General features: G+C 72.4%; 49 protein-coding genes and 1 tRNA gene (1 of these 50 running past the window's edge). 14 read left to right on the forward strand and 36 right to left on the reverse strand.

Translation table 11 applies throughout. The features are described from left to right. Nucleotides 1–62: 62 nt before the first annotated feature. Nucleotides 63–1,175, forward strand: coding sequence for a hypothetical protein (locus ABD332_RS11030; protein ID WP_344501712.1), 1,113 nt, complete (start codon nucleotides 63–65; stop codon nucleotides 1,173–1,175). A 283-nt stretch (nucleotides 1,176–1,458) separates the two neighbouring features. Here ABD332_RS11030 and ABD332_RS11035 read toward each other — a convergent pair whose 3' ends face one another. Beyond that, nucleotides 1,459–1,782 carry a hypothetical protein gene (locus tag ABD332_RS11035; RefSeq protein WP_344501713.1) on the reverse strand — a complete coding sequence of 108 codons (324 nt, stop codon included), beginning with the start codon at nucleotides 1,780–1,782 and terminating at the stop codon, nucleotides 1,459–1,461. Nucleotides 1,783–1,929: 147 nt separating this feature from the next. On the opposite strand from ABD332_RS11035, the gene ABD332_RS11040 reads away from it, so the two are divergent. After that, the gene (locus tag ABD332_RS11040; RefSeq protein WP_344501714.1) at nucleotides 1,930–3,612 is read left to right on the forward strand and encodes an aminotransferase class V-fold PLP-dependent enzyme; all 1,683 of its coding nucleotides are present in this window, start codon (nucleotides 1,930–1,932) and stop codon (nucleotides 3,610–3,612) included. An 86-nt stretch (nucleotides 3,613–3,698) separates the two neighbouring features. Then, nucleotides 3,699–4,616 (forward strand): S1C family serine protease, encoded by a 918-nt coding sequence (locus ABD332_RS11045; RefSeq protein ID WP_344501715.1) that lies wholly within the window; start codon nucleotides 3,699–3,701, stop codon nucleotides 4,614–4,616. A gap of 695 nt (nucleotides 4,617–5,311) precedes the next feature. Here ABD332_RS11045 and ABD332_RS11050 read toward each other — a convergent pair. Continuing rightward, nucleotides 5,312–6,676 carry a cystathionine beta-synthase gene (locus ABD332_RS11050; RefSeq protein ID WP_344501716.1) on the reverse strand — a complete coding sequence of 455 codons (1,365 nt, stop codon included), beginning with the start codon at nucleotides 6,674–6,676 and terminating at the stop codon, nucleotides 5,312–5,314. 27 nt (nucleotides 6,677–6,703) lie between these two features. After that, nucleotides 6,704–7,054, reverse strand: coding sequence for a YkvA family protein (locus ABD332_RS11055; protein WP_344501717.1), 351 nt, complete (start codon nucleotides 7,052–7,054; stop codon nucleotides 6,704–6,706). Nucleotides 7,055–7,347: 293 nt separating this feature from the next. Between ABD332_RS11055 and ABD332_RS11060 the strand changes: the two genes are divergently transcribed. The 3 genes from ABD332_RS11060 to ABD332_RS11070 all read left to right on the forward strand — a co-directional run bounded on the left by ABD332_RS11060 (nucleotide 7,348) and on the right by ABD332_RS11070 (nucleotide 10,548). Beyond that, complete coding sequence (locus ABD332_RS11060) at nucleotides 7,348–8,415, forward strand: SGNH/GDSL hydrolase family protein (protein WP_344501718.1); 1,068 nt, start codon at nucleotides 7,348–7,350, stop codon at nucleotides 8,413–8,415. 16 nt (nucleotides 8,416–8,431) lie between these two features. Continuing rightward, nucleotides 8,432–9,229: an SGNH/GDSL hydrolase family protein gene (locus tag ABD332_RS11065; protein WP_344501719.1), complete on the forward strand. Its 798-nt coding sequence runs from the start codon at nucleotides 8,432–8,434 to the stop codon at nucleotides 9,227–9,229. Nucleotides 9,230–9,300: 71 nt separating this feature from the next. Beyond that, nucleotides 9,301–10,548: an acetyl-CoA C-acetyltransferase gene (locus tag ABD332_RS11070; RefSeq protein WP_344501720.1), complete on the forward strand. Its 1,248-nt coding sequence runs from the start codon at nucleotides 9,301–9,303 to the stop codon at nucleotides 10,546–10,548. 53 nt (nucleotides 10,549–10,601) lie between these two features. On the opposite strand, the gene ABD332_RS11075 is transcribed toward ABD332_RS11070, so the two are convergent. The 4 genes from ABD332_RS11075 to ABD332_RS11090 form a co-directional block, all read right to left on the reverse strand. After that, a complete protein-coding gene (locus tag ABD332_RS11075) occupies nucleotides 10,602–10,919 on the reverse strand; it encodes a hypothetical protein (RefSeq protein ID WP_344501721.1) in 318 nt (105 codons plus the stop codon). Further along, nucleotides 10,919–11,728, reverse strand: a complete 810-nt coding sequence (locus ABD332_RS11080; protein WP_344501722.1) for a Bax inhibitor-1/YccA family protein — start codon at nucleotides 11,726–11,728, stop codon at nucleotides 10,919–10,921. The genes ABD332_RS11075 and ABD332_RS11080 overlap by 1 nt, the downstream gene beginning before the upstream one ends. Nucleotides 11,729–11,822: 94 nt before the next feature. Next, nucleotides 11,823–14,906 (reverse strand): lamin tail domain-containing protein, encoded by a 3,084-nt coding sequence (locus ABD332_RS11085; protein WP_344501723.1) that lies wholly within the window; start codon nucleotides 14,904–14,906, stop codon nucleotides 11,823–11,825. 167 nt (nucleotides 14,907–15,073) lie between these two features. Continuing rightward, nucleotides 15,074–15,154, reverse strand: a tRNA-Leu gene (locus tag ABD332_RS11090). A gap of 76 nt (nucleotides 15,155–15,230) precedes the next feature. On the opposite strand from ABD332_RS11090, the gene ABD332_RS11095 reads away from it, so the two are divergent. Then, the gene (locus ABD332_RS11095; protein ID WP_344501724.1) at nucleotides 15,231–17,015 is read left to right on the forward strand and encodes a hypothetical protein; all 1,785 of its coding nucleotides are present in this window, start codon (nucleotides 15,231–15,233) and stop codon (nucleotides 17,013–17,015) included. Here ABD332_RS11095 and ABD332_RS11100 read toward each other — a convergent pair. The 10 genes from ABD332_RS11100 to ABD332_RS11145 form a co-directional block, all read right to left on the reverse strand. Then, nucleotides 17,012–18,379, reverse strand: coding sequence for an NAD(P)/FAD-dependent oxidoreductase (locus tag ABD332_RS11100; RefSeq protein ID WP_344501725.1), 1,368 nt, complete (start codon nucleotides 18,377–18,379; stop codon nucleotides 17,012–17,014). The two genes, ABD332_RS11095 and ABD332_RS11100, sit on opposite strands and share 4 nt — an antisense overlap. A 123-nt stretch (nucleotides 18,380–18,502) precedes the next feature. Further along, the gene (locus ABD332_RS11105; protein ID WP_344501726.1) at nucleotides 18,503–19,075 is read right to left on the reverse strand and encodes a hypothetical protein; all 573 of its coding nucleotides are present in this window, start codon (nucleotides 19,073–19,075) and stop codon (nucleotides 18,503–18,505) included. Next, nucleotides 19,072–20,409: a DUF58 domain-containing protein gene (locus ABD332_RS11110; RefSeq protein ID WP_344501727.1), complete on the reverse strand. Its 1,338-nt coding sequence runs from the start codon at nucleotides 20,407–20,409 to the stop codon at nucleotides 19,072–19,074. The genes ABD332_RS11105 and ABD332_RS11110 overlap by 4 nt, the downstream gene beginning before the upstream one ends. Beyond that, a complete protein-coding gene (locus tag ABD332_RS11115; protein WP_344501728.1) occupies nucleotides 20,402–21,391 on the reverse strand; it encodes an AAA family ATPase in 990 nt (329 codons plus the stop codon). Before ABD332_RS11115 ends, ABD332_RS11110 begins: the two co-directional genes overlap by 8 nt. Then, nucleotides 21,388–22,056, reverse strand: coding sequence for a hypothetical protein (locus ABD332_RS11120; RefSeq protein WP_344501729.1), 669 nt, complete (start codon nucleotides 22,054–22,056; stop codon nucleotides 21,388–21,390). The genes ABD332_RS11115 and ABD332_RS11120 overlap by 4 nt, the downstream gene beginning before the upstream one ends. Then, a complete protein-coding gene (locus tag ABD332_RS11125) occupies nucleotides 22,046–22,762 on the reverse strand; it encodes a DUF4129 domain-containing protein (RefSeq protein ID WP_344501730.1) in 717 nt (238 codons plus the stop codon). Before ABD332_RS11125 ends, ABD332_RS11120 begins: the two co-directional genes overlap by 11 nt. Before the next feature lie 19 nt (nucleotides 22,763–22,781). Beyond that, a complete protein-coding gene (locus tag ABD332_RS11130) occupies nucleotides 22,782–23,474 on the reverse strand; it encodes a uracil-DNA glycosylase (protein ID WP_344501731.1) in 693 nt (230 codons plus the stop codon). A gap of 9 nt (nucleotides 23,475–23,483) precedes the next feature. Next, nucleotides 23,484–24,440, reverse strand: a complete 957-nt coding sequence (locus ABD332_RS11135; RefSeq protein ID WP_344501732.1) for an HAAS signaling domain-containing protein — start codon at nucleotides 24,438–24,440, stop codon at nucleotides 23,484–23,486. Further along, entirely contained in the window at nucleotides 24,437–24,760 is a 324-nt protein-coding gene (locus ABD332_RS11140; RefSeq protein WP_203845204.1) for a PadR family transcriptional regulator, read from the reverse strand. Before ABD332_RS11140 ends, ABD332_RS11135 begins: the two co-directional genes overlap by 4 nt. Nucleotides 24,761–24,860: 100 nt before the next feature. After that, nucleotides 24,861–25,484: an LppU/SCO3897 family protein gene (locus ABD332_RS11145; protein WP_344501733.1), complete on the reverse strand. Its 624-nt coding sequence runs from the start codon at nucleotides 25,482–25,484 to the stop codon at nucleotides 24,861–24,863. A gap of 128 nt (nucleotides 25,485–25,612) precedes the next feature. On the opposite strand from ABD332_RS11145, the gene ABD332_RS11150 reads away from it, so the two are divergent. Next, entirely contained in the window at nucleotides 25,613–26,035 is a 423-nt protein-coding gene (locus tag ABD332_RS11150) for a hypothetical protein (RefSeq protein ID WP_344501734.1), read from the forward strand. 3 nt (nucleotides 26,036–26,038) lie between these two features. Here the strand turns inward: ABD332_RS11150 and ABD332_RS11155 are convergent, their stop codons facing one another. Further along, on the reverse strand, nucleotides 26,039–26,971 hold the full coding sequence (locus ABD332_RS11155) for a Ppx/GppA phosphatase family protein (protein ID WP_344501735.1): 933 nt from the start codon (nucleotides 26,969–26,971) through the stop codon (nucleotides 26,039–26,041). 9 nt (nucleotides 26,972–26,980) lie between these two features. After that, nucleotides 26,981–27,478 carry an amino-acid N-acetyltransferase gene (locus tag ABD332_RS11160; RefSeq protein WP_344501736.1) on the reverse strand — a complete coding sequence of 166 codons (498 nt, stop codon included), beginning with the start codon at nucleotides 27,476–27,478 and terminating at the stop codon, nucleotides 26,981–26,983. Nucleotides 27,479–27,511: 33 nt separating this feature from the next. Here ABD332_RS11160 and ABD332_RS11165 point away from each other — a divergent pair, with 33 nt between their 5' ends. From ABD332_RS11165 to ABD332_RS11175, 3 genes are all read left to right on the forward strand, one after another. Further along, the gene (locus tag ABD332_RS11165) at nucleotides 27,512–27,982 is read left to right on the forward strand and encodes a cellulose binding domain-containing protein (RefSeq protein WP_344501737.1); all 471 of its coding nucleotides are present in this window, start codon (nucleotides 27,512–27,514) and stop codon (nucleotides 27,980–27,982) included. 43 nt (nucleotides 27,983–28,025) lie between these two features. Next, nucleotides 28,026–28,769, forward strand: a complete 744-nt coding sequence (locus ABD332_RS11170; RefSeq protein ID WP_344501738.1) for a hypothetical protein — start codon at nucleotides 28,026–28,028, stop codon at nucleotides 28,767–28,769. A 67-nt stretch (nucleotides 28,770–28,836) separates the two neighbouring features. After that, entirely contained in the window at nucleotides 28,837–29,778 is a 942-nt protein-coding gene (locus ABD332_RS11175; RefSeq protein WP_344501739.1) for a phosphotransferase, read from the forward strand. A gap of 742 nt (nucleotides 29,779–30,520) precedes the next feature. On the opposite strand, the gene ABD332_RS11180 is transcribed toward ABD332_RS11175, so the two are convergent. The 5 genes from ABD332_RS11180 to pdxR form a co-directional block, all read right to left on the reverse strand. Then, nucleotides 30,521–30,988, reverse strand: a complete 468-nt coding sequence (locus ABD332_RS11180; RefSeq protein ID WP_344501740.1) for a DUF501 domain-containing protein — start codon at nucleotides 30,986–30,988, stop codon at nucleotides 30,521–30,523. Between the two features lie 149 nt (nucleotides 30,989–31,137). Continuing rightward, nucleotides 31,138–31,563, reverse strand: coding sequence for an FtsB family cell division protein (locus ABD332_RS11185; protein ID WP_344501741.1), 426 nt, complete (start codon nucleotides 31,561–31,563; stop codon nucleotides 31,138–31,140). Between the two features lie 202 nt (nucleotides 31,564–31,765). Beyond that, on the reverse strand, nucleotides 31,766–33,043 hold the full coding sequence (gene eno / locus ABD332_RS11190) for a phosphopyruvate hydratase (protein ID WP_344501742.1): 1,278 nt from the start codon (nucleotides 33,041–33,043) through the stop codon (nucleotides 31,766–31,768). Nucleotides 33,044–33,129: 86 nt separating this feature from the next. Continuing rightward, a complete protein-coding gene (locus ABD332_RS11195; protein WP_344501743.1) occupies nucleotides 33,130–34,743 on the reverse strand; it encodes a DUF885 domain-containing protein in 1,614 nt (537 codons plus the stop codon). Nucleotides 34,744–34,843: 100 nt separating this feature from the next. Continuing rightward, nucleotides 34,844–36,187 (reverse strand): MocR-like pyridoxine biosynthesis transcription factor PdxR, encoded by a 1,344-nt coding sequence (pdxR, locus tag ABD332_RS11200; RefSeq protein ID WP_344501744.1) that lies wholly within the window; start codon nucleotides 36,185–36,187, stop codon nucleotides 34,844–34,846. Between the two features lie 93 nt (nucleotides 36,188–36,280). Between pdxR and ABD332_RS11205 the strand changes: the two genes are divergently transcribed. Both ABD332_RS11205 and ABD332_RS11210 read left to right on the forward strand, forming a co-directional pair. Next, entirely contained in the window at nucleotides 36,281–37,270 is a 990-nt protein-coding gene (locus ABD332_RS11205) for a DMT family transporter (RefSeq protein WP_344501745.1), read from the forward strand. After that, on the forward strand, nucleotides 37,156–37,941 hold the full coding sequence (locus tag ABD332_RS11210) for a patatin-like phospholipase family protein (protein ID WP_344501746.1): 786 nt from the start codon (nucleotides 37,156–37,158) through the stop codon (nucleotides 37,939–37,941). The genes ABD332_RS11205 and ABD332_RS11210 overlap by 115 nt, the downstream gene beginning before the upstream one ends. Before the next feature lie 15 nt (nucleotides 37,942–37,956). Here ABD332_RS11210 and ABD332_RS11215 read toward each other — a convergent pair whose 3' ends face one another. The 11 genes from ABD332_RS11215 to ppc form a co-directional block, all read right to left on the reverse strand. After that, a complete protein-coding gene (locus ABD332_RS11215; protein ID WP_344501747.1) occupies nucleotides 37,957–38,904 on the reverse strand; it encodes a nucleoside triphosphate pyrophosphohydrolase in 948 nt (315 codons plus the stop codon). Between the two features lie 6 nt (nucleotides 38,905–38,910). Then, nucleotides 38,911–39,594 (reverse strand): hypothetical protein, encoded by a 684-nt coding sequence (locus ABD332_RS11220; RefSeq protein ID WP_344501748.1) that lies wholly within the window; start codon nucleotides 39,592–39,594, stop codon nucleotides 38,911–38,913. A gap of 2 nt (nucleotides 39,595–39,596) precedes the next feature. Further along, complete coding sequence (locus ABD332_RS11225; RefSeq protein ID WP_344501749.1) at nucleotides 39,597–40,676, reverse strand: glycoside hydrolase family 26 protein; 1,080 nt, start codon at nucleotides 40,674–40,676, stop codon at nucleotides 39,597–39,599. 23 nt (nucleotides 40,677–40,699) lie between these two features. Further along, a complete protein-coding gene (locus tag ABD332_RS11230; protein ID WP_344501750.1) occupies nucleotides 40,700–41,446 on the reverse strand; it encodes a class I SAM-dependent methyltransferase in 747 nt (248 codons plus the stop codon). Continuing rightward, nucleotides 41,443–42,942, reverse strand: coding sequence for a lipopolysaccharide biosynthesis protein (locus tag ABD332_RS11235; protein WP_344501751.1), 1,500 nt, complete (start codon nucleotides 42,940–42,942; stop codon nucleotides 41,443–41,445). The genes ABD332_RS11230 and ABD332_RS11235 overlap by 4 nt, the downstream gene beginning before the upstream one ends. Beyond that, nucleotides 42,939–43,826 carry a sulfotransferase domain-containing protein gene (locus tag ABD332_RS11240; protein WP_344501752.1) on the reverse strand — a complete coding sequence of 296 codons (888 nt, stop codon included), beginning with the start codon at nucleotides 43,824–43,826 and terminating at the stop codon, nucleotides 42,939–42,941. Before ABD332_RS11240 ends, ABD332_RS11235 begins: the two co-directional genes overlap by 4 nt. 2 nt (nucleotides 43,827–43,828) lie before the next feature. Next, complete coding sequence (locus ABD332_RS11245; protein ID WP_344501753.1) at nucleotides 43,829–45,037, reverse strand: hypothetical protein; 1,209 nt, start codon at nucleotides 45,035–45,037, stop codon at nucleotides 43,829–43,831. Further along, nucleotides 45,034–46,407, reverse strand: coding sequence for an O-antigen ligase family protein (locus tag ABD332_RS11250; protein WP_344501754.1), 1,374 nt, complete (start codon nucleotides 46,405–46,407; stop codon nucleotides 45,034–45,036). The genes ABD332_RS11245 and ABD332_RS11250 overlap by 4 nt, the downstream gene beginning before the upstream one ends. A gap of 70 nt (nucleotides 46,408–46,477) precedes the next feature. After that, entirely contained in the window at nucleotides 46,478–48,319 is a 1,842-nt protein-coding gene (locus tag ABD332_RS11255; protein ID WP_344501755.1) for a GNVR domain-containing protein, read from the reverse strand. 103 nt (nucleotides 48,320–48,422) lie between these two features. Then, complete coding sequence (gene cysC / locus ABD332_RS11260; RefSeq protein ID WP_344501912.1) at nucleotides 48,423–49,964, reverse strand: adenylyl-sulfate kinase; 1,542 nt, start codon at nucleotides 49,962–49,964, stop codon at nucleotides 48,423–48,425. 86 nt (nucleotides 49,965–50,050) lie between these two features. Beyond that, on the reverse strand, nucleotides 50,051–52,876 hold the full coding sequence (ppc, locus tag ABD332_RS11265; protein WP_344501756.1) for a phosphoenolpyruvate carboxylase: 2,826 nt from the start codon (nucleotides 52,874–52,876) through the stop codon (nucleotides 50,051–50,053). 205 nt (nucleotides 52,877–53,081) lie between these two features. Between ppc and mfd the strand changes: the two genes are divergently transcribed. Next, on the forward strand, nucleotides 53,082–56,672 hold the full coding sequence (gene mfd, locus ABD332_RS11270) for a transcription-repair coupling factor (RefSeq protein WP_344501757.1): 3,591 nt from the start codon (nucleotides 53,082–53,084) through the stop codon (nucleotides 56,670–56,672). Nucleotides 56,673–57,445: 773 nt separating this feature from the next. Here mfd and ABD332_RS11275 read toward each other — a convergent pair. Next, on the reverse strand, nucleotides 57,446–57,671 hold the end of the coding sequence (locus ABD332_RS11275) for a WecB/TagA/CpsF family glycosyltransferase (RefSeq protein ID WP_344501758.1). 590 nt of this gene lie beyond the right edge of the window; the window shows 226 of its 816 coding nt (coding positions 591–816); its start codon lies off the right edge, out of view; its stop codon occupies nucleotides 57,446–57,448.

A 57,671-nucleotide genomic window follows, 5' to 3' on the forward strand; every position in this document is an offset into this window, starting at 1 on the left:
TCCTGCTGTTACGTTGAGTGAGCATCCCCAGCCAGCCGTTCCGCCTGAGAGGACCCTGCTCAATGTCATTCGTGCAATCCCGCTTTGCCAGAGCCGCCGGCGCAGGCTCGGCCGCGGCAACGCTGCTCAGCGCGGCGGCGCTGATCGCCACGCCGATGGCGGCCCACGCCGCCCCCGCCGCCACCTCGATCACCATCGCATCGCCGGCCGGCGGCAAGGTCGCCGCGGACACCGACAAGCAGGTGGTCATCATCAACGTGGTCGGCCTGACCGGCGCGACCCTCGACGAGAACTCGGTGGCGAGCGTCGACCTCGGCGCCGACACCGACTGCCAGGGCCTCGACTTCTACATAGTGACCGGGACCACCCAGATCGCGACCAAGACGCCCACCGGCGGCTGCGCGGCGACGTCCGGCGTCGCCTCCGAGACGATCGCGATCAACTTCGCCAACAGCGGCGGCACCCTCACCAAGGCGCTGTCCGGCCTGGTCTTCATCGCGCCCCCGAAGCTCGACACCACCGCCCCGGTCATCACCGACCTGAGCAGCGCGCTGCAGTCCGCGGACCAGATCCAGCAGTTCGTCTCGACCGGCGGCCAGACCATCCGCGTCAAGGCCGACAACGACTTCACGTTCAGCGGCGCGGCCAACTCCCTGTCGGCGACGCTGGGCGGCAAGCCGCTGACCGAGGTCAAGGTCTGGAAGAAGACCGACGGCACGCAGATGACCACGGCCCCGTCCGGCACGACCGAGAACGGCAACTGGTTCACCGGCAAGACCGCCGCCGGCATGACCAACGGCAACCTGTCGATCACCCACAACGGCGTCACCAAGACGTGGAGCGCCACCGACCTCGGCACGAGCGTCGTCACGGTGCCGGTGGTGACCGCCATGACGCCGAACATCGGCAAGATCAACATCGCCACCGGCGTGACGCTCACCGGCACCTTCACCGGCGCCACCGGCGTGAACTTCTGCGGCGTCGCCGGCACCAACTTCGTGCTGAACACGGCCGGCACCTCGATCACCGTCAAGACGCCGACCTCCGGCCTCGCCGACGACCCGGCCGGCCTCGGGACCGGCAACTTCTCCGGCGTGTGCCCGGTGAAGGTCGTCGCTCCGGCCGGTTCGAACATCCACACCGCGACCACGGTGTTCTCGTTCGTCGCCGAGTGACGCACGGCAACGGCCCGGCCTCCACATCGTGGAGACCGGGCCGTTCCGGTTTGCTGGGGTTTTGGCAGGCGAGGGCACACCATCGCGATATATGCGGGGGAACCACGAAAGGTGTGCCCTCGCCTGCCGGGTAGACCCGCCCGATCCCTGGGGAGGACGCCTGGCCGGAGGCGTTCGGAGCCGGCGGAGGCATGCCGGCAACCGTGTCCGAGCGGGTCTTTGTGTCGCGGTGACCACGGCCATGGCGGGAGCGCCGAAGTCACCGCTCAGATCAACGATCGTGCTAGAGAAAGGTTCCCCGGTTGCCGCCGGCGCGGTGCCAGCCGCCCCTGGAACGCTGCGGGGCGCCGAGGTCGATCCGCCAGTCGGGCATCGTCCTCAGGCTGTAGAGGTCGTGCCGGGCGGTCCAGGCCTCGTTCCACGGCCGCCGCGAGGCGGCCTCGGCGTTCTCGGCGAGCCGGCGTGGCGCGCACGGCCACTCCCGCCCGCACCAGATGCACTGTCCGTCACCGTCCGACCCGTTGTGCCGGCTCAGGATCTGCGTGGCGTCGCGCCACAGCAGACGGTCGACGACGTCTGTTGGCTCGGACTGGTCAACACTGACCAACTTCCCTACCCCCAAACTCTTGAGGCTCCCTGAGAACCTCCGGACGAAACGTTAAACAATCGGGCTGCACGCGTGGGCGGACAGCCTGTGCGATTCCCGTGCGACCACTCGAAAGGGGACGGCGTGGCGGAGCGGATAATGGCCCCCATGGAGAGCCCCCTGCTGCAGCGCATCCGCGACGCCGTCATCGGTGACGACCAGGTGATGTGGGGGCCGTATGGCGCTCGCCGCGTGACCTACGCCGACTACACCGCGTCAGGACGGGCGCTGGACTTCATCGAGCGGTTCATCCGTGACGAGGTGCTGCCGCGGTACGCGAACACCCACACCGAGTCCTCCGGCACCGGGCTGCAGACGACCCGCCTGCGGGAGGACGCCCGCCAGATCGTCAACGACGCCGTCGGCGGCGACGCCGAGACCGTGGTCATCTTCACCGGGTCCGGCTCGACCGCCGCGATCGACAAGATGGTGCACATCCTGGGGCTGCGGGTGCCGGCCGGGCTCGACGACCGCTACGACCTGACGGCGCACATCCCGCCCGCCGACCGGCCCGTGGTGTTCATCGGCCCGTTCGAGCACCACTCCAACGAGTTGCCGTGGCGGGAGTCCATCGCGGACGTCGTCGTCATCCCCGAGGATCACAACGGGCACATCGACCTGTCGCGCCTGCGGGCCGAGCTCGAGCGGCACGCCGACCGGCCGCTGAAGATCGGCTCCTTCTCCGCGGCGTCCAACGTCACCGGAATCGTCAGCGACACCCATGCCATCTCGGCGCTGCTGCACGAGCACGGCGCGCTCTCCTTCTGGGACTTCGCCGCCGCCGCGCCTTACGTGGACGTCGCCATGTACGGTCCCGGCCCCGGCCAGTACAAGGACGCGGCCTTCATCTCGCCGCACAAGTTCGCCGGCGGGCCCGGGACGCCCGGCGTCCTCGTCGTGCGGCGCAAGGTGCTGCGCAACCGCGTGCCCACCGTGCCCGGCGGCGGCACCGTCGACTACGTCAACCCGACCGACCACCACTACATCGCCGACGCCGCGCACCGCGAGGAGGGCGGCACCCCGGCGATCGTCGAGTCCATCCGGGCCGGCCTGGTCTTCCAGCTCAAGCAGGCCGTCGGCACCGACACCATCCGCGACCTCGAGGAACGCTTCCTGCGCGAGGCGATCACGTCGTGGAAGACCAACCCCAACATCGAGATCCTCGGCAACCTGGACGCGTCGCGGCTGTCGATCGTGTCGTTCGTGGTGAAGCGGCCCGGCGGCCGCTACCTGCACCACAACTTCGTGGTGTCGCTGCTCAACGACCTCTTCGGGATCCAGTCGCGGGGCGGTTGCTCCTGCGCCGGCCCGTACGGCCACCGCCTCCTCGGCATCGACATCGAGCGCTCGCAGCGCTTCGAGCAGGAGATCATCGCCGGCTGCGAGGGCATCAAACCCGGCTGGGTCCGGGTGTCCTTCAACTACTTCATCTCCGACGCCGTACTGCGCTACATCGTCGACGCCGTCCACTTCGTCGCCACCAACGGCTGGGCGCTGCTGCCGCAGTACCGCTTCGACCCGTACACCGGACTCTGGAAGCACAGGGACGGCCTGGTCGAGCCGCCGCTGCGCCTCTCGGAGCTGCACTACGACGCCGACGGCGAGCTGCGCTGGCCCTCCAGGCACGAGCGCGCGCCCGAGTCGGCGCTGGCCGGTTACCTGGACGAGGCGGCGCTCATCGTCGCCGAGGCCGCCCAGGTCTCACAGGTCGAGCAGCCCGACGGCGTCGTCTCCGCCAACTTCGAGGCCCTCCGCTGGTTCGAGCTGCCCGCGATCTCGCTGTCGACCTGACGGGGCTTTCGCCGTTCGGCCTGACGGGGTATTTCGCTGTCGGCCTAACCGGGCATGGACACGTGCCGCGCGGCGTTGCGTGCGGCATGGACCCCGAATCCGACGCGCTCGACACGTACAGCAGGGTCGTCTCCGGCGTGGCGGCGGCCCTACTGCCGAGCGTCGCCAGCCTCAGCGTCAGCGGCCACTCCGGCTCGGCGGTCGTCTACACCCCCGACGGCTTCGTGCTGACCAGCGCCCACGTCGTGGCGGGCGCCGACGGCGGGCTCGCCGAGTTCACCAACGGGGTCAGCAGCAGGTTCGACGTCGTCGGCGCCGACCCGCTCGCCGACCTGGCCGTGCTGCGCATCCACGAGACGGGCGTGCCACCGGCGACCCTCGGCAACGCCGACGACCTGCGCATCGGCCAGCTCGTCGTCGCCGTCGGCAACCCGCTCGGCCTGGCCGGCTCCGTCACCGCCGGCGTCGTCAGCGCGCTCGGCCGCTCGCTGCCCGTCCGCGACGGCCGGCACGTCCGCCTCATCGACGACGTCGTGCAGACCGACGCCGCGCTCAACCCGGGCAACTCCGGCGGCGCCCTGGCCGACGCCTCCGGCAAGGTCGTCGGCATCAACACGGCCGTCGCCGGGATCGGGCTCGGCCTGGCGGTGCCGGTCAACAGCACGACCCGCCTGATCATGTCCGAGCTCATGGCCACGGGGAAGGTGCGCCGCGCCTGGCTCGGCGTGGCCGGCACACCCGTCGCGCTCCCCCAGCCGCTCGCCGACCGGGTCGGGCAACGCAAGGGCCTCCGGCTCGTCGAGGTCGTGCCGGGCAGCCCGGCGGGCCTGGCCGGCCTCTACGTGGGCGACGTGGTCCTCTCCGCGGGCGGCCGCCCGATCGTCGGCGTCCAGGACGTGCAGCGCCTCATGCTGGGCCCCGCCATCGGCCAGCGCCTGCAGATCACCGTCTTGCGCAAGGCCGCCCTGGTCGACGTGGTGGCCGTCCCCGAGCCGCTGCGCTGACCCCGCGCCTCCACCACTCCGCCCGGGCATCCCCCGCGGCGGGTTCTGACCCACCCATCCACAGCCGCCGCACGATCAACCCTCGATCCACCGGGCGACTTAAACTGGAGTGGAACGCACACCGCCTATTGGACGAAAGCCGCATTCCTAGGCATTGACCAACGTCTGCGCTACCGGCGGGCAACCCGAGGTCCCGCCGCTTGGCAAACCGGCGCAGGCGAACCCGCGCTCACCGACCACAGCGGTTTCCGGCCCACCCGTTCATAGATGTTGCGCGACCTACCCCCGATTCAGAGATCAATCCGCGGGTGGAGCGCGCACCTTCTATGGGACGAAAGCCGCACATCCGGGCATTGACCAACGTCTGCGCGCCGCCAGCAGGCAACCCCGGCCCCGCCGCTTGGCAGACCCGCGCAAGCAGGCCCACCCACGCAGACGCGCGCAAGCAGGCCCACCCACGCAGACCCGCGCAAGCAGGCCCGCGCCGCAGGCGAACCCACCCACGCAGGCCCGCGGAAGCGGATCTCACGCTCATCAACCGCGACAGCTTCCAGCCCAACCGCCCAAAGGCGTTGCGCGATCTAACCTCGGTTCGGGGACTTGAACCAGGTAGGTCGCGCAACGCCTACGAGCGAAAAGCCGTACATCTGGGCATTGACCAACGTCTGAGCGTTGCCGGCAGGTGAGGGGTTGGGTCAGCGCAGGTGGGCTAGGAGGTCCTGCCTGGTGATGACGCCGGCGGGTTTGCCGTCGATCAGGACGACCGCGGCGTCGGCCTTCTCCAGCAGTGCCACGGCCTCGCTGACGGGCTGGCCGCCGCCGATCATCGGCAGCGGGTCGCCCATGTGCTTCTCGACGATGTCGTGGAGGTGGGCCTGGCCGGTGAACAGCGCGTCCAGCAGGTCACGCTCCGCGATCGAGCCGGCGACCTCGCCGGTCACGACCGGGGGCTCGGCCTTGAGGACGGGGAGCTGGGAGACGGCGTACTCACGCATGTAGTCGATGGCGTCGCGGACGGTCTCGTTGGGATGCACGTGGACCATCTGCGGCATGTGCCCGTCCTTGCCGACCAGGACGTCGGCGACGGTCGGCAGTTCGGCGGCGGTACGGAGGAAGCCGTAGCGGGCCATCCAGTCGTCGTTGAAGATCTTGCTGAGGTAGCCGCGGCCGCCGTCGGGCAGCAGGACGACCACGACGTCGTCCGGGCCGGCCTCGCGGGCGACCTTCAGCGCCGCGGCGACGGCCATGCCGCAGGAGCCGCCGACGAGCAGGCCCTCCTCGCGGGCCAGGCGGCGGGTCAGGTCGAAGGAGTCCTTGTCGGACACCTCGACGATCTCGTCGCAGACGTCGCGGTCGTACGTCGTGGGCCAGAAGTCCTCGCCCACGCCCTCCACGAGGTACGGCCGCCCGGTGCCACCGGAGTAGACGGAGCCCTCGGGGTCGGCGCCGACGATGCGGACCGTGCCGCCGGAGACCTCCTTGAGGTAGCGGCCGACGCCGGAGATCGTGCCGCCGGTGCCGACGCCGGCGACGAAGTGTGTCACCTTGCCGGCTGTCTGCTCCCAGACCTCGGGGCCGGTGGTCTCGTAGTGGGAGCGGGGGTTGGCCGGGTTGGCGTACTGGTCGGGCTTCCACGCGCCGGGGATCTCCCGGGCCAGCCGGTCGGAGACGTTGTAGTAGGAGCGGGGGTCCTCGGGCGCGACGGCGGTCGGGCACACGACGACCTCAGCGCCGTAGGCCCGCAGCACGTTCTGCTTGTCCTCGCTGACCTTGTCGGGGCAGACGAAGACACACCGGTACCCGCGCAGCTGCGCGACGAGGGCGAGCCCGACCCCGGTGTTGCCGCTGGTCGGCTCGACGATGGTGCCGCCGGCCTTGAGCAGGCCGGCCTTCTCGGCCTCCTCGACCATGCGCAGCGCGATGCGGTCCTTCACGCTGCCGCCGGGGTTGAGGTATTCGACCTTGGCCAGGACGGTGGCGGAGATCCCGTCCGTCACGTTGCGGAGCCGGACAAGGGGCGTGTTGCCCACCAATTCGACGACGTTGTCGTAATAGCGCACACGGCCAGCGTATAGCGCCGGAATCGGCTACTTGACGACGTGCCCCGGAATCACGTTGTCGCGCTGCTTCTCCCACTCCAGGAAGCGCTCCAGCTCGTCCAGCAGCGCACCGGCGAAGTAGGTCGCCATCGCCAGGTCGTCGACGACGCCGAGCACCAGCAGGAACAGCTCCGGCACGGCGTCGATCGGGGACACGATGTAGACGGCCGAGGCGGCGAGCAGCGCCAGGCGGGTGCCGCCGTCGTATTCGCCCTTGACCGTCGCCTTCACCATCCGCGGGATGGCGCTGAGCCGCTTGCCGAGCCCGGGCGTGCCGGGCTTGAAGACCCTCAGCAGGGCCGTCCACGCCAACCGCCGTCGCAGCGCGCTGTCCGCCATGATCGCCGCCCTCTCTCCTCTGGCTATGAATGTAACGGTGTCTGTCACGGACGGCGCGCGGTAAGAATGACGGATGGATCTCGACGGTCCCCGCGCGGGAGCGGACGTTTGGCCGGTCGTTCCCCGCGGGCAATCGGAGAGGACCACCTGGGCAGGGATGATCACTCACGGCAGCGGCCCACGTCGTGATCGGTCGGGATGAAGACGATCGGGATCTTTACTTGAGAGAGCGGATACTTGTGGACCGGGGGTTAGCCTCGCCAGGGCGTTGAGGGGCGAGAGGCGGGAAGGCGATGGGGGCGTTGAGGCTTCGGTCAGAGCAGGTGCGGCGGATCGCCACGGCGGCGGCGCTCGGCAGCGGCGGCATCGCCGGCGCCGGCGCGCTGTTCTACGGCGTGGTCGTCGGACAGGCACTGCTGGCCCGGCGGGTCATCCCCCAGGTCGTGAGCCCTCCCCCACGCGCCGACGGCACCTACGGCGCCCACTTCGACGGCGAGCCGATCCGCCTGGTCGTGCTCGGTGACTCCTCCGCCGCGGGGTATGGGGCGGAGGTGCCCAGCGAGACCTTCGCCGCGTCGGTCGCGGCCGGGCTGGCGGAGCAGCAGCGGCGACCCGTGTGGATGCGCTGCCTCGCCGTCGTCGGCTGCGAGTCGCGGGGGCTGCCGCCGCAGGTGGACGTGGCGCTGCGGCACCGCCCCGACGTGGCCGTGATCTGCATCGGCGGCAACGACGTCACCCACCGGGTCAGCGTGCCCCTCGCGGTGCGGCACCTGGTCGACGCGGTCCGCCGGCTGCGGGCCGCAGGCATCCATGTCGTCGTCGGCACCTGCCCCGACCTGGGCACGATCCGGCCGATCCAGCCGCCGCTGCGCTGGCTGGCGCGGCACTGGAGCCGGCAGATGGCGACGGCGCAGACGATCGCGGTGGTCGAGGCCGGTGGGCGGACCGTGTCGCTGGGTGACCTGCTCGGCGAGCTGTTCTACGCGGAGCCGGACCGGATGTTCAGCTTCGACCGCTTCCACCCCTCCGGCGCCGGTTACCTCGCGGCGGCGCAGGCGGTCCTGCCGACCGTGGTCGCGGCGCTGACCGAGCCCGAGGTGGCGGCGCCGCTGACCGCGTCGCTGCGGGCGGGCGAGGGCGTGCGGTCCCTGCCGCGCGCCGCGGCCGAGGCCGCCCAGCGCCCCGGCACCGAGGTCAGCGCGGCGCAGGTGGCCGGCAAGGAGCGCGGCCCGGCGGGCCGCTGGGCGCAGCTGCGCCACCGGGTCTGGCACAGGCTGCCGCAGCAGGCGGCACGCGAGCCCGCACAGGCACCCGAGACCGCCTCGGCGGTGCCGGACCGCTCCCCGCAGGAGTCCACATGACCACGATGGAGTCGGCATGATCACGATCAAGCGACTGGCGCGGATGGCCACGGTCACCGTGATCGCCGGCACGGTCGGCGGCGCCGCGGTCCTCGCCGCGCAGGCGATGGTCGCCCGCGCCCGGCCCTACGCGAAGCCCGACATGCGCCTGGCGATGCGCTCCTCCGTCGGCGCCGCCGGCAAGCCGCCGATGCGGCTGGTCCTGCTCGGCGACGCGACCGCGCTCGGCGTCGGCGTCGACCGCGTCGCCGACACCGTCGGCGGCCAGCTCGCGGCGCTGCTGTCGGAGGGCACCAGCGAGGGCGCCGTGGGCCGGCGGGTGGAGCTGTCCAGCGTCGCCGTGGCCGGCTCCCGCTCCTCCGACCTGGCCACGCAGGTGGCACGGGCGCTGGTCGGCCCCGCCCCAGACGTGACGGTCATCCTCGTCGGCACCAACGACGTGACCCACCTCGGCCGCGGCTCCGACGCCGCCGAGTACCTCGGCTCGGCCTGCCGCCGCCTGCGCGACGCCGGCATCCCGGTCGTCGTCGGCACCTGCCCCGACTTCGGCGCGCTGCGCGCCTTCGCGCCCCCGCTGCGGCAGCTGCTCGGCTGGCGCAGCCGCAGGGTGGCGAAGCAGCAGGCCGTGGCCGCGAGCGCGGCCGGCGCGGTGGTGGTCGACCTGGCCGCCCGCACCGGCGCCGTCTTCCGTGCCGACGCGGGCACGCTGTGCCACGACGGCTTCCACCCGTCCGCCGACGGCTACCGCGTCTGGGCCCACGCCCTCCTCCCCGCCGTCGAGGAGGCCGCCGCGGTCCGCGGTTTCCTGCACTGAAGATGCACTAAGTCTGCAGATTTCTCACAGGTGCTCGCAGGGGTTGATTACCCTGCAGTAGCGTCGGTGGTATGCCGGAAGCTGTCATCGTCGCCACCGCCCGGTCCCCGATCGGCCGTGCCGCCAAGGGATCGCTGCGCGAATTCCGCCCCGACGACCTCGCCGCGACCATCGTGCGCGCCGCGCTCGCCAAGGTGCCCGAGCTCGACCCGCGGGACATCGAAGACCTGTACCTCGGCTGCGGCCTGCCCGGCGGCGAGCAGGGCTTCAACATGGCCCGCGTGGTCAGCACGCTGCTCGGGTTCGACCACCTGCCGGGCGCCACCACCACCCGCTACTGCGCGTCGTCGCTGCAGACGACCCGGATGGCGTTCCACGCGATCAAGGCCGGCGAGGGCGACGTGTTCATCTCCGCCGGCGTGGAGTGCGTGTCGCGCTTCGCCCGCGGCAACTCCGACGGCCTGCCCACCGAGGCGCAGGCGGCGGTCGGCGGCCCCTGGCAGAACCCGGCCTTCGCCGACGCGTACGCGCGCACCACCAAGCGCGCCGAGGGCGGTGGCGAGCCGTGGCACGACCCGCGCGAGGACGGCGCCCTGCCCGACATCTACGTCGCGATGGGCCAGACCGCCGAGAACCTCGCCGAGCTCGAAGGCGTCACCAGGGCCGACATGGACGAGTTCGGCGTCCGGTCGCAGAACCTGGCCGAGGAAGCGATCAAGAACGGCTTCTGGGCCCGCGAGATCACCCCGGTGACCGCCCCCGACGGCACGGTCGTCTCGACCGACGACGGCCCCCGCGCCGGGGTGACCCTGGAGGGCGTGGCCGGCCTGAAGCCCGTGTTCCGCCCCGACGGCCGGGTCACCGCCGGCAACTGCTGCCCGCTCAACGACGGCGCCGCCGCAGTCGTCATCATGAGCGACGTCAAGGCCCGCGAGCTGGGCATCACGCCCCTCGCGCGCATCCTGTCGACCGGCGTGACCGCCATGTCGCCGGAGATCATGGGCATCGGCCCGGTCGAGGCCTCCCGCAGCGCCCTGAAGCGGGCCGGGATGACCATCGACGACGTCGACCTCGTCGAGATCAACGAGGCCTTCGCCGCGCAGGTGATCCCGTCGTACCGCCAGCTGGGCATCCCGATCGAGAAGCTCAACGTCAACGGCGGCGCCATCGCCGTCGGCCACCCGTTCGGCATGACCGGCGCCCGCATCACCGGCACGCTGATCAACTCGCTGAACTGGCACGACAAGTCCATCGGCCTGGAGACGATGTGCGTCGGCGGCGGCCAGGGCATGGCCATGGTCATCGAGCGCCTGTCGTAGATAGGGTCGCGTCAGCCGGGCGCGGGCATCACAGCCTCACTGAGACGCAGGCGTCAGAGCTGCCCGCGCACGGCCTTCACCATCTCGGCGGCCTCGTCCACCAGGGCGGGGCCGCCGAAGCGTGCCAGGTCCGCCGCCACCACCCGCAGCTGGTCGGGCAGCGCGAGATCGTTGTCGAGCCGCGGCACCGGCAGGCGCGGCCGGCCCTCGGCGTCGGCGCAGCGGTCGGCGAGCCACTGGATCAGCTCGTGCACCGCGTCGCCGCGCGGGACCCCGGACACGCCGGACGCCGCCCACCGGGGCGGCGTCCAGTGTCCGACCTGGCCGACCAGCCTGCCCACCGTCGCGGTGAGCGGGTCGTCGGCACTCATCAGCGTCGCAGGTAGCTGAGCATGCGCAGGATCTCCCAGTACAGGAAGATCAGGCCGACCAGGATGCCGAACGAGCAGTACCACGCGTACTTCTCCGGCAGGCCATACCGGACACCCTGCTCGACAGCGTCGAAGTCGAGGACGAACGTGAGCGCGCCGACGACGATGATCACGAGGCTGAAGACGATCGGCAGCCAGCCGACCTTGCCGTCCAGGCTGTACTCGCGCAGGCCCAGGTTGATGTCGAAGAGGTAGAACAGGTAGTTGGCCAGGCTCAGCACCACGACGCCGATGAGCGCGCCGATGACCATCTTCGTGAAGCGGGGCGTGGCCCGCACGATCTGCAGCTTGTAGAGCACCGCCATGATCGCGAAGATGCCGAACGTGCCGATGACCGCCTGGATGACGATGCCGCTGTAGGCACCCTCATACCAGCGGCTGACCAGGCCGAGCAGCACGCCCTGCAGTGCCGCGTAGGCCATGATGACGGCCGGGTTGGTCACCTGCGCGAACGAGATGACCAGGCCGAGGACCAGGCCCGCGATGAGCGAGCCGATGGTCGCGATCGCGGTGATGGCGCCACCGGCCGGCAGCAGCACCCACGACACCGCACCGAAGATGCCGGTGATCGCGAGCAGGGCGACGGTGCGGACGACGACGTCGTCCATGGTCATCGCCCGCGTTGCGGCCGGGGGCTGCGGCACCCCATAGCCGGACTGGGGATACCCGAAGCCCGGGGGCGACAGCTGCGAGCGCTCCTGCCTCGCCGCCTGACCCAGGCGGTTGAGCACCGGGTTCGAACTCTGCACGATCAGCCTCCAGAGGCGTCGCATTCATGTGTACGACCAGCGTACCGCGTGTGCCGGCGCTGAGTGGATCTCAGTTTCGCCGGCACACGCGGTGTCAGACGCCGAACGACTCGCAGCGACCGCCGGCGTTGGTGTTGTTGCCGCGACCTGCGGCGGCGCTGTCCGTGCCGGCGCCGCAGTCCACCACGTCGTTGCCGCTGCCGGTGCCGATCACGTCGGCGCCCGCGCCCGTCGAGACGGTGTTGTTGCCGTTCCCGGCGTCGACGCGGTCGTCGCCGGCACCGGTGGTGATGCTGTCGTTGCCCGAGGCGGTGACGACCACGTTGTTGCCGTCGCCGGCGCGGATGACGTTGTTGCCGCCGCCGGCCTCGATCCGGTCGTCGCCGGCGCCGGTCGTGATGACGTCGTTGCCCGAGGCGGCGATCACGGTGTTGGTACCGGCGCCCGCGTCGACGACGTTGTTGCCGCCGCCCGCGTCGATCAGGTCGTCGCCACCCGCGGTCGTGATGACGTCGTTGCCGGGGCCGGTCACGACGCAGTCGGACCCGCCACCGCCGGTGACGGTGTCGTTACCGCCGCGGCCGACGATGAGGTCGTTGCCGGCGGTGCCGGCGAGGCGGTCGTTGCCGGTGGTGCCGACCACGACCGCGTCGACGGCGCCGCAGGTCAGCCCGGCCGCCTGCACCGTGACGGCGCCGGTGTGCCGGATGCCGGTGAGCGCGTCGGTGAGCTCGAGCGAGCCGCCGGCCGGGACGCTGAACGTGACCGGCACCGAGCGCACGGTCACCGCCACGGTCGCGGCGTCACCGGCGAGGGTCGACACGCCGACCAGGCCGGTGAGCAGGTAGGAGCCCTCCCCGAACCGGATCGCCGCGTCGCTGCCGGACAGCTGGACCTCGGCGGGAGCGGTACCGGCGCCGACATCGAACCGGACCGACGACGACGGCCCGGCGGACACCGCGACGGTGCGCCCACCCGTGCCGACGATCCGGCCGGAGACGGCCGCCGTGGCGAACGTCGCGTTGGCCGGGTCCGCGGGCGCCGGGTCGACGGCGTCGAGGATGCCGTCGTCGTCGGCGTCCAGGTCGACGCAGGTGATCGTGCCGGCGCGCAGCGCGTGCCCGTCGGTGCCGCTGTCGTCGGACCAGACCACCGGCTTGCGACCGGCGACGCACGCCTGCTGCGGCGCGATCGCGAAGCCCTCGTTGTTGAGGTTCGGCATGCCGGCGGGGCGCTCGTACAGGCCGCTGACGGCGAACGCGCCCGCGGTCACGTCGAGCGTGGCGACCCGGCCGTTGCACGTGTCGTCGCAGACGGCCCACAGGTGGCCGGTCTCCGGCTCGAACTCCAGGTCCATCACCGACGGGAACCCGCTGGCGAACGTCGCGACCCGGACGAAGCCGCCCGGCGTGAGCGCGTACGCGTAGACGCTGCCGTTGGCCTCGAGCCCGACGAGGAAGAGCCCGTCGCCGTGGCCCGGGTACACGGCCGGGTCGTACGCGGCGCCGGTGCGCTGGTCGGCGAACCCGTGCGCGGTGAGGTACGCGTCCGGCACCCAGGTGATCGCCTCCAGGCCGCTGTTCGCGGCGACGGCCGGCAGGTCGGCGGTGAGGTTCCACTCGGCGTTCGCGGTGCCGCTGACGCCGTCATAGCGCTCGATCGTGGGCCGGCTCACGCCGCTGACGGCGTTGTTCCGCTCGGTCGACACGTAGATCCCGTCCGGCCGCCACACCACGCCCTCCGCGTCGACGTCGCCGGTGCCGTCCGCGTAGTGCAGCACGGTGGCCGACGACGGCGTCCAGGCCGACCCGTCCCAGGTCAGGCGGTAGAGGGTGCCCGGTCCGTTCTTGACCGCCCAGAGGACGTCGCGGCCCTGGAACGACAGGCCGCTCATGTTCCCGCCGAACACGCCGGACTGGTCGGCGGTGGTGACGTCGGCGCCGCCCGGCCAGGCCGTGGCGGGCGTCTGGCCGGCGCAGGCGTTGGCCGCGCCCCGCGTCGAGGCGGTCGTGGCGGCGAACGGTCCGGTGCCGTCCGGGCAGCGGCCGTAGGTGATCGCCGCGTGGGCGGTCCAGGTGTACGAGTCGACCAGCGTCACCCCGTCGGCCGCGAAGAGCCGGGCGGAGTCGGCGGCGCCGAGGCCGAACACGGCATCCACGTCCAGGACCAGGTAGGCGCCGGGGGCGAGGGTGGTGTTGGCCGCGATGGTGAACACGTGCGTGTCGTCGTTGTCCTTCACCAGCCAGCCGGACACGTCGACCGCGGTGACGCCGGTGTTGACCAGTTCGACCCAGTCGCCGGGCGTGCCGCCGTTGGACTCGACCTCGTTGATCTTCACCTTGGCCGCCGGCGAGGTGCAGTCGTTGGCCGCGCCGCGCGTCGAGGACGACGTCGTCGCGAACTGCCCGGTGCCGTCCGGGCAGCGCCCGTAGGTCGTCGCCGCGTGGGCCGTCCACGAGTACGAGTCGATCAGCGTCGTGCCGTCGGCGGCGTAGACCCGTGCCGAGTCCGCGGCGCCCAGGCCGAACGCCGGGTCGACGTCCACCACGGTGTACGCGCCGGGGGCGAGGGTGGTGTTTGCCGCGATCGTGAACACGTGCGTGTCGTCGTTGTCCTTCACCAGCCAGCCGGACAGGTCGACGGCCGTGGCACCGGTGTTGAGCAGCTCGACCCAGTCGCCCGGGGTGCCGCCGTTGGACTCGACCTCGTTGATCCGGACCTTCGCGGCGGCCGGCGCGCAGTCGTTGGCCGCGCCGCGCGTCGAGGACGAGGTGGTGACGAAGGTGCCGGTGCCGTCCGGGCAGCGGCCGTAGGTCGTCGCCGCGTGGGCCGTCCAGGTGTACGAGTCGACCAGCGTCGTCCCGTCGGCCGCGAACAGCCGGGCGGAGTCGGCGGCGCCGAGCCCGAACGCCGGGTCGACGTCGACGACCAGGTAGCCGCCGGGCGCCACCGTCGTGTTCGCCGCGATGGTGAACACGTGGGTGTCGTCGTTGTCCTTCACCAGCCAGCCCGACACGTCGACGGCCGTGGCACCGGTGTTGACCAGCTCAATCCAGTCGCCGGGCGTGCCGCCGTTGGACTCAACCTCGTTGATGTGGATGGCAGGGGTGTCCGCCGCGACCGCCGAGGTGGTCGCAATGGCGACACCCGATAATGCGGGTAAAAGGGCAAGAATCACACGGAATGGGGTGCGCAATGTCGCCGGTCCTTCGCGGGAAATGTGTTTCCCGCGAGCCTCGACCACGAGGACGACCAGCACATGAACACACGGCGAAACGCTCGGTGCGAGTGCGTCGCCCGCCCTCGCGCGGCGCCCACCGCGCACGGTGGGACAGCAGGAAGGAGTGCCCGGGGCGGGGTTCGAACCCGCACGCCTCGCGGCAGCCGCTTTTAAGGCGGCCGTGTCTGCCGTTCCACCACCCGGGCTTAGAAACGCGTCTCACGGTAGCCCGTCCGACGAACCGTCAACACCGACAAGGGGACCGCCGTTACTGTCATCCGGGTGAGCAGCCCCCCACTGACCGACGAGGTTGAGATGGCGCCGCCGGAGCCCTTGACAAATGAGGGTCCACCGTTGCAGGCGTCGCGACGCTGGCCGGTCGACGTGGGCGCCGGGCTGCTCTTCATCCTCGCCGCCGCGCTGCTGACGCACCGGCTGTGGCCCGGTCCGGCCGGGCGCGTGCTCGCGCACAACCCCAGTGACCAGGCACTCGACGAGTGGTTCCTCGCCTACGCCACCCGAGCGTACCGCGGCGACTTCACCCTCGTGACCGGCATGCTCAACGCGCCCGAGGGCGTCAACCTCCTCGCGAACGCCTCGCTCATCGGCATGGGGCTGCTGATGGCCCCGGTGACCCTCGCGTTCGGCGCGCCCGTCACGTTCAGCCTGCTGGTCGCCGGCAACCTCGCCGCGACGGGGATCGGCTGGTACCTGCTGTTCGCCCGCACCCTCGGGACGCACCGGGCCGGCGCGCTGCTCGGGGGCGCGTTCGCCGCGTTCGCGCCCGGCATGGTGTCGCAGTCCAACGCGCACCTGCACATGACCGCGGCGTGGCTGGTGCCGCCGATCGTCTGGTGCGTGGTCCGCCTCGCCCACCAGACGGACGTGACGTGGCGGACCGCGCGGACCGGAGTGCTGCTCGGCGCGCTCGTCACCGCGCAGTTCTTCGTCGGCGAGGAGGTGCTCTTCCTCGCGGCCGTGACCCTCGCGGTGTTCACGCTGGTGTTCGCGGCGGCGGCCCGGCCGTCGCGGCGGGTGGTGCCGCCGTTCATCCTCGGCCTGGGCATCGGCGCCGGACTGGCCGCGGCGCTGCTGGCGTACCCGCTGTGGCTGCAGTTCCAGGGGCCGCAGAGCGCCTCGGGCGGGGTGTTCCATCCCTCCTTCTTCTCCGCCGACCTCGCCAGCTTCACCGCCATCTCGCCGCAGTCGCTCGCCGGCGACGACAGCGCCGCGCGGCTGGTCAGCGGGCCCGCGGAGTACACCACCTTCTTCGGCGCGCCGCTGCTGCTGGTCGCGCTCGGGGCGACGGTCTGGATGTGGCGGCAGCCGGCGGTCCTCGCGTCGGCCGTGACTACGGTCGTGCTGTCGCTCTTCGCGCTCGGCCCGTGGATCGTCGTCGACGACTCGCCCACCGAGCAGCGTGGGCCGTTCGCGCTGCTGTCCGGCCTGCCGGTGATCGAGTCGGCGCTGCCGACGCGGTTCGCCCTCGGCACGATCCCGTTGCTCGCCGTGATCGTGGCGCGGGTCGTACACGCGGCGATCACGCAGACGGAGACCCTGCGGCTGCTGGTGCCGGTCGCGGTGACGGCCGCACTCGTGCCGCTCGCCCCGGTGCCGCTGCCGGTGACCGACCGTGCCCCCGCGCCGCGGTTCTTCACGGAGGGGTACTGGCGGATGTACACGCCCGAGGACGGCGTGGTCGTGCCCGTGCCGCTACCGGATCCGCGGGACCCCGACGCGATGCGGTGGGCGGCGGCGACCGACGTGCGGATCGCCACCCCGCAGGGCTGGTTCATCGGGCCGTACGGCAAGGGCGGCGCGGCGGCCGTCGGCGTCTACCCGCGGCCGACGTCGCAGCTGCTGCAGCGGGTCGCGAAGTCCGGGTCCGCCGCTTTCCCGACCGACCAGGACCGGACCGCGCTCGCCCGCGACGTCGCGTACTGGCGGGCGGCGTCCTTCGTGCTCGACCCCCGCCACCCGAACGCCGGGGCGCTCAAGCAGACCATGGACGGCCTGCTCGGCCCCGGCGAGCGGGTCGAGGACGTCTGGGTGTGGCGCGCGCCTTAGGCCGCTTTCGCCTTCTGGTCCGACTTGGCCGTCGGGTGCAGCGGGATCGGCGGGGCCACGGTCAGGAACGGCTCGCGCGGCTCGTGCAGCGACCCGAGCGCGACGACCTCGCGGCGCAGCACGAGCTGCAGCGTCCAGTCGACCAGGACCCGGATCTTGCGGTTGAGCGTGGGGATCCTGCTCAGGTGGTACGTCCGGTGCATGAACCACGCCGGCAGCCCGCGGACCTTGACCCCGTAGACGTGCGCGACGCCCTTGTACAGGCCGAGCCCGGCGACCGAGCCGACGTGCTTGTGCTTGTACTCCACCGGGCGGCGCCCACGCACCACGGCGGCGATGTTGTCGGCGAGCCGCGCCGCCTGGCGGACCGCGTGCTGCGCGCTCGGCGAGCACAGCGCCCCGGGCACCGCCGACGTGAGGTCCGGCACCGCGGCGCAGTCACCGGCGCTCCAGGCCCCGTCGACGACGTTCTGGTCGGCGTCCACGACCTGCAGCGTCGGCAGGCAGGTGATCGCCCCGCGCTGGGTCCGCGGCAGGTCCGTGTCCTCCAGCATCGGGTGCGGCTTGACGCCCGCCGTCCACACGATCGTGTCCGCCGGGAACTCGTCGCCGTCGGACAGCTTCACGATCCCGTCGACGCACGACTCGAGCCGCGTGCCGAGCCGGATGTCGATCGCGCGCCGGGTGAGCTGCACCACCGTGTAGGCGCCCATCTCCGGCCCGACCTCGGGCAGGATCCGCTGGGCCGCCTCGACGAGCACGAACCGCACGTCTTCCTGGGGGATCTCCGGGTAGTACCGCAGCGCGCCCCGGACCATGTCCTCCATCTCGGCGAGGGCCTCGATGCCCGCATACCCGCCGCCGACGAACACGAACGTCAGCGCCCGGCGCCGGGTCGCCTGGTCGATCGTGGTCGCGGCGACGTCGAGCCGGTCCAGCACGCTGTTGCGCAGGAAGATGGCCTCACCGATCGTCTTGAAGCCGACCGCGTGCTCGCGCAGCCCCGGGATCGGCAGCGTCCGCGACACCGACCCCGGCGCGACGACGATGTGGTCATACGGCACCTCACGAGGCGGCCCCACGATCGGCTGGACGATGGCCACCTTCCGGGCGTGCTCGATCCGGGTGACCTCACCGGCGAGCACGTGGCAGCGCTTCAGCTCGCGCCGCAGCGGCACGACCGCGTGCCGCGGTGAGATGTTGCCGGCCGCCGACTCCGGCAGGAACGGCTGGTAGGTCATGTGCGGCTGCGGATCGACAACCGTCACCTCCGCCTCGTGCCGGCCCAGCTTCTTGGACAGACGAAGAGCGGCGTAGAGCCCGACGTGCCCCGCACCGACGATAAGGATTCGCTTAGCAGCCACACCAGCAACGCTAGCCGCGAACACCCCTCATCTTCAGTCAGGCCACAGACATGTAACGACCATTACGCAAGCTGTAACCGCACTCACTGTAAATCCCCCCCACCGCTGCCGCGGTGGGGGTTATTACGGCGCTTTGCGGGTGATCAGCCAGGCCAGGGTGGCGGCGGCCAGGACGCCTACCAGGGAGGCGAGGAGGAAGACCGGGCCGATGACGGCCTTGACCACGGCCAGGAGCATGACGCTGACGATGGCTGAGGCGCTCACGATGGCGGTGGCGCGCAGGAGCCAGGCGACGATGATGCCCGGGGAGACGATGGCGTCGTAGGGCAGGGCGGCGGCCAGGGCGGACAGGGAGTGGGTGAGATAGAGGACGGTCGCCAGGGCGATCAGGCGCGGGATGGTGATCTTCTGGCCGTACGTGTAGGTGTTCAGGAGCCAGCCGAAGGCACACAGCAGGATGGCCAGTCCGACCAGGCGGGTGCGGGGGAAGAGGGCGGGCAGCGCGGCCAGTACAGCGGCCATCAGCAGGGCGAGAGGGCTGAGGATCACCTCGGCCGGGAAGGCGACCAGGGCCGCGACCAGGGTGAGCAGGAAGACCGCGAAGCGGACGAGCAGGGGGCCGGCGGCGGCACGCTCGAGCATGTCCTTGAGGCGGCCCAGGCGGGTGAGCAGGGCGTCCTGCAGCTCCTCGATCATTTGGTGACCGTCCGGGAGAGGGCGACGCGGGCCACGCCGCGCAGGACCTCGTCGAGGCTGCCGGCGCCGCCCCAGGGGACGACGGGGACGCCGTGCTCGCGGAGCTGGCCGATGACGCTGTCGCGTTCGAGGAGCCAGAGGCGGTGGGCGACCGCGCCCCACGGGCCGGTGCCGCGCAGGGCGGCGGAGGGCTCGGTGAGGGTGTCGACGGCGACGACGAAGCGGCCCGCGCGGGCCAGGTTGGCGAGCATCGATGCCGAGCGGGGGTCCAGGAGCGGGGTGAGGACCATGACCAGCGCGTTGTGCTGCACCATGTGCGGGCCGAAGACCGAGGGTGGCGGTTCGTCGGCGACCTGTGCGGGGCTGATGTCGAGCAGCCACTCGAGGGTCGTCATGTAGTGCCTGCGGCCGCTGGCGGGGCGCAGCTGGCGGATCTGGCCGCCGTACTGCAGCAGCGCCACCCGGTCGCCGCGGCGCAGGTAGTGCTCGGCGATGCCGGCGGCGGCGCGGACGGTGGTGTCCAGGACGGACGCGCGGCCGTCGATGCCGCCGGAGCGGCCGGCCTCGTGCAGGGCGTCGAGCAGGACGACGACCTCGGCGTCGCGGTCGGAGAGGGTACTGACGACGTGCAGCTCCCGCGTGCGCAGGGAGACGCGCCAGTCGATGCGGCGCAGCCGGTCGCCGGAGCCGAAGCGGCGGACGCCGGCGAGCTCGCCGCCTTCGCCGGGGCGGCGGGAGCGGTGGCCGCCGACGTGGCCGGCGGCGCGGGGCATGGCCTCGGCGGCGTCGAAGTGCTCGATCGCCGGGTACGCCTTGATCGGCAGCGCGGGGGCCTGCACGGCGCGGCTGATGAGCAGGCCGTCGGCGGCGAAGCCGTGCGCGTCGACGGGGCCGAGCGGGTGGCGGCCCCAGCGCAGCACCCGGCCGTGCAGGTCGACGGAGGCGATCGTGCCGGGGTCGACGCCGACGGCGTACGGGCGGTCGCTGTGCTCCAGGCGGATCCAGCGGGGCACGGCGATGCGGACCACGACGAGGTCGAATCCGCCCGGGTTGGGGTTGCCGACGCCCACGCTCACGTCGAGGTCGGCGCCCTCGACGACGAACGGCTCGGCGGCGGTGACCTCGAGGGTCGGCGCGCGGGCGGGCCGGCGCAGCAGCGACAGGGCGGTGCCGAGGGCGAACGGCGTGGCGAGCAGGACCAGGTCGAAGCGGCCGATGAGGACGGCGACGAACACGAGCACGCCGGCGACGAAGACCGCCCGGCCGAGCGCGCGGGTCGGTTCGAAGGCCCGCGCATGGGACCGCACGCCCGGCGAGGGGCGCCGCTCAGCCACGCCTTCCGCCGTACGTGGGCAGCGCGCCGCTGGCGGGTGCCGGGGTCTGCGCGAGCACCTCGCCCACGACGGCCCGGGGGTCGATGCGCTTGAGCCACATCTCCGGCAGGAGCGTGATGCGGTGGGCGAGGGCGGGCACGGCGACGGCCTTGACGTCCTCGGGGATGACGTAGTCGCGGCCGCTGAGCGCGGCGGCGGCCCGGGCGAGCAGCAGCAGCGCGAGCGAGCCGCGGGGCGAGGCGCCGACGAGGACCTGCGGGTGGGAGCGGGTCGCCGCGGCGAGGGTGACGATGTACCGCCCGATCGAGTCCTCGACGCTGACGTCCTCCAGCGCGCCCTGCATGGCGAGGAGGGTCTCGGAGTCGACGACCGGCTCGAGGATCGCGTCCTCCTGCCGGCGGGACATCCTGCGGCGCAGGACCTCCCACTCCTCGTCGGCGTCCGGGTATCCGAACGACACCCGCAGCAGGAACCGGTCCAGCTGCGCCTCGGGAAGCGGGTAGGTGCCCTCGTACTCGATCGGGTTGGCGGTGGCGAGGACGTGGAACGGCGGGTCCAGCCGGTACGTGGCGCCCTCGACCGACACCTGCCGCTCCTGCATCGCCTCCAGCAGCGCCGACTGCGTCTTCGGCGGGGTGCGGTTGATCTCGTCGGCGAGCAGCAGGTTCGTGAAGACCGGGCCGGCACGGAAGGTGAACTCGTGCGAGCGCTGGTCGTAGAGGAACGAGCCGGTGACGTCGGCGGGCAGCAGGTCGGGGGTGAACTGCAGCCGCCGGAAGCTGATGCCGAGCGCCTGCGCGAACGAGCGCGCGGTCAGCGTCTTCGCGAGACCCGGCAGGTCCTCCAGCAGCACGTGCCCGCCGGCGAGGATCCCGGCCAGCACCAGCTCCAGGGAGTCGCGCTTGCCGACGACCACCGTGCCGACCTGGTCGAGGACCACCTTGGCGATCCGGCCAACCTCGGCCGGTGCGAGCGTCTTCATAGCCCCTCCACCTTCGCGACGATCGATGCTACGTCTCCTGGGCTCGGCACGCGTGACGGCGGCTGGTGCAGCAGCGTCCACAGCTCCTCCCCCAGCAGTGCCCTTGCCTGTCTCGGCGACCCCGCCAGGGTGATCCCGTGCTTCTGCCGCAGCCTGGTGTCGACCAGGTCGGAGATGCGGGGCACGACGAGCGCGGCGAAACGTTTCGCGTCGCGCTCGCCCCAGACGAGGCGGTCCTCCCACCGGCCGACGGCGAGGCGCAGGCCGTCGAGGACGGGGACGCCGTCGAGGACCTCGCCGGTGCGCCGCGTCCTGGCCAGGGCCTTCTTCTTGGCCAGGGTCGGCGGGCGGACCGGGGTGAGGCCGCGGCCGGTGACGGTGACCGGCAGCTCGTCGGCATGGACCTGCCGCAGCGCCTCCTGGATGATGCCGACCGCCAGGATGCCGAGGAAGACGAGTGGGTACGACACGGTCAGGCCCACCACGTACAGCAGCCCCCAGCCGACGGTGGTGAGCGCGAACGCGATGAACAGCCGCCGGATCCACCAGCGGGTGTCGTACGGCCGGGACGGGCGGCGCACCGGCCGCGGGTCGGCGGCGACGGCGGTGCGGCCGGCGTCGAAGAGCTCTTCGAGGCTGACCATCTCGTCGGGGTTACGCGCCACGGGCCGCACCTCCCTGCAGCGACAGCTCCGAGCGCAGCTGCCGCAGCGCCTCGATCGCGCCCTGGCGGGACCGCTCGTCGACGGGGCGGGTCGCGTACCGCGCCTCGCGGTAGACGAAGGCGAGCCCTTCGAGGGTCGACCGGCTGACCTGGTGGCCGGCGAGGAGCCGGGTGACCAGGTCGGTGGGGCTGTCGCCGGTCTCGCGGGGGGTGCCGGCGGCCGCGGCGGCCCGCTCCAGGCGGACCCAGCAGGCGATGACCGCGCGGCGTGGGTCGGTGTCGGTGTCGGAGAGCTCGACGATGCCGGCGTCGACCGCGGCGATCACCTCGGCGCCGCCGTCGGTCATCGGGGTCGGCTGCTTCGGCTCGACGAAGAGCCGGGCCTTGCGCTTCGGGCCGGCGTTGCGCAGCAGCGACCAGGCGAGCCAGCCGATGAGCACCCCGACGACGAGCAGGCACAGGATGCCGGCGGTGTACGTCACCCAGTCGGGGAGCGCGAACGGGGCTTCCTCCGGCGCGGCCGAGGCCAGCGGCCCGCCCGAGGTCATGACGTCCGGCGTCGGGGACACCGCGGGCGGCGTCGCCAGCAGCTCCGGCACGGGCACCTTGCTGATCTCGGGCGACGAGGTGGACGCGGCCGCGGCGGCGATGCCGAGCACGGCGACGACGGCGAGCACCGGCAACCAGCGGTTGAAGGTGCGGTCCATGACATCCCGTCGGTCAGCGTCATCCGATCCCGGCGAGTGCCTTCGCACGGGTGAAAACCTCGTCCAGCATTCCTGGCGTGAGCCTGCCGGTAAAGGTGTTCTGCTGGCTCACGTGGTAACAACCGAGCAACGCGGGGGCGCCGTCGGCCTGCCACAGGGTGCCGTGGCCGAACGGTACCTTTCGTGCCGGTGCTACACCGTAGACGGCGCGCAGCGCGGGCCAGAAGGCGGCCCAGGCGAATCCGCCGAGCGCGACCACGACCCGCAGCGTCGGGCGGATGAGGGCGAGCTCGCGGTGCAGGTAGGGCGCGCAGGTGTCGCGCTCCGCGGGGGTCGGCTTGTTGTCCGGCGGGGCGCACCGGACCGCGGAGAAGATCCTTGTGCGCTCCAGTGACAGGCCGTCGTCACTGCTGACGCTGGTGGGCTGGTTGGCGAGGCCGGCCCGGTGCATGGCGGCGAACAGCACGTCACCGGACCGGTCGCCGGTGAAGATGCGACCGGTCCGGTTCCCCCCGTGTGCGGCGGGTGCCAGGCCGAGGATGGCGAGCGTGGCGTCGTGGGCGCCGAAGCCGGGGACGGGACGGCCCCAGTACTCCTGGTCGCGGAACGCGGCCCGTTTCGTCGCCGCGACCTGCTCCCGCCACTCGACCAGCCGGGGGCACAGCCGGCAGTCGCAGATCTCCGCGTCGAGGAGGTCAAGGTCGTCTGGCACGCCTCAAAACTAGCGGGACGGGCTCGGGCTGAGCGACGCCGACGCCGACGGGGACGCCGATGGCGAACCGGGCGCGGCGGGAGACTCCGATGGAACGGCGGAGGGCGACGCCGACGGTGACACGGACGGCGACGGCGTCTCGGACTCGCCGGGGCGGGGCGTGCCGAGGCACAGCGGGTAGCTCACCGGCTTGGACTCGTCGCCGGTGGTGCAGCGCCAGTAGTCGCCGACCTGGATCGGCTGGCCGTTCTGGTCGTACAGGGTGATGTGCTGCAGCGAGCGGCCCTGCTCGTCGACCGGGAAGACGTTGGTCACGCTGTCGAAGCGGCCGCCGCTGGTCGGGTAGTAGTCCTGGCTGCTGCCATACCCCCGCAGCAGGCTCGGCGCGTTCGCGATCACGAACAGCACGCCGACGACGGCGACGGCGGTCCCGGCGAACCGGATCCAGCGGGGCGCCCGGGGCACGCCCGTCGCGCCGACGCGGATCGACACGACGATCGCGACCGCCAGCAGCAGCCAGCCGATCGGGTCGTCGAAGCGGTCGGCGGGCACCACGTCCATGGCGAAGATCAGCACCACGATCCCCACCGCGCGGGCGATCCACCAGGCCGGGCGCAGCAGCCGCAGGAACTCCGTCACCCGCGGGTAGCCGATGACCCGGCCGGCGCGCCGGTCGAGCTCCGGCAGGGCCGCGACGAACCGCTCGTAGTAGACGACGACCGGCGCCCGGCGGGCCTCCGCTCCCGCGGCGGCGTCGAGACCGGCGGCGGCGCGCAGCTCGGCGGCGTAGGTCGCCGGCGGGCCGAGCCGGTCGACGAGCGGGCCGCCCTGCTCCTCGAGCACCTCGGCGAAGTGCGCCGGCAGGTCCTCGAGCAGCTCGTCGCGGGTCTCCGCGGGCAGGTCGGCGAGGGCCGCGGCCACCCGCTCGTAGTAGTAGTCGATCTCGATCGTGGCTGCCTCGGTCACGACGTCTCCCCGATCAACTGGTCCATGGTCGTGGCGAAGCCCCGCCACACCTTGCCCGAGGCGCCGAGCTGGGTCCGGCCGGCGGCGTTCAGCGCGTAGTACTTGCGGTGCGGCCCCGACTCGCTGGGGACCACGTAGGTGGTGAGCATCCCGGCCTGGAAGAGCCGGCGCAGGGTGCCATACACGGAGGCGTCGCCGACCTCGTCGAGCCCGGCCGACCGAAGGCGGCGCAGGATGTCGTAGCCATACCCGTCCTCGTCCCGCAGGACGGCGAGCACGGCCAGGTCGAGGACCCCTTTGAGCAGCTGGGTGGTGTCCACGTGAAGCAGAGTAGTACGCAATGCGCAGTACTATCAAGTGCACAAGCCGACGGGCGGCCCGCGTGTCGCGGACCGCCCGTCAGGACGTGCTTCGGGGGAACTACTTGGCGGGACCCAGGCAGAGCGCCTGCCCCTTGGCCGGGTCGGTGCCCTGCCAGAGCACGGACTCCGCGCCCTGCTCGATGTACGCGTCGCAGACGGTGGTCTTCTGCTTCAGCGCGTCGGCCCGCGCCACCTTGTCGACGATGCCGATGACCTTGTACTTCGCCTTGGCGTCGGTGCACTTGACGATGTTGAGGTCGACCTCTTTGGTGCTCGAGCCGGTGATCTCGTCACCCGCGAGGCAGTCGCCGACCTTGGCGTTGGTCGAGCTGTCCTTGGCGAAGTACCAGATCGCGCCGCCACACCCGACGCACAGCACGGCGAGGACCGCGACGATGATCAGGATGACCTTGCCGGCCTTGCCCCGGCGGGGCGGGGGCGGCGGGGCGCCGAAGGGCGGGCCGGGCGGCGCGCCGAAGGGAGGCTGGTCGCCGTACTGCGGGGCGCCACCGTACTGCGGCTGCTCCCCGTACTGCGGGGCGCCGAACTGGGGCTGCTGCCCGTACTGCGGCTGTTGCCCGTACTGCGGCTGCTGGCCGTACTGTGGTGGCTGCTGCCCGTATGGATCACCGCCGCCGGAGGGCGGCGGATAGCCGCCGGGCGGCGGGTACTGATCAGACATGTGCTTCCTTCCGGATATGCCGCAAATATCACCCTAACGTGCCCCTTAGGCGCGGGGGTGACGGCCCACGATAACCGCAGGTGCGAGATGCATACAGTCAGGTGCGCGCACGTATTACGGTGTGCGCCGTGACCGATCTGTTGAAACGCCTCGCCTCAGCGCCCGGTGTCTACCGCGGGCGCGGCGACGGGCTGGAGTCCGGGCCGTTCGTCGCCCGCATCAAGGTGACGTCGGTGGTGCGCGGCAACGCGATCACCCTCGACTACGAGGCGGTCAGTGACAGCAAGGGCCTGCAACACGTTGAGCACACCATCCTCACGGCGAGTGAGGCCGGACGGCTCGAACTCCACGTCACATGCCTGGAACTGCCCGGTGTGACCCGGTTTGTGGAGCACGAGCCCGGGGTGTTCAACGCGTACGAGGGACCCATGCCCGCGAAGATCATCATGACGATGCCGGCCGAGGGCGTCCTGACCTACGGCTGGTGGTGGTCCCGCGACGACGCCGACCCGCGCGAGCAGTCCCGCGCCGAGGTGCGCCGCACCGGCTGACCTTTACTGACGCAAACACGACATCGCGACACCGTCCAGAATGTCCGACTCGGACGCGATGACGTCGACGGCGCCGGCCCGTTCGAGGATGATGCGCAGGATCAGCGCGCCGGCACCGATCACGTCGGCGCGCCCCGGGTGCATGACGGCGTTGGCGAGCCGCTGCTCCGGCGTCGCGGCGAGCAGGTCCGCGGTCACCTTCGCCACGTCGGCGGTGGAGACCCGGGCCCGATGGATGTGCTCCGGCACGTACTCGGTCAGCCCCAGCGCCAGGGCGGTGACGGTGGTCACCGACCCGGCCAGCCCCACGAACGTGCGGGCCCGGCCGGCGTCGACCGCCGCGAGGGCCCGGTCGACCGCGCCGGTGATGTCCTTCTCGGCCGCCGCGACCTGCGCCGCCGTCGGTGGGTGGTCGTGCAGGTGGCGCTCGGTGAGCCGGACGCAGCCGATGTCGACGCTGATCGCGGCGTCGACGCCGCCGGCGGAGCCCACCACGAACTCGGTCGAGCCGCCGCCGATGTCGAAGACCAGGAACGGCGGCTCGGCCCCCAGCCCCTGGACCGCGCCGGCGAACGTGAGGCGGGCCTCCTCGTCGCCGCTGACGACCTCCGGGGCGAAGCCGAGGGTGGCGGTGACCATGGCCCGGAAGTCGTCGGCGTTGGACGCGTCGCGGCTCGCGCTGGTGGCGACCATCCGGACAGTCCCTTGCGCAGGGTCCACCCCGGCCGCGGCGATCTCGGCCGCGTAGTGGACCAGGGCGACGCGGGTGCGCTCGATCGCCGCCTCCGCCAGCCGCCCCGTCCGGTCGACGCCCTCGCCCAGCCGCACGATGCGCATCTGGCGGGTGACGTCGACGAGCGACCCGTCGGGCTGGGCATCGGCGATCAGCAGGCGGACGGAGTTCGTTCCACAGTCGATGGCCGCGACGCGAGTCATGCGATCAAGCTACAGATGCAGCAGCATCCGGTGGTTGCCGAGGGTGTTGGGCTTGACCCGCTCCAGGTCGAGGAACTCCGCGACGCCCTCGTCGTACGAACGCAGCAGCTCCTCGTAGACCTGATGGGTGACCGGCGTGCCGTCGATCGGCACGAAGCCGAACGAGCCGAAGAACCGGGTCTCGAACGTGAGCACGAACACCCGCCGGACGCCGATCTCGCGGGCCGCGGTGAGCAGCTCCGACACGATCCTGTGCCCGATCTTGTGCCCGCGCGTGGTCGGATCGACCGCGACGGTGCGCACCTCGGCAAGGTCCTCCCACATGACGTGCAGCGCGCCGCAGCCGACGATCACCCCGTCGCGCTCGGCGACCCAGAACTCCTGCACGGCCTCGTACAGCGCCACCATCGGCTTCGACAGCAGCCGCCGGTCCGCCACGTACATGGCGACCAGCCGCCGGATGCCCCGCACGTCTGCGGTCCGGGCCCGCCGGACGGTTACCTCCATGACGGTCAGGGTAGTGGCGCGCGGATGTGGCATATGACACGTGAGCGCGTGCTTGTCGTCACCGCCGCGGTGGCGACCGTGGCCGCGGGCACCATGACCGTTTTGTACCTGACGCAGGAACCCGCCGCGAAGGTGGTGACCGTGGAGCGGCCCCAGCTCGTGACGCCGAGCGCCTCGGCCGGCAAACCTGTCGCGAAGGGTGGCGTGAAGGCCGGCTATGCCGTGCGCAGCAAGTGGAAGGACGGCTTCAACGCCGAGGTGACGGTCACCAACATCGGCAGCCAGCCGCTGCAGGGCTGGGTCGTGCAACTGCAGCTGCCGCCGCACGTGGACCCGACGTCCACCTGGGGCGCCGCGGCCGAGCACAAGGCCGACCGGCTGACGCTGCGCTCCCAGTCGTGGAACACCTACCTGGAGCCGGGCGGGTCGATCCGGATGGGGTTCGAGGCGAAGGGCGCCGCGGCCGACCCGGTCAGCTGCACCGTCAACGGGTCGCCCTGCTGACAGTTCGTTGAAAGACCCGGTGACCGGCCCCACATTGGGCGGCATGCATCGTGCCGGTACCCGAATCCTGACCGTCGTGCTCGCTACCGCCCTCGGCGCCGGCGCGCTCGGCTGCGGTCTCATCAACCAGGTCAAGCAGACCGTCGACAACGTCTCCGCGATCACCGACCTCGCCGACCGGATGGGCAAGTCCGGGAGCCTGACCTTCACCGCCGAGTACAAGACCGACGACGGCACCCCGACGACCGTGGTGCAGCAGCCGCCGAAGGCCGCGTACATCGGCAAGGACGGCCGCTTCATCCTCACCGAGGACGCACTGCTGGTCTGCACCGGCAAGAGCGGCCAGAAGGTCGTCTGCCAGAAGAGCGCCGTGCAGACCGGCCAGCTGTCCTCCGCCGACCAGGCCGCCTACCTCTCCGCCGTCGCGGGCGGTGGCTTCATCAACACGGAGATGGCGCTCGGCCTGATGACGGCGGCGGCTCTTGTACCGGGTGTCAAGATCGCCGAGAACACCGCGACCATCGCCGGCCAGAAGAGCGACTGCCTCGACGTCACCGGTATCCCGCAGGACGCCAACGCGGGCCCGAACGACGTCACGGCCAAGGAGTTTCACGTCTGCGTCGCCGAGAGCGGCCTGCTCACCCGGTTCAAGGGTGTGGGCACCGACGACAAGGCCATCGGCGTCGAGCTCAGCAAGTACAGCGACAAGGTCGACGCGCAGGCGTTCGTCGCCCCGAAGGGCGCCCAGATCGTCGAGAGCACCGCTCCGCCGGTCGCTGGTAAGTAACCATTCCTGTCCTACTCTGTAGTTGTCGGGCGGCGAAGGCGCCGGGGCTGCCGTAACGTGCAGAACCGTGCTGACGCCGCCCGCTGGTCTTCCCGAAGACGCGCTCAAGGAGGCCCTTCTCCGCGAGTGGGGCCTTTCCGTCGCGTCGCTGGGCTACCGGGCGGTCGGCTTCGGCAGCCACCACTGGGAGGTCGCCGACGACGGCGGCAACCGCTGGTTCGTCACCGTCGACCAGGACGCCGACGTCGCCCGCCTCACCGCGTCGCTGAGCGTCGCCGTCGACCTGCACGCCACCGGCCGCACCTTCGCCGTCGCCCCCGTGCCGACCCGCCGCGGCGAGCCGCTGTTCCTGCTGGGGCGCTTCGCCGTCGCGCTGTTCCCGTTCGTCGACGGGCAGAGCTTCGACTGGAACGCCTTCCGCGGCCCCGAGCACCGCCAGGCCACCCTCGACATGATCATCCAGCTGCACACCGCGCCCTCGATCGTCCACCGCCACGCCCGCGTCGACGACTTCGCCGTCCCCGGCCGCGCCGAGATCGAGGCGGCGCTGAAGGCTCCCGGCCCCGACTGCGGCCCCTACGCCCGCCTGGCCGCGGAGCTCCTCGCCGGCCACCGGGAGGCCCTGGCCGGCCTGCTCGCCCGCTACGACGAGCTGGTCCTGGACAGCCACGGCGAGCCGGTCCGCGCGGTCCTCACCCACGGCGAGCCGCACTCGGGCAACACCATGCTCACCCCGACCGGCTGGCGCCTCATCGACTGGGACACCGTCCTGATCTCCCCGCCCGAGCGCGACCTGTGGCTCATCGAGCCCGGCGACGGCTCGATCTTCTCGGCCTACGCGGCGGCCACCGGCGTCCTGCCCCGCCCCTCGACCATCATGCTGTACCAGCTGCGCTGGGCCCTGACCGACATCGCCGTCGAGGTCCGCCGCTTCCGCCGCCCCCACACCGGCACCGCCGACGACCTCGAAGGCTGGGAGATCCTCCGCTCCGTCGTCACCCGCATCTAGCTGTAACTCCCCCCACCGCTTGCGCGGCGGGGCCCGGCGGGGATTCTCACCCGCACCCCAATGCGCCGCTCCGCGACGCACAGCCGCGCGTGCCGCGCTGGCTGGGATCGCGCATGCGCGCCGCATCCGGTGACCGGCCGCCGTCGCGGCCGAGGTCAGCGTCCGCGGTGAGTCCGAGTGGCCGGGTGGCCACGGGTGGTGACCGAAGTCGCGTGGTGGCTGTTCGGGCGGCCGTGGCTGTAACTATTCAGGTAGTGGTGGGAGCCATGGGTTGCCGGTGAGGGCGTCGTGGAGCGCGGCCAGGGTGTTCTGGCCGTGTTTGGCGGCGGTGGAGATGCAGCTGCGGACGTGTAACCAGTGTTGGGCGCCCGCGGTGCTGCGTCGGCAAGTCCGGCCTGCCAGCGGGTGTGCAGGTCGGTCAGGACCTTGGGGTCGAGTTGTTCACGGTCGGTGGCTCGTGTGGCCCGGGTCGCGGTCCAGGCGTCACGCATGACCTGGGCGAGGGTCGCGGCCCAGGCGCAGCGCTCCGGTTGGTGTCTGACCCAGACGCCTCGATCGTCACCGCCTGCTCAGCGACCAGCGCCGCCAACTCCGCAGCGACACCGGCTCCGACACCCACCGATCGCCCTACAATAAAACGATCAACTTCGATCAAACACGCCGACCACCTGAATAGTTGCCCGTTTCGCGACTTGGATCTCCAGGCGTGTCGCCAATGGTGGACGGGCGTCCCGTGTTCGGGTCAGGCGGGGGGTGGGACGCAGGGGCCGGAGGCCCACCACTCGGCGGCGAGGGCGAGGGTCTCGTCGCCGAACGGGTTGACGCCCGGGCCGACCGCGAGGGCATGGCCCAGGTGGACGTGCAGGCACTTCACCCGGGTCGGCATGCCGCCGGCCGAGACGCCGGCGATCTCGTCGACGTGGCCGACCTGTTCGCGGCGGCGGAGGTAGTCCTCGTGGGCCGCTTCGTACGCCTTGCGCAGCTCAGGGTCCTCGGCGAGGCGGGCGCCCATCTCGCGCATCAGGCCGGACGACTCCAGGCGGCTGCACTCGTGCACGGCACGCGGGCAGGTCAGGTAGAACAGGGTCGGGAACGGGGTGCCGTCGGGCAGCCTGGGGGTCGTCTCGACCACGTCGGGCAGGCCGCAGGGGCAGCGGTGGGCGACCGCGCGCGTGCCGCGCGGGGTGCGGCCGAGCTGGGCGGCCACCACCGCGAGATCCTCCTCGGTGGCCGGCTCGAATTCCGTCCCGGCAGCGGGCGCCGACCCGGCATCCGACCCGGCAGCGGGAGCCGCGTCAGCGGGCACAGGCGAAGAGGCCGCCGACCCGGGGGCCGTCGGCTCGAATTCCGTTGTCATCCTCAGTCCGCCGCCTCGACGCTCGACCACAGTTTGCCGTACCAGGGCCGGGCGGACTTCTCCGCGCCGGGGATCGCCGCCGGGTCGGTCTGCTGGCCGCGCGCCGGGTCGATCACGACGATCGACTTCTCGCCCGGCAGCACCATGTTGAGCCGCTGGCGGGCCTGGCTGATCACATACTCGTTGTCGTTCCACTTCGCCGCCCGCTCCGCCATCTCGGCGATCTTGACGGTCTGCCGCTCCTGGCTCTGCTCCAGGGCGGCGATCTCCGCCTGCTGGGCCAGGTAGACCCGGACCGGGTAGGCGTAGGCAAGCAGCAGGACGCTCAGGAGGAGGCCGAGGACCACGGCTCGGCTGGTGAAGCGCTTGGGCTGCGGCGCCCGGGTGCGCATCGCGGCGCCGCCGGACGACACGGACCTGCGGGCCACGGTCGGTCTGGCCGGTGCCCGGCCCGCTCCGGCCCGCCCGGCAGCGCCCCGAGGACCCGAGGCCCTGGTGGGCGTGCCGCGCCCGCCCGGCCTGGTGCGCTGCTGCATGCCCTCCCCCTAGGTTCGCCGCCGGGGGCTGTGCCACCACCCCCGGAGAAGCGCCCGCGGCTCCCCAGGAGAGAGCCGCGGGCGTGAAACCGGACTAACGGTACCGCGGGAACGCGCCCCGACCGGCGTAGCGCGCCGCGTCGTCGAGCTCGTCCTCGATGCGCAGGAGCTGGTTGTACTTGGCGACCCGCTCGGACCGGGCCGGGGCGCCGGTCTTGATCTGGCCGCTGCCGACCGCGACCGCGAGGTCGGCGATCGTGGTGTCCTCGGTCTCGCCGGAGCGGTGGCTCATCATCGTGCGGAAGCCGGCGCGGTGCGCCAGGTCGACGGCGTCGAGCGTCTCGGTGAGCGAGCCGATCTGGTTGACCTTGACGAGCACCGCGTTGGCGGTGTCGGTGGCGATGCCACGGGCGATGCGCTGCGGGTTGGTGACGAAGAGGTCGTCGCCGACGATCTGGATGCGGCCGCCGAGCGCGTCGGTCATCGCCTTCCAGCCGTCCCAGTCCTCCTCCGACAGCGGGTCCTCGATGGACACGATCGGGTAGGCGTCGACGAGCTGGGTGTAGTAGGCGATCATCTCGTCGGAGGACTTGCCGCCACCCTCGAAGGTGTACGCGCCCTCCTTGTAGAACTCGGTGGCGGCCACGTCGAGGGCGAGGACGATGTCGCTGCCGAGCGAGAAGCCGGCCTTCTCCACGGCCTCTGCGATCAGGTCGAGCGCGGCGGCGTTGGTCGGCAGGTTGGGCGCGAAGCCACCCTCGTCGCCGAGGCCGGTCGACAGGCCCTTCTTCTTCAGGACCGACTTGAGCGAGTGGTAGACCTCGGCACCGGTGCGCAGCGCCTCGCGGAAGGTCGGCGCGCCGATCGGGGCGATCATGAACTCCTGGACGTCGACGTTGGAGTCGGCGTGGGAGCCACCGTTGAGGATGTTGAGCATCGGCACCGGCAGCAGGTGTGCGTTGGGGCCGCCGAGGTACTTGAACAGGCTGAGACCGGCCGAGTCGGCGGCGGCCTTGGCGACCGCGAGGGACACGCCCAGGATCGCGTTGGCGCCGAGGTTGGCCTTCTCCGGCGTGCCGTCGAGGTCGAGCATGGCCTGGTCGACGAGGCGCTGCTCGGTGGCGTCGAAGCCGCGGACGGCCTCGGCGATGCGCTCGTTCACGTTCTCGACGGCCTTCTCGACGCCCTTGCCGAGGTAACGCTTCGAGTCGCCGTCGCGCAGCTCGTTGGCCTCGAAGGCGCCGGTCGAGGCGCCGGACGGGACAGCCGCGCGGGCCAGGGTGCCGTCGTCGAGGACGACCTCGACCTCGACGGTCGGGTTGCCCCGCGAGTCGAGGATCTCCCGCGCGCCGATTGCTTCAATCGTGGCCACTGTCACTCCTTGCAGACAAAGATTGGTCGGCCGCCACGGTGCGGCACCCTGAGCCTATCGGTTGCGCCGATCTTGCCGACCTGGACCTAGATGTTGAGCAGCGTTCGCAGGTGACGGGGCGGGGGTGAGCCGTGCGCGAGCATCTGGTCGTGCCAGTCGCGCAGCGTGACGTTCACCGGTCGTTCATCGGCGATCTCGCGGACCTCGGTGTAGCCCACGAAGTACGTCGACAGCTGCGTCGAGGACAGCAGCGCCCGGCGCCACTTCCCGGCCGCCTCGCCCTCCTCCTGGAAGCCGGGGCCCATCATGAGCTCCATCGCCTCCTGCTCGGTCATCCCGTCGCAGTGGATCCGCTGGTCGATGATGGCGTTGATGCTCATCCGCAGCTGCATCTTGAGCTGCTGCAGCCGCACCGGCAGGCCACCGAACCCGCGCTCGGCCAGCAGCTGCTCCGCGTACACCGCCCAGCCCTCGACGAACGGCCCGCTCCAGCCGATCACCCGGGCCCGCGTGCGGCCCCGGAAGCGTCGGGCGTGCGCGAGCTGCAGGAAGTGGCCGGGGGTCGCCTCGTGGACCGTGAGGTCGCGCAGCATGTGGCTGTTGTACTCGCGGTAGAACGACGCGACCCGCTCCGCGCTCCAGTCCGACGGGGTGGGTGAGATGCAGTAGAACGTCGGCAGCTCGGCGGACTCCAGCAGGCCGGGCGGATCGCAGTACGCGACGGCGAACCCCCGGGCGAACTCCGGCATCTCCATGATGACCAGCGGGTCGTCGATGAGGGTGACGAGGTCGTGCTCCCGGACGAACGCGGTGGCCTCCGCGAGGGCGACCTTCGCCAGGTCCACGATCGTGTCGTTGTCGGGCACGTCGGCGGCGGCCTGCGCGAACGCGGCGCGGACCGTCTCGTCGGACTCCGGCCCGCCGGTCAGCTCGGCGGCCGCCGCCCGCAGCTGGGCGGTCACCTCCGCGAGGTTGTCCTCGGCGCGCCGCAGGACCGTCGCGGCGCCGAGCTCGGTGTCCAGGGTGTGCCACAGCCGGGCCTCCCACAGCCGTCGGCCGAGCCGCGGGTCCCGGTCGGCGGTGTCGATCCGCTCGCGCAGCCAGGCGGCGAACCCGTCGAGCTCGGCCGCGGCCCGCTCCTGCAACGGGCGGACCACGTCGGCCAGCCCGGGCGCCTCCTTCAGCAGATCGCCGAGCTCGTCCCGTACCAGTGCCGCGGTGCCCTGGAACTGCCCCGCCGCGGTCTCCACGTGGACCCGTGGCATGTCCGTGAGCGTGTCCCGGGCGGTCGCGAGCGCGTCGGGGATCGCCGACAGCCGCGCCGCGATCGACACCAGGCGCTCCTCCGCCGGCGCGAACGGCCGGGCGATCAGCGCGTTCAGCAGCGTCGCCGGGTTGTGGGCGAGCGGGTTCCACTCGTGCTCGCGGATCTCGGTCCGCTCGAACAGCATCCGCTCGACCCGCGCCAGGAGCACCGCGTGGTCGACCTGCTCCTGCGGGTCCAGCAGGTCGAGGTCGACCTGGGTCAGCGCGGCGGAGGCGTCGCGGAGCATGTCGACGTCGCCGGCGACCGCCTCCGCGGACAGGTCCGGCAGCCGGTCGTCGAAGCGGTGGTCGCCGGCCGACGCCGCGAGCCGGGGGTCGGACTCCAGCAGCGCGTCGGCGATGTGCTCGGCCAGTGGCACGAAGTCATGCGGCATGGCTTCGAACCTAGCCGAGAAACCAAAACGAGGAACCTGGCCGAGAAACCAAACGAGGAACCTGGCCGAGAAACCAGAACGAGGAACCTGGCCGAGGAACCTAGACGAGACCGGCGAGGGTCCGGACCGCTCTGGCGAGCTCGTGCGGGGTGTGCGCGGCGTACCCGAGGACGAGCCCCGGCGGTCCCTTGCGGACCCGCAGCGACGACAGGGCGAGGGGCCCGAGCCCGCTCGCGAGCGCGCGCTGCGCCACGGCCCGGTCGTCGGTGCCCGGCGGCAGCTCCACGACCAGGTGCAGCCCGGCGGCGATCCCGCCGATGCGGGCCCGCGGCAGGTGCCGGCGCAGCGCGGCGACCACCGCGTCGCGGCGCTCCCGGTGCAGCCGCCGGGCCCGGCGCAGGTGCCGGTCGTAGCCGCCGGCGGCGAGGAACTCGGCGAACGCGAGCTGCTGCAGCGCCGGCCCGCCGTTGTCGGCGTCCGCCTTCGCCGCGCGCAGCGTCTGGTGGAGCCCCGGCGGCGGCGCGAGCCAGCCCAGCCGCAGCCCCGGCGCGAGGACCTTGCTCACCGAGCCGACGAGCGCGACCCGGTCCGGCGCGAGCCCCTGCAGGCAGGCGACGGGCTCGCGGTCGTAGCGGTGCTCGGCGTCGTAGTCGTCCTCGACGATCAGCCCGCCGACCCGGCGGGCCCAGGCGATCAGGTCGGTGCGCCGCTGCGGGGCGAGCACCACGCCGGTCGGGAACTGGTGCGCGGGGGTGACGACCACCGCCGTGCACCTGCTGCGCGCGAGCGCCCGCACGTCGAGGCCGTCGTCGTCGACCGGCACCGGCACCACGTCGAGCCCGAGCCGCTGCAGGTGCTCCCGCAGCGCCGACGGGCCCGGATCCTCCAGCGCGATCCGCCGCACGTCCTGCGCCAGCAGCGCCTTCGCCAGCAGAGCCAGGCCCTGGGTGACGCCGGCGGTGACGATCAGCCCTTCCGGCGGCACCAGCGCGGCCCTGACCCGCCCGAGGTAGCCCGACAGCTCCTGGCGCAGCCGGGGCGCGCCGGTCGCGTCGCCGTAGTCGAAGTCGGCGTCCAGGGCGCTGGTCAGGGCCGTCTCGTACGCCCGCCGCCACGCCGTGCGCGGGAACATCCCCAGGTCGGGCACGCCCGGCCGCAGCGGCGCGACCGCGACGGGCCGGTCCGGCGGGTCGCTGCGACGGCGCTGCACCGGTGCGGAGACGGCGGCGACGACCGTCCCGGACCCCCGCCGCGTCAGCAGGCGCCCCTCGGCCGTGAGCTGCTCGTATGCCCCGACGACAAGGCCTCGCGAGACACCGAGGTCGGCGGCGAGGTCCCTGGTCGACGGCAGCCGCGTCCCCGGCGCCAGCCGGCCCCCGGTGATCGCCTCGCGGAGCGCACCGACGAGCTGGTCGCCGACCCGCGGCCGAGTGCGGTCAAGCACGACCAACGCCTCCCAGACCGACAAAGTGGACCTCCAAACGCGGGGCTCGGTGGCACTGTAGCGTGGACCACTGGCGATCGTAAGTTCGCTGTCATGAACCGGCTGCACACCTTTTACTGCGTGCTGACCTGCGCGATCCTGGGCTCCTCGTTCACCGTCAGCCGGTCGCTGGCCGACTTTCCCGTCCTGACCGGCCAGGCGCTGCGCTACACCCTCGCCGCGGCCGCGCTCGCCCTGCTCACCAGCTGGCTACGGCCCACGGGCCGCGAGCTGCTGCGCCTGGTGGGCGTCGCGGCGACCGGGCTGGTCGGTTTCAACGTCCTGCTCATGTACGCCCTGCGCCACGCCGACCCCGCGGCCATCGGCACGATCGTCGGCGCCAGCCCGCTGCTGCTCGCCCTGCTCGGCCCCCTGCAGGAGCGCCGCCGCCCCGCCCCGCGCCTGCTCCTCGCCGCCGCGGTCGTGGTCCTCGGCGCGGTCCTCGTGCAGGGCGGCGGCCGCATCGACGGCGCGGGCCTCGCCGCCGCGACCGGCGTCCTCGTCTGCGAGGCGGCGTTCTCGCTGCTGGCCGCGCCGCTGCTGCCCCGGCTGGGGCCGGTCCGGGTGTCGGCGTGGAGCACCGCCCTCGCCGTCCCGCTCCTCCTCGTCGCCCTCCCCTTCACCGGCGAGGTGCCACGCCTGCCGTCCGCCGGCGAGGCCGCCGCCCTGGCCTTCCTGGGTCTGGTGCTGACCGTGGTCGCGTTCGTCTGCTGGTACAGCGGCGTCGCCCACCTCGGCATCGAACGCGCCGGCGTGTTCGTCGGCCTGGTCCCGGTCTTCGCCCTGATCACGGTCGCCGTGGTGGACCGGGTCACGCCCGACCCGCGCCAGCTGCTCGGCGTCGCGGCCGTCTCCGCCGGCCTGGTCCTCGGCCTGCGCAGCGGTCCACGATCCCCGGACACCGGCGCCGGCCGTGATAACCAGGATGCATGGAACGCACCGCACTCGTCCTCGGCGCCGGCGGCATCACCGGCGTCGCCTGGCAGCTCGGTCTCCTCATCGGCCTCGCCCAGCAAGGCCTCGACCTCACCCGCGCGGACCTGATCGTCGGCACCTCCGCCGGCGCGATCACCGGCGCCCTGGTCGCCGCCGGCCACGACCCGGCCGCCGCGGCCGCGATGGAGGCCCCTCTCGGCCCCGGCGACCCGCGGATCCGCGCCGACTGGACCCGCGGCGCCGTCGCGTTCCAGCTGCTGCAGGACCCGTCGCTGCCACCCGCGGAGCTGCGCCGCCGGATCGGCACGATCGCCCTCGAAGCCGAGGTCGGGCCGCCCGAGCCGTGGCTGGCGTCCTTCGCCCGCCGCCTGCCGATCGACCGCTTCCCCGACCGCCTGCTCGTCACCGCCGTCGACACCGCCACCGGCGAGCCGGCCTTCTGGACCGCGGCGTCGGGCGTCCCGCTGGTGCCGGCCGTCGCGGCGAGCTGCGCGGTGCCGTGCCTGTTCCCGCCGATGCCCGTCAACGGCGGCAGGTACATGGACGGCGGCGTCCGCTCCCGCACCAACGCCGACCTGGCCACCGGCTACGACCGCGTCGTCGTCCTCGCCCCGCGCATCCCGATGCTCCAGCGCGACACCCCCGCCACGGGCACGCTGATCGAGCCGGACCCGGCCGCCCAGTCCGCCATCGGCGGCAACGTCTTCGACCCGTCCCGCTGGCCCGCCGTCGTCGAGGCCGCCACCCACCAGGGCGCCACCCACCCTCTCCCCTGGTAGAAGGGGGCGGGATCCTTACTCGTCGCGGCGGACGGCGTCCATGTAGGCCAGGGCGGCGGCGCGCAGGGCGGCCTCGGCGTCCCGGCCGGTCCGGTCGGCCTCGACCACCAGGGCGAAGAGGGCGGCGCCGAGCGGGTCGGCGGGGGTGAAGTCGACGGTGAGGCCGGCGCGGGCGACGCGGTGCAGGAGCTTCGCGGTCAGGGCGAGCGCGGGCTGGGAGAGGGCGACCCCGTCGACGGCGGAGCCGCGGGACTTCTCGGCCTGCTTGATCTGCTCCCAGTTGGCGATGATGTCGTCGATGCCGCCGACCTGGGTGTCGGCGAAGACGTGGGGGTTGCGGCGGATGAGCTTGGCGACGAGGTCGCCGGCGACGTCGTCGAGGGTGAACCTGTCGGAGGTGTCCGCCGCCTCCTCGGCGAGGCGGGCGTGCAGCACGACCTGGAGCAGGACGTCGCCGAGCTCCTCGCGGACCGCTTCGGGGTCGGCGTCGCGGATGGCGTCGTAGAGCTCGTACGCCTCCTCGAGCAGGAACGGCGCCAGGCTCTCGTGCGTCTGTGCGCGCTTCCACGCGTCGCCGGTCTCGGGGTGCATGAGCCGGTCCATGACGGTGACGGCGTCCAGGACGCGGGCGCCGGGCGGGTCCCAGGAGCCGTAGAGCAGCTCCAGGGCGGCGAGGCCGGGCTCGCGGGCCAGCCGCAGGCCCAGCGAGCGGGCGAGCTCCTCGTCGCCGTCGGGGGCGGCGAGCCAGACGATGGTGCCGTGCTCGGCGAGGGCGTCGAGCAGGACCTCGACGGCGGGGTCCACGACGGTCACGGTGGCGCCGGCGGCCCGCAGCGCGTCGACCTGCGGGGAGTCGGATCCGGTGTACACCGGATGGGCGCGGACCACGTCCCACGCCTCGGCGGTGAGCACGCCGGCCGGGAGGCGGGGCGAGGTCACCAGCAGGATCACGCTGCCCGGCACAGTTCCTCAGACCTCCTCGGCGAGACCTCCGTCGAAGGTCAGATGGACCAGGATACTGGCCCGGGCGACGCCGCCCCGGCCGATGTCGACGGTGACCGGCAGCCCGTACGTGAGGCCCTGGTACCGCGGGTTGACGGTGATGCCCGAGCCGGCGACGGCGTCGTCGAGCTGCCGGCGCAGCGCGATCATCCGGCCGATCGCGTCGCGGGTCAGCAGGTACTGGACCTGCTCGAACGCGTAGAAGTCGGAGACCGGGCGGCCGCTGGCGAAGAACAGCGCGTCGAAGGCGGCCCGCTGCTGCGCGAGGCCCGGCTCGACGGGCGTGACGGCGGCGGCGAGGGTGACCAGGATGTCCTGGGCCTCGGTGACCAGCGGCACGATCGGCGCGTCCGGGGCGACGCCGTAGTACTGCGCGACCAGGCCGGGGTCGGTGTCGTGGCGCAGCGCGAGGCCGCGCGAGGCGGCGAGCCGGCCGCCGACGTCCCGGATGATCATGGAGCCGAGGACGTATCCGGTGACGTTGCCGCGCTGGGCGGGGGCGTAGGTCAGGTCGTCGGCGACGGCGGTGACCTGGTCGATGGTGACGGCGCCGCCGCCCAGGTAGGCGGCGACCCCCGGGTCGGACCGGCAGCCGGTGAGGGACGCGCACGCGAGGGCCGCGACCAGCGCGAACACACGGAACCGGGGCATCGTCACTTCTTCCTCGTATTGCCGGCGACGGCGGTGGTCATCGGCGTGTAGTGCGGGTCCTGGGCGAGGGACTGGCGGAAGGCGCCGAGGACCGTGGGGTCGTCCGACACCTGGAACTGCTGCGTGGGGCCCTTGTTGTCCGTCGGGTCGGACTCGAAGTACATCACGGCCCGGATCTGCGGGTTGGCCTTGAACGTCGCGGACGCGTCACGCAGCCATGCGGCGCGCTGCTCGGTGCCCCACGCGCGGGCCACCCCGAACTCGCCGATCATCACCGGCTTCGTCGGGTGGGCCGCGCAGAACTCCAGGAACTGCCGCATCAGCTCGCCGATCGTGCCGTACCTGGAGCCGGCGTAGACGTCGACGCAGTTCCAGTCGACGGCGTCGTCGCCGGGGTAGAAATCGGCCGCGTAGCCGCCCTGGAAGCCTTCCACGGTCGGGCACCAGACCCAGGACGCGTTGGTGGCGCCCTCCTCGGTGAAGATGGCGCGCACGTGCCGCCAGGCGGCGATGTAGTCCTCCCCCGACCACATCTGGGCCCGCAGGTTGGGGCGGTCCATCTCCCACCGGAAGCGCATCAGCACCGGCTTGCCGAACGCCTTGAGCTCGCGGGCCCGGTCGCGGATGAGCGTGTCGTAACGACCCAGGGTGATGAGCCTGGTGTCGCCGCTCGCCCACGACAGCATGAGGGTCGTGCCCCGGGCGGCGAACTGCTCGTCGGAGGCGTTGAAGAAGTTCTCGTCGAAGCGGCGGTACGTGTTGACGATCGCCATCTTGCGGCCGACGGTCTTCTCCCACGCCGTCATCGCCGACAGCCGGCCCGACTCGGTGAGGTGCTCCGGCCGGACCCACGCGCCGAGGTACGAGCCGTGCTTCGGCGGCGCGATGGGTCCGGCCGCGAACGGGCCGGTCGAGGTGGCGATGGCCGGCGGCGCCCCGGGCGCGCCCGGGGGTGCCTGGGTGCCGGTCGGCGACGGCCGCGGGGCCGGGGTGTCCTTCGTGGACATCACGCTGAGGGTCACCGCCGTCGCACCCGCCACGACGGCGACCACGACGGCGGCGACGAGCCCGATCCGCTTCACTGCGAGAAGGTCCTCCGCTAGAGCTACTTGGGTATCCGCCGTGCCACGTAGAGCACGTCGGTGGCCACCCCCGAGAGGCGGCGGCTGCGCGCGGCGATGTCGTCGGTGCGGCGGGCGACCGGGCGCAGCCATTCGCGCCGGTACGCCCCGGCCGGGCACAGCGCGAAGCCGCGCCGCTCGACGACCTCGAAGCCGTGCCTGGCGAGGAGCTGCTCCACCTCGGCGTGGTGCAGCTCCGCGAACCAGCTGTTGGTGCGGTTGGAGCGGTACCGCAGGTGCCGCAGCGACGAGCGGTTGCCGTGGTTCTCCACGACGAGCAGCCCCGAATCCGCCTCCGGCAGGATCTTCGCGGCGAAGGCGATCGCCCGGTCCCGGACGTCCTTGGGCGCGTTGAGCAGCAGCCGGAACACGGTCACCAGCGCCGGGCCGTCGACCGTGGCCGGCTCCGGGATGGGCCCGTCGCCGGCGACCTGGTGCAGCTTCGCGTAGACGCCCGCCTCCTGGGCCTTGGCGAGCATCTGGGCGGACACGTCGTAGCCGTGCGCCGCCCGTACGACACCGTGCAGCAGCTTGATCGCCCGGCCAGTGCCGCACGCGAAGTCGTGCTGGACGGGCCGGCGGGCGGTGAACTCCCGGCGGACCAGGCGGCGCAGGAACGCGCGCTGCCGGCCGCTCACCGCCGTCGAGTAGGTCTCCGGCGCGTAGACCACCCGCTCGTACTTGTCGACCGCCGCATCCGACTGGAAGACCTCCGCGTAATCGGTTCTCATCGCTCCCCCTGCATCAGAACGTGCCTCAAACGCACGGCCGCGTAGCAGTACACGGCCGCACCCGCCCCCGTGGCGGCGAACTTCACCATCAGCCCGTGGACCGGCAGCACGGCCAGCTGCGGCACGGCGAAACACGATGTGGCCAGCCCGCAGGCGAGCAGCGTGGCCCGCCCGAACGGGTGCAGGCCGAGACCCCGCACGACCTGCACGAGCGGGACCAGGTTGTTGACGAGCACCGCGGCGCACAGGCCGACGGCGGCGCCGAACGCGCCGAGCCGGGGGATCAGCAGCGCGTCGACGCCGAGCATGGTGACCAGGGCGAGGCCGACGTTGGCGAGGTTCCACCACGTGCGGCCGGCCATGGCGAGGACGACGTCGACCATCCCGCACGCGGTCGCGACCATCATCGTGGCGGCGAGGAGCCGCACGATGCGCGCGCCGCCCTCGTAGTGCTCGCCGAAGAGGTCGAGGTACAGGTGGGCGTAGGTGAACATCAGCAGGTACAACGGCCAGCAGGCGAGCACCACCCAGGCGGTCGCCTGGCGGTAGAGCAGGTTCGCGCCGGCCTTGTCCCGCACGGCGAGGCGCTCGGCGAGGCGCGGCTGGACGGACTGGGTGACGCCCTGGTTGACGAACTGCCCGAGGATGACGAAGCGGCCGGCGACGGCGTACATGGCGGCGGGTGCCAGGCCGGCGAGGGCCGCGACGAGCAGCACGTCGACGCGCTGCAGCGCCATCTGCGCGAAGCTGGCGACGGCGCGGGGCGCGGTGAACGCCCAGAACCGCCGCGGGGTGAAGTCGGAGCGCTCCGCGGTGTCCCCTGTGGAGTCCCCTGTGGACTCCGTGATGCGGGTGCGGAGCCGGGTCAGGGCCACGCCGGCGAACAGCGCGGCCGGCAGGTAGGGCAGCGCCCACAGCGCGGCGAACACGTCCGGGCCCCAGCCTGTGGCCCACACCAGCGCCAGGAGGACCAGCTGCGCGCCGGGCCGCATGACCCGGTCGAGCAGCACGGTCGGGCGCATCGAGCGCAGCCCGCGGGTCGCCGCGAGCAGCGCGTCGCTGACCGTGGCGAGCGGCAGGAACACGGCGAGCGTGCGGACCAGGTCGGGCCGCCCCGGCAGCAGGTCCGCGGCGAACCACAGGCCGCCGGCGATGACCAGCGCCGCCACGACGACCGGGACCAGCGCCGCGCGCAGGCACTCCCGCAGCCGCGACAGGTCGCCGACCGCGCGCATCCGCGCCGGCCAGTACACCAGCGACGTCTGCACGCCGAGCTTGGCGACCGTGACGCCGAGGCCGAAGACGGCGGTCGCGGCGAAGAACGCGCCCGCACCGCGCGGGTCGAGGGCACGGGCGGCGAGCCACGTGACGCCGAGCCCGGCGACGCCGGTGCAGACGGTGCCGGCGAGGTTGGCAAGGCCGCCCCGGGCGGCGCCGCGCAGCATGCCCCTCGGCGACTCAAGCCCGGTGCCCGGCTTCTCGAGGGTCGCCGTCACGCCGGACTGTCCGCTGTGGACAGCCAGGAGGGACGGTGGCCGAGCCAGGCGGCGAGCCGCTCGTCGTAGGGCGCGTAGTGCGCGGCGAGCTCCTGGGCGATCGAGTCGTCGAGGCGGTTGCGGGGGCGGGCGTTGTGCCGCTCGAACGCCGGGTACTGGCCGACCCGCGGCAGGCCGAGGAAGTCCAGGACGGCGTCGTACACGGGCTCCGGGCGCAGGAAGAACTCGGTGCTGTCCACGACGTGCACCCGGTCGCGGCCGAGCAGCGCGGCCATCGGCTCGATGTACTCGATGTATTCGCCGCGGGCCCGGTACGCGTGGTGCTGGTGGGCGAAGCTGTAGGCGGACGGGTCGCCGACGAGCAGCTCCCGCTGCCCGGCGAGCCGGGCCGGCTCCAGCGCGAGCGCCTTGCCGAAGTCGACCTCAGGCTCGAAGCCGCGGGCGACCTCGTGCGCGTGCTGGGAGTAGGCGCGCTCGACCGGGTCGCGGACCAGCACGACGAGCTTCACGCCGGGCAGGTCCTTGGCGATCCGGGCCAGGGCGTGCGGGTGGTACATGTAGTACGGGCTGGACTCGAACGTCTGCGCCGGCACGCCGAGCTCGTCGCGGATCCGCTCGGACCGCCGCTGCAGCGGGAAGTGCCCGCGGTACCAGCGCAGCCCGTGGTGGTAGCCGACGTCGAAGTAGTGCACGCCTTTGTGCAGCACGGCCTTGATGACGGCCGGGTGCGCGGCGAGCGCGCGGTAGAGCGACGTGGTGCCGCAGCGCTGCCCGCCGCAGATCAGGAACTGCGGCAGCATCCGCCGGTTGGCGGTGAGCTGCCCGTAGTTGCGGGATCCGAAGTGGATGATCCGCTTCATCGTGTCGGGAACCTGCACGGGCATGGTTACAGAGCCTCCACTCGCGCGACGAGAACGGGCAGCAGCCAGCTGCCGAGCACGCCCAGCCGGGCGCCGGCCTCCGCCTGCCGGTCGGTGACGTACCGGGTGGCCAGGTCGATGAGGTAGAGCAGAGTGGTCACCTCGACCGCCTGGCGGTGCACCACGCCGAACGGCAGCAGCAGCTCGGGCGCGGCGTCGATGAGGTCGTTGACGCACCTGTCTGGCGACGGGGACCGGCCGATGTCGAGCTGCAGCGCGTGGTGCAGCGCGTCGTAACCGATCGGGACGCCGGGGGTGAAGCGTTCCCAGTCCCAGACCAGGATCGTGTCGGCGAGGGAGGCCATGTTCCACGGGGACCAGTCGCCGTGCCAGGAGCCGTAGGTGAGCTGGACGCCGCCGGCGGCGCGGGCGATCCGCTCGGCCGCGGCCCGCAGCGCCCCGCCCTCGGCGTGGCCGCTGATCGCGTCGAGCCGGGCCCGCAGCCGGGTCCAGTAGCCGCTGTCGTCGAGGCGGCCGCGGCGGGTGCCGCAGCAGGCGGCGACCTCGCCCATCGCCTTGGCGAGCCGGGGCGCGGTCAGCGGGACCCTGGGCCGCCACACCGGCAGCGCCGACTGTACGAGGACCTCGTGCTCGCCCCACTGTCCGATGTGGATGGCGTCGGGCACCCGCAGCGCCTTGAGCCCGGCGGTCGACACGGCGGCCAGGGCGTTGCCCTCGGCCTTGACCAGGGTGCGGGTCAGCGCCGACGTGCCGAGCTTCGCGAACGCCATGGTGGCGCCGGACTCGGTGAGCAGTTGCAGCACCGGCTTGCGGTTGGCCCGCGCCGGTCCGATGTGGACGCTGAGCCGCACGTCGGTGCCGAGGGCCCGGCGCAGGTACGTGTCGATGGTGTCGGCGCCGGGCGTGATCCGCAGCCGGTCGCGCAGCAGCACCGACGACGCGCCGGTGCGCAGGGCGGCGACGACCGCGTCGCGCTTGAGCTTCGCCATCCGGGACTGCGGCTCGGCGTAGCGGCGCACGGCGGCGGCGGCGAGGCGGCGGTCGTCGGCGGGCACGAGCAGCCGCGGCTTGCGGGCGTTCGGCACGACCAGGTACTCCACGACCCCGGATCCCTGCCCCGGGTACAGCAGGGCGAGGACCTCCTCGATGTACTGCGCGCGCAGCTGCTCGTCGTCGACCTGCAGCGCGGCCGGGGCGGTCTTCACTGGGCTCATCGGCTCTCCAAACGGTTGCGCCACAGGACGGCATACGCGAGGAAGGTCAACGCCAGCGGGGTGACGAGCGCGTTGTACCAGAACATCGCGGCGAAGCTGGACACGATCGCGGCGGACGCGGCGAGGCCGGCGGGGGTCGCGTCGCGCCGGAAGCGCCACAGCCCGACCACGAAGAACCCCAGGTAGGTGCCGGTGCCGAGCAGCCCGTGCGCGAAGAGGAGCTGCCACAGCTGGCCGTTGCCGCCGATGGTGAAGTTGCCGCAGCGCTCGCAGCCGTCGCTCTCCCCGACGGCGATCGAGTTGCGGCCGCCGATGGTGTTGCGGGTGGATCCGAAGCCGATCAGCGGCGACTCGGCCACCCCGCCGACGGCCTTCTCCGTGGTGTACATGCGGACCCCGTTGGACTTGCCGTCCTCGAGCCGGGCGCTGACGACGTCGCCCAGCGGCGTGGTGGCGACGGCGACCACGACGGCGATGCCGGCGACGCCGACCAGGCCGAGGGCGGCGAGGCGGCCGCGCAGCGCCAGGCGCACCGACACGTACAGCGCCATGACGCCCAGGCCGATCCACAGCCCGCGGTTGAGCGAGTAGACGATCGGCGCCATCGCCGCGAGGAGGACGACGGCGGTGCCCGTCTTGACCTTCCTGCTCCTGGTCAGCGACCAGCCGGCGACGAGCATCCAGCCGATGAGGAGGCAGACGTTGTTGCCCCAGGTGTTGGTGTACCCCCAGGGCGCGCCGGGGCGCGGCGTCTCCCCGCCGAGCAGGTTCATGATCTGCGCGGCGGTCGGGTGGACCAGCGACTGGATGAAGCTGTTCTCGCGCAGGTGGTGCGGCAGCAGCAGCTCCAGCGGCGCGGTGAACTCGAACGTGGGCGCGGCCATGCCGAGCAGCCCGCCGGCGACGGTGATGACGAAGAGCCACGCGAGCAGCCGGACGAACCGCTGCTGCGGCAGCTCCCGGCGGCCGACGTTGCCGGCGTAGACCAGGATCACGGTCAGCGCCGCGTAGCCGCCGAGGCGGTACGTGTAGGAGACCAGCCGGCTGGCGGCGGTGCCCGGCACGGTGCCGGCCGGGTCGGCGCCGAGGCTGAACAGCCCCAGCGCGACCACGGCGAGGAACAGCAGCCACAGCAGGAACCCGGGCGGCAGCTTGACGAGCTGCCCCGACGCGCGGTGCCGCAGCAGCGACACCAGCATCGGCACGGCGACCAGGAAGAAGATCAGGGTGCCGAGGCCCAGCGCCCACCACAGCGGGTACAGCAGGAGCAGGCCGGTCACGGGCCAGGCGGGCAGCCGGTGCGCCCGTTTCAGCAGGCCGGTCGACGGTGCCGCCGCCTGCGGCGAGGGATGGTTCGCGAGGGCGGTCATCCCGCCACCTCCGCTTCGCTCCGGCGTCGGCCTGCCCTGAACCTGCTACATGATTCGCTCGCAAGCTCACTCATCGGCGCTTGTCGGCGCCGTTCTCACCCGCGGTGTCGGCGTTGACGCGGGTCACCGAGATGGTGCGGGTCTGCCGCTTCGGCACGCTCGGCGACGCCTGCGTGACCTTCGGCGCCGTCGCGGTGGCGGTGCCGCCGGCGGGCGCGGCGGGTGCGGCGGGCGCGGTGCGGATCCGCTTCGGGGCCACCGGCTCCTCGGGCTCCTTCGGCGGCAGCTTCTCCAGGACGGCGGTCATGTCGTCGGCGATGGTGACCTCCTGCGCGTCGCGCTCCTCGCCGCCGCGGGTGACGGCCAGGCGCGGCAGGACGACCGCGCCGAGCAGCGGCGTGCCGACCCGGCGCAGCTGGTCGGCGGCGTCGGCGACCTCGGTGTTGCGGGTGCGCCGCAGCTCGACCGCGACGATCGCGGCGTCGGCGAGGCTGGCGAGGCTCTGCGCGTCGGCGCTGGTCGACGTCGAGGGCGCCTCGACGACCACGTAGGCGGCCCGCTCCCGCAGCGTCGCGAGGGTGTCGCGCAGCGCCTGCGACTGCAGCAGCCCGCCGGCGCTGGCGGTGCCGCCGGTGGTGACGACGCTGAGGTTGGGGTGCCGTGGCGCGCGCTGGGTGGCGCTGCTCAGGGAGAACCTGCCGGCGAGCACGTCGGACAGGCCCGGCACGGACCGCACGCCGAGCATCTTGTTGACGCTGGCGGTGTCGACGAGGCTGTCGGGGAGGTGGGCGCAGACGAGGACCGTTTCGGCGCCCGTACGGGCGAACGCGGCCGCGAGGTTGGCGGCGACGACGGTCGACGCGGCGCCGCGGCTGGCCCCGGCCACGACGACGACCTGCCCGGCGAGGGCGACCCGGACGTCGGCGCCCAGCGGCGCGGGGATGCTGGCGAGGACCTCGTTGCGGAGCCGGTTGAAGATGCGGCCGCCGGCGCCGAACGGCGCGAACACGTCGTCGAGGCGCGGCTTGACCCGGCCGGGGACGGCGGCGAGGACCGTGACGTCGACCCGGCGGGGCAGGTCGGAGGGGCGGCGGACGCGCTGGTCGAGCCGCTCGCGCAGCAGGGCCGCGCCGACGCCGAGCAGCAGGCCGAGCATGGCGCCGCTGGCGAGGTTGAGCAGCCGGTTGGGCTTCACCGGGCGGGACGGCAGCTCCGCGTCGCGGGTGATCTTGCCGGCGTTGACGGTCGTGGTCAGCAGCTGGTTGAGCTGGCCGGCGAGGGTGTTGATCTGCGACGTGGCGGTGGTGCGCTGGCTCTCCAGGTTGGGCCGGTTGGGGTCGGTCGGGCGGAGGTTGGCGAGCCGGTTGTTGATCTGCAGCAGGTTGGCGTTGAGCTGGTTGAGCTTGTCCTGCAGGATCGCGATCCGGCCGGCGACCTCGGTCTTCGCGCTCTCCTCGCGGTTGCGCAGGTACGCCTCGGCGAACGCGTGGGAGCCGGCCTGCGCGACGCGGGCGTCGCTGGAGGAGTAGGTGATGACCAGGAACGTGGTGTTCGGCGGGACCTCGACGCGGACCTTGCGGGCCAGCTCGTCCGGCGTCTCCGCGGCGCGCATCAGCTCGCGGGCGCCGGCGGCCACCGTCGTCGAGGTCACCAGCTGCGCCTCGTTGTCGAGGTTGATGTCGCCCTTGGTGCGGCCGCTGGTGGAGTTCGCGTCCTGCCCGTTGCCGAGCGGCGAGACGAGGACGGACGTGGCGGACTCGTACACCTTCGTCTGCATGCCGGTGAACTGCACCGCGCCGAGGAGACCGGCGCCGACCAGCAGGAGCACCAGCCACCAATGGCGCCGGGCCATGCCGAGCAGGTCGACGCCCGGAGAGTCGATTTCGGCGGAAAGCTGGCGGTTGGCGTCCATGAAGCGGCGGCCCCTTCGGCGTCAGGTTCTCCAGGGGCTAACGCTTCCGGGACGTTCGGCGTAATGGGCTGATGTGCCCGCTTTTACGTCTTTTACGTCTCTTTTACGGAATAGGGCGGGGGTCCAGCCAGCCGTTGTTACCGAGGTAGCGCAGGACGGTGGTGACCGCCTCGCCGTACGACAGACCGGTCGTGTCGATCGTCAACTCGGCGTCGACCGGTGTCTCGTACGGGTCGTCGATACCCGTCATGCCCTTGATCAGGCCGGCCCGCGCCTTCGCGTAGAGCCCTTTGCGGTCGCGCCGCTCGCACTCGGCGAGCGGCGTCGACACATGGACCAACACGAAACCGGCCCCGGCGTTACGGGCGAACTCCCGCGCGGCCGCGCGACCGTCGTGGTACGGCGCGATCGGGCAGCAGATCGCCACCCCGCCGTGCCGGCCCACCTCGGCGGCGACCCAGCCGATCCGCTTGATGTTCGTGTCGCGGTCCGCGGCGGAGAACGTGAGGCCGGCCGACAGGTGCCGGCGCACGATGTCGCCGTCGAGCAGCGTGATGCTGCGCTCCCCCGTCTCCTGCAGCGCGTCGGCGACGCCGGTCGCCATCGTCGACTTGCCGGAGCCGGACAGGCCGGTGAAGAACACGACCAGGCCCCGCTGCCGGCGCGGCGGGCGGTCCCGGGTCAGCTCGCGGGCGACCGCCGGCGGGGTGTGCCACTCCGGCAGGATCGTGCCCCGGTCGAGGTGGTCGTCGATCTCCGCGGTGGTCAGCGGCAGCCTGCGGTGCTTCGGCGGGATGTCGTCGAGCGAGCGCCACTGCCCGTCGCGGCCGTCGTACGCGAGCTCCCGGGGCACGAGGACCCGCAGGCCGCCGCCGGACAGCATCGAGTCGCTGGACGCGAGCAGGTGGGTCACGCCGTACGCGGCGGCGACCCGGGTGCGCAGCATGGCCGCGCGGATGTCGTCGCCGTCGTGATGCGGCAGCGGCAGCGTCACGATCGTGGACGGGGGCATCCGGTCGCGGGCCGCCAGGACGCAGCGGACCAGCGCCTCCGGGGCCAGGCCGTCGGGGCCGGGGCTGCCGACCGGCACCAGCACGAGCAGGTGTGCCGCGAGGGTACGGGCGGCGCGCGCGATCTGGGCCAGCTGCGGCCGGTGCAGCGGGCGGTCCGCGATGACCCCGAGGACCCGGCCCTGCGGCAGCACGCCGCGCACCTCCGCGGGCGTCCTGCGCATACGGCGGAACGGCCCGTGGCCGCCGTCACCGAGCCGCTTGACCGTGCCGGCGGCGCCCCAGCCCCGCCGCGTCGGGTACACCTCGGCGGTGTTCATCGCGGCGATCGGGGCGCCCTCGAGGTCGGCGAGGATCAGCACCCGGCGCGTCGGGTCGGCGACGTCGATCTGGCCGATCAGGCCCGGCGGCACCTCCAGCGTCACCGGCACCGGCCAGGCCGTCCCGTCGGCGAGCCGGCCGTTGCGGCGCAGCGACGTCAGGTCGGCCGAGCCGAGGAAGCCGGTCAGCGGCTTGTACGCGCCCGACAGCAGCAGCTCGAGGTCGGCGATCTCCGACGGCTTGGGCGTGTAGGTCGGGGCGTCCCGGAGGACCTCGTCCGGCAACGACCATTCCTCGGCGGGCCAACCGTTCACAGACACGCGTGACAGTCTGTCAGTTTCCCGCGCTTTTCTCCCAGCGGGGCCCGTCGCTCATGCGACGGGCCCTTTCCGCGATGCGCTCAGCCCGTGTTGCGCATGCCCGCGGCGATGCCGTTGACCGTGGTGAGCAGGGCGCGCTCCAGGGCCGGGTCCGGCGAGGACTTCCGCCCGCCGCCCCAGACGCCGCTGTCGGCGGCCTTGCTCGCCCGGTACTGCGCCAGGAGCGACACCTGCAGGTGGTGCAGGGGCTGCAGGTAGCTGTCGCGGACGCCGAGCGTGCGGTCCAGCACCGGCTGCCGCTCCAGCAGCGTCGACTCGCCCGTGATCGCGAGGACCTCGGCGACGGTCTTGTCGTACTCCGCGCGGATGACGTCGAAGACCGGCTTCAGCGGGTCGGGGACCAGCGAGTCGACGTAGCGCGAGGCGATCTCCAGGTCCGTCTTGGCCAGCATCATCTCGACGTTGGACAGGAACGTGCCGAAGAAGTGCCACTTCTCGTGCATCTCGCGCAGCACGTCGCTCAGGCCGGCCACGCGGGCCGCCTCCAGGCCGCTGCCGACGCCGAACCAGCCGGGCACGATCTGCCGCGACTGCGTCCAGCCGAACACCCACGGGATCGCCCGCAGGCCGCCGAGGCCGGCGTCGGCGTTCGGCCGCTTCGCCGGGCGGGAGCCGATGTTGAGCGCGCCGAGCAGCTCCGTCGGCGTCGCCGCCCAGAAGTACGCCGGCAGGTCCGGGTTCTCGACCAGGCCGCGGTAGTTGGCGAACGCGGCCGTCGACACCGTCTCCATCGCCGCGTCCCAGCGGGCGAGCGCCTCCGCGGGCTGCCGCGGCTCGGTGTGCAGCAGGGCGCTCTGCAGCACGGCGGCGAGCGTCAGCTCCAGGTTCTCCCTGGCGAGGGCCGGCAGCGTGTACTTGTCGGAGATGACCTCACCCTGCTCGGTGACCTTGATCGCGCCGTCGAGCGTGCCCCACGGCTGGGCGAGGATCGCCTCGTGGGTCGGGCCGCCGCCGCGGCCGACGGTGCCGCCACGGCCGTGGAAGAGCCGCAGCCGCACCCCGTGGCGGGCGGCGACGTCACGCAGCTGCCGCTGCGCCTTGTGGATCATCCACTGGGACGTGGTGATGCCCGCGTCCTTGTTGGAGTCGGAGTAACCGAGCATGACCTCCTGGACGTCACCCCGGGCGCGCACGATCGCGCGGTACACCGGAATCGACAGCAGATCGTCCAGCAGCTCGCCGGCCATCTCCAGCTCGCGGGCCTGCTCCAGCAGCGGCGCGAAGCCGACCCGGGCCCGGGCCGACTCCATCGACGCCCCGCCGAACCCGGCCCCGGCGCTGACCTCGACCAGGCCCCACTCGCGGGCGAGGACGACCGCGGCGAGCACGTCGTCGATGCCCTGCGTCATCGAGATGATGTACGTCTCGACGACCTCCGGGCCGAACCGCTCCTGCACCTCACGGATCGCGGCGAACACGTCGAACGTCTTGCGGGCGGTGTCGGTCAGCCCGGTGTCGCGGGTGGCGAGCGGGCGGCGGCCGTTGAGCTCGTCGATCAGCAGCTGGCGGCGGGCGTCCCGGTCGAGCGTGGCGTAGTCGACCTCGCCGACCCGCCGGTACAGCTGGGCGAGCACCTCGTGGTGGGCGTCGGCGTGCTCGCGCACGTCGAGCGTCGCCAGCTGCAGGCCGAACGCGGACAGCGTGCGGATCGCCGAGGCGAGCTTGCCGGTCGCGGCGAGCTGGCCGCCGTTGCGCGCCAGGGACGCCCGCATCAGCTCCAGGTCGGCGATGAGCTCGCCGGTGCCGAGGTAGTCGCGGCCCTGCTTGTGCGGCGTGCCGGTGGCCAGCCGCGCGCGGGTGTGCTGGAGCTTCAGCCGGATGCAGCGCAGCTTCAGCCGGTAGGACTCCTCCAGGTTGACCCGCCGGTAGCGGGCCGGCAGCTCCGGCAGGTTGTCCAGGTCGGCGGCGAGGCTCGCGGACAGGTCGAGCGACACCCCGCGCAGGCGCTTGGAGACCGAGATCTCGTCGATGAGGCCGTCGATGACGCCCTCGGCGGCGCGGATGCCGTACTCGTGCTGGATCAGCAGGACGTCGCGGGTGACGGCCGGGGTGACGAACGGGTTGCCGTCCCGGTCCCCGCCGATCCACGAGCCGAAGCTCAGCGGGCGGGCGGTCGGGGGCAGCTGCACCCCGAGGTCCTTCAGCGTGTCGTAAAGGTCGTCGAGCACCTGCGGGGCGGCGCCGCCGGCCAGGTCGGCGAGGTAGTAGACCGCGTTGCGGGCCTCGTCGCTCGGCTCGGGCCGCTCCAGCCGCAGCTCGTCGGTCTGCCACAGCAGGTCGAGCAGCTCCGCCAGGCGGCGGTCGGTGCGGGCGGTGCGGGTCTTGTCCGGCTCCAGCGAGCCGTCCAGCGCGGTCGCGACCGCCTCGGCGTCCAGCTCGTCGCCGACGGCCCGCAGCTTCGTCAGGATCGAGCGCCGGGCCGCCTCGGTCGGGTGGGCGGTGAAGACCGGCCGCACCGCGAGCTTCGAGGCGATCGAGCCGATCTCCTTCACCCCGACACCACGGTCGGCGATCAGCTTCGCGGCGCGCTCCAGCCAGCCGCCCTCACGGACGCGGATGCGGCGCAGCTCGCGGGCCCGGTGCACCTGCTCGGTGATGTTGGCCAGGTGGAAGTAGGTGGAGAACGCCCTGGCCAGCTGCGTGCCGGCGACCACGTCGAGGCCGCTCAGGCGCTCGGCGGCGGCCTCCGGGTCGGACCGGACGAGCGCGCGGACCTCTTCGACGAGGTCGAGCAGCTGCTGGCCGTCCTGCCGGACGAGGCTCTGCCCGAGCAGCGAGCCGAGGCGGCGGATGTCGGCGCGCAGCGCGGCGTCAGCGTCGCTGGTCGCGGGTGCCTCTGCAGACATGGCGGATCCCTCCGGACGAGACGGCTGGGACGGCGCTGTCCGTTTTCACCGGCATCGTATCGGCTACTACGACGCACCGTGCCGTTCCGGTGAGTCAGGTCTCAACTCTGTTTTGTCATACCCCAGGGATAGGCTGGGTACCGCTCGACATACCCCCGTCCTTCCTGGGCGCCGGGGTTGTTTGCCGTGCAGATGGGTTGCTCCAATGCCAAGACTGGCCGGTCTCACCTCCGCCGCACTGTCCGACCCGGCGCTCGCCCGCGCCCGTGACCTGGCCCGGGGCGGCCACAGCGACCAGGTCGAGCTGACCGCGCCGCCGGCGCTGCGCACCTTCGTGACGGCGGTCGTGGCGGCGGAGCGCCCCGTCCTCGCGGTCACCGCCACCGGCCGGGAGGCCGAGGACCTGGCCGCCGCGCTCGGCTGCCTGCTCGACCCCGCCGACGTGGTCGTCTACCCGGCCTGGGAGACCCTGCCGCACGAGCGCCTCTCCCCCCGCTCCGACACGGTCGGGCGGCGGCTCGCCGTGCTCCGGCGGCTCGCCCACCCCACCCCTTCCTCCGGGCTGCCGCGGGTCGTCGTGGCCCCGGTCCGTTCGGTGCTCCAGCCGCAGCTCAAGGGGCTCGGCGACCTGGAGCCCGTCGAGCTGGTCCCCGGCGGATCCGCCGACCTCGACGACCTCGTGGCGCGGCTGGCGCACCTGGCGTATGCGCGGGTCGACCTGGTCACCAAGCGCGGCGAGTTCGCGGTCCGCGGCGGAATCCTCGACGTGTTCCCCCCGACGGAGGAGCACCCGCTGCGGGTGGAGTTCTGGGGTGACGAGGTCGAGGAGATCCGCTCGTTCGCGGTCGCCGACCAGCGCACGATCGCGACGGTCGACCGGCTGTGGGCGCCACCGTGCCGGGAGCTGCTGCTCACCGACGAGGTCCGGGCCCGGGCCGCGGCACTGTCCACCGACCACCCGCAGCTGGCGGAGCTGCTGGACAAGCTCGCCGGCGGCATCCCCGTCGAGGGCATGGAGTCCCTGGCGCCCGCGCTGCTCGGCGACACCGACTCCCTCGAGCTGGTCCTGCACACCATGCCGGCGGGCACGCACGTGCTGCTGTGCGACCCCGAGCGCATCCGCACCCGCGCGCACGACCTGGTCCGCACCAGCGAGGAGTTCCTGGAGGCGAGCTGGGCCGCCGCCGCGGTCGGCGGGAAGGCGCCGATCGACCTGGGCGCGGCCGCGTTCAAGAGCCTGGCGGAGGTGCGCGCGGCGGCCGCGTCGCTCGGCCTGCCGTGGTGGTCGCTGAGCGCCTTTTCGCTTGCTCCTTCCGCTGATCATCTGGTTGATGAGCCTTGGCGGGCCGGCGAGGACGCTCCTGTCGTCGTCTCCGACGACGCCATCTCGATCACCCTGCCGGCGCAGCCCGCGCCGCTCTATCACGGTGAGACCGCCCGGGTCGTCGACGACCTGAAACGGCTCGCCGGTGACGGATGGCGGCTGGCGCTGGTCTTCGAAGGCTCCGGCCCCGCCCAGCGTGCCGTCGAGGTGCTGCGCGATGCCGGCCTGGGTGTGGTGCTGGTCGACGGCATCGCTTCGCTGCCCGACCCGGGCGTCGTCACCGTCACCACCGGCTCGCTGGGCAACGGCTACCTGGACGAGGGCGCCCGGCTGGCGATCATCACCGGCACCGACATCTCCGGCGGCCGGGGCGCGTCCACCAAGGACATGCGCAAGATGCCTTCGCGGCGGCGCAACCAGATCGACCCTCTTGAGCTGCGCACCGGCGACTACGTGGTGCACGAGCAGCACGGCATCGGCCGCTACATCGAGATGGTGCAGCGCACCGTCAACGGCGCCGACCGGGAGTATCTGGTCCTGGAGTATGCCGCCACCAAGCGCGGCCAGCCCGGCGACCGGCTCTTCGTGCCCACCGACCAGCTCGACCAGCTGTCGCGCTATGTCGGCGGCGAGACGCCCGCCCTGCACAAGATGGGCGGCTCCGAGTGGCAGAAGGCCAAGTCACGGGCCCGCAAGGCGGTCCGGGAGATCGCCGCGCAGCTCATCCAGCTGTATGCCGTCCGGCAGAATTCGCAGGGCCACGCGTTCGGGGCCGACACGCCCTGGCAGCGGGAGCTGGAGGACGCGTTCCCCTATCAGGAGACGCCCGACCAGCTCGCCGCGATCGAAGAGGTCAAGGGCGACATGGAGAAGTCGACCCCGATGGACCGGCTCATCTGCGGCGACGTCGGCTACGGCAAGACCGAGATCGCGGTCCGGGCCGCGTTCAAGGCCGTGCAGGACGGCAAGCAGGTCGCCGTGCTCGTGCCGACGACGCTGCTCGCGCAGCAGCACTTCAACACGTTCTCCGAGCGGGTCTCGCAGTTCCCGGTCGAGGTGCGGCAGCTGTCGCGCTTCCAGACCCCGACCGAGACCAAGCTGACCATGGAGAAGGTCACCGACGGCACCGTCGACATCGTCATCGGCACCCACCGGCTGCTGCAGACCGCGACCCGGTTCAAGCAGCTCGGACTGGTCATCGTCGACGAGGAGCAGCGCTTCGGCGTCGAGCACAAGGAGTTCCTGAAGCAGCTGCGGGCCTCCGTCGACGTGCTCACCATGTCGGCCACCCCGATCCCCCGCACCCTGGAGATGGCGATCACCGGCATCCGCGAGATGTCGACGATCGCGACCCCGCCCGAGGAGCGGCACCCGGTCCTCACGTTCGTCGGCGCGCAGGACGACAAGCAGGTCTCCGCCTCCATCCACCGCGAGCTGCTCCGCGACGGCCAGGTCTTCTACCTGCACAACCGGGTCGAGTCGATCGAGCGCGCCGCCCGCAAGCTGCGCGAGCTCGTCCCCGAGGCGCGGATCGCGGTCGCCCACGGCCAGATGACCGAGGAAGCCCTCGAGAAGATCATGGTCGGCTTCTGGGAGAAGGAGTACGACGTCCTCGTCTGCACCACGATCGTGGAGAGCGGCATCGACATCCCCAACGCCAACACCCTCATCGTCGAGCGCGCCGACCTGCTCGGCCTCTCCCAGCTGCACCAGATCCGCGGCCGCGTCGGCCGTGGCCGTGAGCGTGCCTACGCGTACTTCCTGTATCCGCCGGAGAAGCCGCTGACCGAGCACGCCCACGAGCGGCTCGCCACCATCGCGCAGCACACCGAGCTCGGTGCCGGCATGTATGTCGCGATGAAGGACCTCGAGATCCGCGGCGCCGGCAACCTTCTCGGCGGCGAGCAGTCCGGCCACATCGAGGGCGTCGGCTTCGACCTGTACGTGCGGATGGTCGGCGAGGCCGTCCAGCAGTTCAAGGGCGAGCGCCCCGAGGAGGAGGAGCCCGACGTCAAGATCGACCTGCCGGTCGACGCCCACCTGCCGCTGGAATACATCTCCGCCGAGCGCCTCCGCCTGGAGATCTACCGCAAGATCGCCGGCGCCAAGGACGGCGCCGCCCTCGACGAGATCATCGCCGAGATGAAGGACCGCTATGGCGAGCCGCCGCTGCCGGTCGCGAACCTCCTCGCGGTCGCGCGGTTCCGGTTCCTCGCCCGCACCTACGGCCTGACGGACGTGTCACTGCAGGGCAAGCACGTGCGCTTCGGGCCGCTGCAGCTGGCCGACTCGAAGCAGCTGCGGCTCAAGCGCCTCTACCCGGAGTCGGTCTACAAGTCCGCTGCCGACACAGTCTCCCTGCCCCGCCCCTCCACCCGCCGCATCGGCGGCGAGCCCATGCGCGACACCCAGCTGCTCGACTGGGCCGCCGAGCTGCTCAAAACCGTCCTCGGCGACCCGGTCCCCGCCTGACCGCCTCCCCTTCCCCGGCAGCCCGCTCCCGCCGCCCGCAGACCCGACGACCGCTGGGCCGCCGGCCGCCGCCCATGCTCGTGATCCAAGTCGCGTGGTGGCTGTCCGGACGGCCAGGGTCGTCCTTGGATCAACCGTTCCCGCGGTGCGCTTCGCTCTGGTCGCCCGGCTTACGGTGTCCGCGTGCGGGTGCCGTTGTGCCGTGTGGTGTAACGGTCGCGCCCGCCTCGGCCGATGGCCACGCACAGACTCCGTCTGCGCGTCCCGGGCGGCGTGGGCACGGTTCGTGCCGTGGTCGCGGTGATGCTCCCCGGCCACCGTCCACACCTGGTCCCGCGCCGTCGAGGGCATCATTCGGTGCTTCCGCCGGCTTTCATCACCGGTGCCCAACACTCCGGACGCCCGCGCGTTGCGTGCCGTCGTTGGCCCACAGTCATGGCAATGCGTTCGGATCGTGCCGGATCTGTCGCCACCGCCGTTGGACAAACCCTTCATTGATCCAAGTCGCCCAACGGCCACGCCCGCGACCACGACCGTCCTTCGATCAACAACGCCGGACCCTGCACGACCACCAAACTCCACCCGGCCACGGCAACGACCGACATCCGCGTCGTCCAGCGGTTGCCTCCGCGGCCAGGACCGTCCGTGGATCACCATCCACCGCTGGGTCGTGCGCCGGCGTCAAAGGGCATCCGACCACGGCCACCGTGATCCAAGTCGTTCAGCGGTCGTGGACGCGGCCAGGGGCATCCTTCGATCAGAGGTTCGGCGGGTCAGGCGCGGTGGGCGGGGCGGTGGGTCAGGCGGTGGTGCAGTGAGCGGGCGAGGAGGGCGGCGGCGAACGGGGCGTCCTCGCGCAGGTAGCGGCGGGCCAGGCGGCGGGGCTCGCGGGCCAGGCGGTCGAGCCACTCCAGGCCGGCCTTCTGCATCGCCGGGTTCGCGCGCTGGATGTCGCCGGCCACGAAGTTGACGGCCGCGCCGCAGCCCAGGAACCACGTG

The organism is Dactylosporangium maewongense (assembly GCF_039531485.1).
GTDB classification, from domain to species: domain Bacteria; phylum Actinomycetota; class Actinomycetes; order Mycobacteriales; family Micromonosporaceae; genus Dactylosporangium; species Dactylosporangium maewongense.

What these genes read in the sequence shown, in the direction of transcription:
- ABD332_RS11030 (WP_344501712.1), top strand. Translation starts at nt 63, where the DNA reads ATGTCATTCGTGCAATCCCGCTTTGCCAGAGCCGCCGGCGCAGGCTCG.
- ABD332_RS11040 (WP_344501714.1), top strand. Translation starts at nt 1,930, where the DNA reads ATGGAGAGCCCCCTGCTGCAGCGCATCCGCGACGCCGTCATCGGTGAC.
- ABD332_RS11045 (WP_344501715.1), top strand. Translation starts at nt 3,699, where the DNA reads ATGGACCCCGAATCCGACGCGCTCGACACGTACAGCAGGGTCGTCTCC.
- ABD332_RS11055 (WP_344501717.1), bottom strand. Translation starts at nt 7,054, where the DNA reads ATGGCGGACAGCGCGCTGCGACGGCGGTTGGCGTGGACGGCCCTGCTG.
- ABD332_RS11060 (WP_344501718.1), top strand. Translation starts at nt 7,348, where the DNA reads ATGGGGGCGTTGAGGCTTCGGTCAGAGCAGGTGCGGCGGATCGCCACG.
- ABD332_RS11065 (WP_344501719.1), top strand. Translation starts at nt 8,432, where the DNA reads ATGATCACGATCAAGCGACTGGCGCGGATGGCCACGGTCACCGTGATC.
- ABD332_RS11070 (WP_344501720.1), top strand. Translation starts at nt 9,301, where the DNA reads ATGCCGGAAGCTGTCATCGTCGCCACCGCCCGGTCCCCGATCGGCCGT.
- ABD332_RS11075 (WP_344501721.1), bottom strand. Translation starts at nt 10,919, where the DNA reads ATGAGTGCCGACGACCCGCTCACCGCGACGGTGGGCAGGCTGGTCGGC.
- ABD332_RS11105 (WP_344501726.1), bottom strand. Translation starts at nt 19,075, where the DNA reads ATGATCGAGGAGCTGCAGGACGCCCTGCTCACCCGCCTGGGCCGCCTC.
- ABD332_RS11115 (WP_344501728.1), bottom strand. Translation starts at nt 21,391, where the DNA reads ATGAAGACGCTCGCACCGGCCGAGGTTGGCCGGATCGCCAAGGTGGTC.
- ABD332_RS11125 (WP_344501730.1), bottom strand. Translation starts at nt 22,762, where the DNA reads ATGGACCGCACCTTCAACCGCTGGTTGCCGGTGCTCGCCGTCGTCGCC.
- ABD332_RS11145 (WP_344501733.1), bottom strand. Translation starts at nt 25,484, where the DNA reads ATGTCTGATCAGTACCCGCCGCCCGGCGGCTATCCGCCGCCCTCCGGC.
- ABD332_RS11155 (WP_344501735.1), bottom strand. Translation starts at nt 26,971, where the DNA reads ATGACTCGCGTCGCGGCCATCGACTGTGGAACGAACTCCGTCCGCCTG.
- ABD332_RS11160 (WP_344501736.1), bottom strand. Translation starts at nt 27,478, where the DNA reads ATGGAGGTAACCGTCCGGCGGGCCCGGACCGCAGACGTGCGGGGCATC.
- ABD332_RS11165 (WP_344501737.1), top strand. Translation starts at nt 27,512, where the DNA reads ATGACACGTGAGCGCGTGCTTGTCGTCACCGCCGCGGTGGCGACCGTG.
- ABD332_RS11170 (WP_344501738.1), top strand. Translation starts at nt 28,026, where the DNA reads ATGCATCGTGCCGGTACCCGAATCCTGACCGTCGTGCTCGCTACCGCC.
- ABD332_RS11195 (WP_344501743.1), bottom strand. Translation starts at nt 34,743, where the DNA reads ATGCCGCATGACTTCGTGCCACTGGCCGAGCACATCGCCGACGCGCTG.
- ABD332_RS11205 (WP_344501745.1), top strand. Translation starts at nt 36,281, where the DNA reads ATGAACCGGCTGCACACCTTTTACTGCGTGCTGACCTGCGCGATCCTG.
- ABD332_RS11210 (WP_344501746.1), top strand. Translation starts at nt 37,156, where the DNA reads ATGGAACGCACCGCACTCGTCCTCGGCGCCGGCGGCATCACCGGCGTC.
- ABD332_RS11220 (WP_344501748.1), bottom strand. Translation starts at nt 39,594, where the DNA reads ATGCCCCGGTTCCGTGTGTTCGCGCTGGTCGCGGCCCTCGCGTGCGCG.
- ABD332_RS11230 (WP_344501750.1), bottom strand. Translation starts at nt 41,446, where the DNA reads ATGAGAACCGATTACGCGGAGGTCTTCCAGTCGGATGCGGCGGTCGAC.
- ABD332_RS11240 (WP_344501752.1), bottom strand. Translation starts at nt 43,826, where the DNA reads ATGCCCGTGCAGGTTCCCGACACGATGAAGCGGATCATCCACTTCGGA.
- ABD332_RS11245 (WP_344501753.1), bottom strand. Translation starts at nt 45,037, where the DNA reads ATGAGCCCAGTGAAGACCGCCCCGGCCGCGCTGCAGGTCGACGACGAG.
- ABD332_RS11250 (WP_344501754.1), bottom strand. Translation starts at nt 46,407, where the DNA reads ATGACCGCCCTCGCGAACCATCCCTCGCCGCAGGCGGCGGCACCGTCG.
- ABD332_RS11255 (WP_344501755.1), bottom strand. Translation starts at nt 48,319, where the DNA reads ATGGACGCCAACCGCCAGCTTTCCGCCGAAATCGACTCTCCGGGCGTC.
- ppc (WP_344501756.1), bottom strand. Translation starts at nt 52,876, where the DNA reads ATGTCTGCAGAGGCACCCGCGACCAGCGACGCTGACGCCGCGCTGCGC.
- mfd (WP_344501757.1), top strand. Translation starts at nt 53,082, where the DNA reads ATGCCAAGACTGGCCGGTCTCACCTCCGCCGCACTGTCCGACCCGGCG.